The sequence below is a fragment of the Haemophilus influenzae genome (assembly GCF_003494325.1).
Taxonomy (GTDB): Bacteria; Pseudomonadota; Gammaproteobacteria; order Enterobacterales; family Pasteurellaceae; genus Haemophilus; species Haemophilus influenzae_I.
The window spans coordinates 576,714-633,509 of record NZ_QQIK01000001.1 but is presented as its reverse complement, the minus strand read 5'-3'; the positions used below and the strand labels follow the sequence as shown (position 1 = coordinate 633,509).

Here is a 56,796-nt window from a genome sequence, read left to right as displayed (position 1 = left end):
TATTTTCAGCTATTGGTCGAATAAATACCCTTCCAATATCTGCGGTTGCATTATAATTAATTACCCCTCTATTAACCGAATAAATCATTATTTGGTTTAAATAACCAATAATACGATGCAATGTATCCAATTTTCCTGCTCGTTCTAATGGTTTTAATTTCTCAATAGCAAGAGGAGCAGAAATCTCACTAATAGAATAATGCCCCAACACTTTAAACAAGTGACGTTCTAACCGTTTCCCAATATCAATAAAAGTCACTTCTTTTAATCGCCCAGTATCAACTTCATTTTTCTTTAGGTATAGCCATTCCTTCCCCATTTCGCTCAAGGTAAATTGACGTTCTTGGATGGCTTTTTGTTCTTGCTGTAAACGATAATCTTGCGGATCGATATTTTTCGCCAACAAAGAACGATATAAATCCCTAATCTCTCGAGCATCTTTCAATGAAATCTCAGGATAAACACCAAGACTAATTAAAGTTCTTTTTTTAGAAATTGGTTTATAATATTGAAATCGCCAAATTTTCGAACCATTCATTTTTACGAGCAAGAAAAGACCTTGGCCATCAGACAGTGAGTAGTCTTTCTCTTTAGGTTTAGCATTATTGATTTCTGTAATGCTTAATGGTTTCACTAATACAGCCATCCTTCCCCCCATTTGGTATTACGAAAATAATTTTGGTAAGCGTGATTTTTTAGTATTTTTATGAATTTTGGTATTACGACACCTAAAAATCCAAAATTATATTACCAAATATAATACCAAAAAAGTGAGTTAGATTAATATAGATTGATATAGATTGACTTTATAAAAGCAGATAATGCCTTGATTTACCAGGAAATTTAATTTTATTTGATATGGATTGAGAGGGATTGAAAAGAAAATTTGGTGCGACTAGCTGGACTCGAACCAGTGACCCCCACCATGTCAAGGTGGTGCTCTAACCAACTGAGCTATAGTCGCACTGTATAAAGTGTTTGGAATTATAGATATTTTTAATCTGAAAACAAGTATTTTTCTTAAAACTCGATATAACTGGCAAAAAAGTAAACAGTCTTGCCTTAACTAACAGGGCTGTTTTTGATTTCCCAAATTTTTAAGCGTATAATCTGCACCGATTTTTTATCTGGCTAAGATGTAGCGAAATAAAATAATACCTTTAAAATTTTGTAATTATTGACGGAGTAAATAATGTCTAGAAGACTAAGAAGAACGAAGATTGTATGTACTATGGGCCCATCAACTGACCGTGATAACAATCTTGAAAAAATTATCGCAGCGGGTGCTAACGTAGTTCGTATGAACTTCTCTCACGGTACACCTGAAGATCATATCGAACGAGCAGAACGTGTACGTTCTATCGCGAAAAAATTAGGTAAAACCGTGGCAATCTTAGGTGATTTACAAGGTCCTAAAATTCGTGTTTCTACCTTTAAAGACGGTAAAATTTTCTTAAGCGTTGGTAATAAATTCATTCTTGATGCGGAATTGCCAAAAGGCGAAGGTACACAAGAATCTGTTGGTTTAGACTATAAAACGCTTCCACAAGATGTTGTGCCAGGCGATATTCTTTTATTAGATGATGGCCGTGTTCAATTAAAAGTATTATCAACTGATGGTGCAAAAGTTTTCACCGAAGTCACTGTTGGCGGTCCATTATCAAATAATAAAGGTATCAACAAATTAGGTGGCGGTTTATCTGCAGATGCATTAACAGAAAAAGATAAAGCAGACATTATTACCGCTGCACGCATTGGCGTTGATTTCTTAGCTGTTTCTTTCCCTCGTTCAAGTGCAGATTTAAATTATGCGCGTGAACTTGCTCAACAAGCTGGTTTAAATGCAAAAATCGTTGCTAAAGTTGAACGTGCAGAAACTGTTGCTAATGATGAGGCAATGGACGATATTATTTTAGCATCTGATGTAATTATGGTTGCTCGTGGTGATTTAGGTGTGGAAATTGGCGATCCCGAATTAGTTGGCGTGCAGAAAAAATTAATCCGTCGTTCACGTCAATTAAATCGTGCAGTAATTACAGCAACTCAAATGATGGAATCAATGATTAGCAACCCAATGCCAACTCGTGCTGAAGTGATGGACGTTGCAAACGCAGTATTAGATGGTACTGATGCGGTTATGCTTTCTGCTGAAACAGCAGCAGGTCAGTATCCTTCTGAAACAGTAGTGGCAATGGCGGGCGTATGTTTAGGGGCAGAAAAAATGCCAAGCATTAATGTTTCTCGTCACCGTATGGATAAAGAATTTGAAGCCATTGAAGAATCTGTTGCTATGTCTGCAATGTATGCAGCAAACCATATGAAAGGTGTTGCTGCTATCGTTACATTAACAAGCTCAGGCCGTACACCTTTATTAATGTCTCGTATTAGTTCTGGTTTACCAATCTTTGCATTATCTCGTCATCAAGAAACTTTGAACCTTTGTGCACTATACCGCGGTGTAACCCCTGTTTTCTATGGTGAAGATAGCCGTACTGAAGCTGGTGCAAAAGCTGCACTACAATCATTAAAAGAAAAAGGTTATTTATCTGTAGGCGATTTAGTGCTTCTAACGCAGGGTGGACAAGGTGCGACAGAAACTAACGTTTGTCGCACATTAATTGTTGAATAATCAATAATCTGAATACTTTAAATAAAGAGCGGTGGATTTTCCACCGTTTTTTATTTCCTTTTTTTACCGCACTTTTCACTTAAACCCAATAGATATTTGCGGTATTATAGGCGACATTCTAGTATCGAAATAAGTCCTATGGCATCACAACCTCAAATCAAATCTTCTGACAAAAAAACGGCACAAGTAAGTATTCCCCCGCACTCAATTGAAGCTGAACAAGCTGTATTGGGTGGCATTCTGCTGAGTAATCAACATTGGGATAGCATTGCTGAACGTGTTATTGCTGACGATTTTTATACTTTTCAACACCGTCTGATTTTTACAGAAATGGAACATCTAATGCGTAATCAATCGCCTATTGATTTAATTACGCTAGATCAAGCCTTAAGAAGCCGTGGTGTAAGCGATGAAGTGGGGGGGTTTGCCTATCTTGCAGAGCTTTCCAATAATACCCCGAACGCAATTAATATTTTGGCTTATGCGGATATTGTGAGAGAGAAAGCCATATTACGAGAACTTATTTCGGTAGGAAATCGTATTGCTGAAAATAGCTATTCTCCCAAAGGGCAAGACATCAAATTAATTCTTGATGAAGCGGAACGTGAAGTGTTTGCGATTGCAGAAAAACGGACAACTTCTAGCGAAGGCCCGCAGAATGTGATCAATGTATTGGAAAGTACTATTGAAAAAATCGATATTTTAAGCAAGCTTGAAAATCATTCGGGTGTGACTGGTGTTACAACTGGCTTTACTGATCTTGATAAAAAAACGGCAGGTTTACAGCCTTCTGACTTAATTATCGTTGCGGCACGTCCGTCAATGGGTAAAACCACTTTCGCCATGAACCTTTGCGAAAATGCCGCAATGGCAAGTGAAAAACCCGTTTTAGTATTTAGTTTAGAAATGCCAGCAGAACAAATTATGATGCGTATGATCGCTTCCCTTGCTCGCGTTGATCAAACTAAAATCCGTACAGGGCAAAATTTAGATGAAATCGAGTGGAACAAAATTGCCAGCGTAGTGGGAATGTTCAAGCAAAAAAATAATCTTTTTATCGATGATTCTTCAGGTCTAACACCTACCGATGTTCGTTCCCGGGCACGCCGAGTTTATCGTGAAAATGGTGGATTAAGTATGATTATGGTGGATTATTTGCAATTAATGCGCGCACCAGCATTTTCAGATAACCGAACACTAGAAATCGCAGAAATTTCTCGCTCCCTCAAAGCACTCGCCAAAGAATTACAAGTGCCAGTAGTCGCCCTTTCTCAATTAAATCGTACTTTAGAACAACGTGGAGACAAACGCCCTGTAAACTCAGATTTACGTGAATCAGGCTCTATCGAACAAGATGCTGACTTGATTATGTTTATTTACCGTGATGAAGTCTATAACGATAACTCGGAAGATAAAGGTGTTGCAGAAATTATTATTGGTAAGCAGCGTAACGGTCCAATTGGTCGAGTGCGGTTAAAATTTAATGGACAATTCTCACGCTTCGACAATCTCGCTGAACAACGTGAATATCGAGATGATTATTAAGGAAAAATAATGAACGTAAAACCGGCGACAGCGAAAATCAGTTCGCACGCCTTAAAACAGAATTTAGAAATAATTAAACAAAAAGCACCAAATAGCAAAATTATTGCTGTGGTTAAAGCAAATGCTTATGGTCACGGCGTTGTGTTCGTTGCTTCAACCTTAGAACAAAGCGTCGATTGCTTTGGGGTAGCGCGTTTAGAAGAGGCTTTAGCATTACGTTCCAATGGTATTACTAAACCAATTTTATTGCTTGAAGGCTTTTTCAATGAACAAGATTTGCCCATCTTAGCAGTCAATAATATCGAAACTATCGTACATAATCGTGAACAATTAGAAGCATTAAAACGTGCGAATTTACCAAGTCCAATTAAGGTTTGGTTAAAAATAGATACAGGAATGCACCGCTTGGGCGTTGCTCTTGATGAAGTGGATTATTTTTATCAAGAACTCAAAAAACTCCCTCAAATTCAACCGCACTTAGGCTTTGTCAGCCATTTCAGCCGCGCCGATGAACTAGAATCAGATTACACCCAACTTCAAATCAATCGTTTTTTATCTGCCACAAAAGATAAGCAAGGTGAACGAACAATTGCTGCTTCTGGTGGCATTCTTTTCTGGCCAAAATCTCACTTAGAATGCATTCGACCAGGTATTATTATGTACGGCATTTCTCCAACTGATACTATCGGCAAAGAGTTTGGCTTAACGCCTGTGATGAATTTAACCTCGTCATTAATTGCCGTTCGCCATCATAAACAAGGCGATCCTGTAGGTTACGGCGGTATTTGGACAAGCCCACGAGATACCAAAATTGGTGTGGTCGCAATAGGTTATGGCGATGGCTATCCGCACGATGTGCCAGAAGGTACGCCTGTTTATTTAAATGGCCGTCTTGTACCAATTGTTGGGCGTGTGTCAATGGATATGCTCACTGTTGATTTAGGCGCAGATAGCCAAGATTTGGTAGGCGATGAAGTAATTCTATGGGGTAAGGAATTACCTATTGAAACCGTAGCTAAATTCACAGGCATTTTAAGCTACGAGCTAATTACAAAATTAACACCTCGTGTTATAACTGAATATGTTGATTAATCACTGCATTTTTTGAACAGAGGGAGTCATTCTCCCTAATAAAAATCCCAGAAAGTGCGGTTAAAATTTTGATTATTTTTAATGAAAGGAAATGCCATGAAAAACATTAACCCAACTCACACCCAAGCGTGGAAAGCTCTCGAAGCACATAAAGCTGAATTATCAAACACCACCATCCAAGATTTATTTAAACAAGAAAAAAATCGTTTTGACGATTATTCTTTAACATTCAATAACCAAATTCTTGTCGATTTTTCCAAAAACAACATCAATCAAACAACCCTTTCACATCTTCGCCAACTTGCTCAAGAATGCGCGCTTGATAGTGCAAAAGAAGCAATGTTTACTGGCAAAAAAATTAATCGTACAGAAAATCGTGCCGTGCTACATACTGCACTTCGCAATCGCGCTAATACGCCAGTGCTTGTTGATGGTAAAGATGTTATGCCTGAAGTCAATGCTGTGCTAGCTAAAATGAAAGATTTCTGTCAGCGTATTATTTCTGGCGAATGGAAAGGCTATACAGGTAAAGCCATTAGTGATGTAGTAAATATTGGTATTGGTGGCTCTGATTTAGGCCCTTATATGGTAACCGAAGCACTTCGCCCGTATAAAAATCATCTAAATATGCACTTTGTTTCAAATGTCGATGGTACACATATTGCGGAGACCTTAAAAAAAGTCAATCCAGAAACCACTCTTTTCTTAGTGGCATCGAAAACCTTTACCACTCAAGAAACCATGACAAATGCACAAAGTGCGCGTGATTGGTTACTGAAAGCGGCGAAAAATGAAAGTGCGGTTGCAAAACATTTTGCAGCATTATCAACCAATGCTAAAGATGTAGAAAAATTTGGTATTGATACCAATAATATGTTTGAATTTTGGGATTGGGTTGGCGGTCGTTACTCTTTATGGTCTGCTATTGGTCTTTCAATTGCACTATCCATTGGCTTTGAAAACTTCGAAGAGTTATTAAATGGCGCACATGAAATGGATAAACATTTCCGCTCTGCTCCAATCGAACAAAATATCCCAACTACTTTAGCCTTAGTTGGTTTATGGAATACCAATTTCCTTGGTGCCCAAACAGAAGCAATCTTACCTTATGATCAATATTTACATCGCTTTGCGGCTTATTTCCAACAAGGTAATATGGAATCAAATGGTAAATATGTGGATCGTGATGGCAATGTCATTAACAATTATCAAACTGGCCCTATCATTTGGGGAGAACCAGGTACAAACGGACAACATGCGTTCTATCAATTAATTCATCAAGGCACCACTTTAATTCCTTGTGATTTTATCGCACCAGCCCAAACCCACAATCCATTGGCGGATCATCACAATAAATTGCTTTCAAACTTCTTTGCACAAACAGAAGCATTAGCATTCGGAAAAACAAAAGAGGAAGTCGAGGCTGAATTTATAAAAGCGGGTAAATCTTTGGATGATGTAAAAAATATCGTTCCATTTAAAGTATTTACGGGTAATAAGCCAACTAATTCTATTCTCGTTCAAAAAATCACGCCATTTACCTTGGGTGCATTAATTGCTATGTATGAACACAAAATCTTCGTACAAGGTGTGATTTTTAATATCTTTAGCTTCGATCAATGGGGTGTCGAACTAGGCAAACAACTTGCAAATAGAATTCTTCCTGAATTAACCGATTCTGAAAAAGTCGCAAGCCACGATAGTTCAACAAATGGATTAATCAATCAATTTAAAGCATGGCGTTAATTATTTGGATTTGAATAATTCTAGAGCTGTCACAGATAACGACTAAAAACTCTATTTAGGTTAAGATAATCAAATGAGAGAAAGTCGCTTAAGTCAATATAAGCAAAATAAACTTATTGAGATATTTCTGGCAAGTGTGACAGCTCTAGCTGCAGCTAAGTTGGTAAATATAAATAAACTTCAGCTTATTACTTTCATCGTCTACCATTATTTATCACTCAAAGCAGCCTACATATGGAAATGTTTGAAAGTGAAATTCAAGCGAATGAAAGCTATTTTGGTGGTGCTCTGAAAGGTAAACTTGGTCAAGGAGAAGCTAGAAAAACTTCGTAATTTGTTTTTTGAAACGAAATGGCAAAGTATACACCGTGGTGGTTATGAATATGCAATCTGCAACACTGTTACCGATTATTCGAGAAAAGGTAAACAAGGTAGTATTGTTTATATGAATTTCTACAGAGGTTATGATATTCTTAAGCTATTTTTAAAGGAATATGAATGGCGTTTTAATCACAGTGATTTAAAAAACTCAAATTTCTATTGTAAAACAATTAATTTAGGGGAGTTTTAACTGGTTATCTATGCATATCCTTTTGTTATTTAAATAACGTATAAAATAATTTAAATAAGAGTGTAAAATTGGAGCTTATATGGAAAATCCTCCATTAGTATCGGTTATTGTTTGTGCTTATAACGCTGAGCAATATATAGATGAAAGCATTTCATCCATTATTAATCAGAGTTATGAAAATCTAGAAATTATAGTTATCAATGATGGTTCAACAGATTTGACTTTGTCTCATTTAGAAGAAATATCTAAATTAGATAAAAGGATAAAAATTATTAGTAATAAATATAATTTAGGGTTCATAAATTCTTTGAATATAGGTCTTGGTTGTTTTTCAGGTAAATATATTGCGAGAATGGATGCTGATGATATAGCTAAACCATCGTGGATTGAGAAAATAGTTACCTATCTAGAGAAAAATGATCATATTACAGCAATGGGATCATACTTAGAGATTATTGTAGAAAAAGAATGTGGAATTATCGGTTCTCAATATAAAACTGGTGATATATGGAAAAATCCATTGCTACATAATGAGATTTGTGAAGCTATGCTTTTCTATAATCCGATACATAACAACACTATGATTATGAGAGCAAATGTATATAGAGAGCATAAATTAATCTTTAATAAAGATTATCCGTATGCAGAAGATTATAAGTTTTGGTCAGAGGTTAGTAGGCTTGGTTGTTTAGCTAATTATCCTGAAGCATTGGTAAAATATAGACTACATGGAAACCAAGCATCATCAGTTCATAATCATAAGCAAAATGAGGTAGCTAAAAAGATAAAGAGGGAAAATATTACATATTACCTTAATAAGATAGGTATAGATATAAACGTAATTATTAATAGTGTGTCATTGCTAGAAATATATCATGTGGATAAAAGTAATAAAGTGTTGAAAAGTATACTTTATGATATGTATATGAGCTTAGATAAATATACTATAACTTCACTCTTACATTTTATTAAATATCATCTTAAATTATTTGATTTAAAGCAAAATTTTAAGATTATAAAAAAATTTATCAGAAAAATAAATGTTATGTTATGTTATGTTATGTTATGTTATGTTATGTTATGTTATGTTATGTTATGTTATGTTTTAGATGGAGTGTTCAGAAAGGGGAGGAACAAATTCCAAGTTTGTCTAGGACTAAATTCTAATTTAGTCCTTTAAATTTATCTTAGATAAACGATAAATATATATTTTAAATGAGTTTAATTATAAAAAATCAGTGCCTTACTAAGTTAAGGCACTGATTAATCATATTAGACTTTAATGCTATTAGTTATAGCACAGAAACATTTAAGTTCGAGCCACCACCAACAATACGAACTCGGCGACCAGCTACAAAACTGCTGTCAGCCTTTTGAACAACAACGATCTCTTGACCATCATCTTTTTTAATTACAAGTTCAGCACCGTTTACTTGACTTACTTTCTCTTCGATTTTGCTTCCAGCTACTGCACCACCAATCGCACCAACTACTGCTGCGATAACTTGACCACGACCACCGCCAATTGCACTACCCGCAATACCACCTAACGCACCGCCACCAAGAGTACCAATTACGCCTTGATTATCAGCTTGGATCTTAACAGGACGCACAGAAACAATCGTACCATAAGTAATTGAACGAGCTTCCTTTGCTTGAGATGCACTATACACATCGCCACTAAAAATATCTGTATTCGTACATCCAGCCACACTAAAAATAGTTAAGATAGCTAATGCTAGTGTTTTCTTTTTCATATCTATATCCTTAATTTAAGAATTAAAATGGATTTCTTGGCGAAAATGATGAAATATTCTTTACTTGGCTATTATTAGACACCGTCACACAAGCCCCAATAGCAAGAGTTGAATCATACTTATGCACAATAATAACTTCCTCTCCTTTCTGCTGGTTACCAGAACAATCATTTTTACGAATAGTTAATTTAAGATTTTCGCCTTCCATTTGGCTAAAAACGATTTGACCTTTATAAAGCATTTTCATCTTTTTGAAAAGAAGAACAAGCACTCAAGCCTACTGTTGCTAAAACAACGAATGCAAGTGATAATTTATTCATTTTTACTAAACCTCAAGTATTTTTTTAATAGAATAAGGATGAACCTTAATGCAAGTATGATTTACTGTTTTATCCGTAAAACTTACTGCAATAGATGGATTTGGTAATCTTTCCCCATCCACCTTAGGCTCGCTCACTTTAATGGTTAATTGAGTTAATTTGTCCCATAAAAAACTCACATTAATACGCTGTACCCATTCATTTATCGATTCATTCGGTAAAAATGGCACTACAATCTCAATATGTTCCCAACCTTCAATTGGATATTTTTTATTTTTAGGAAGTGGAAGTTCAATAATATCCACAAATTGATTGGCAAATTTAACTGGTTTTTCTAATTCAATAAGATAAATCTTACGACCATTAACAATATTATCAGATAAAATTCTACCGCACTTTAATAAAAGTATCAGCCAATTTTTAGCAGTTTGCTCACTATTTACCCGTAATGCAAGATGATCGATTTCATAGTGAGACAGATCTATTGTCATTTCTTTGGCTAAATGCTGAATTTTTCTTTCAAATGTTGCTAAATCTGCTGAAAGTGCGGTCAAATTTTCCTGTAAATTTGTCATTTTGTCCCTTTGAGAAATATACAAAGAACGGTATCATAACCGATTATTTTTATTATTCAATTTGAACATAGGAAAAAACGTGAATATTCAATCTATTCTATCCGATAAAATTAAACAAGCAATGGTTATTGCAGGCGCTGATCAATCTTGTGATGCGCTTGTTCGTCAATCAGGCAAACCACAATTTGGCGATTATCAAGCCAACGGTATTATGGCTGCAGCAAAAAAATTAGGTTTAAATCCACGAGAATTTGCTCAAAAAGTTTTAGATAATCTTCAACTATCTGATATTGCAGAAAAATTAGAAATCGCAGGCCCAGGTTTTATCAATATTTTCTTAAATCCAACTTGGCTAACAACTGAAATTTCAGCTGCACTTTCCCACAAAAATTTAGGTATTCAAGCTACCAATAAACAAACAGTTGTGATTGATTATTCCTCTCCAAACGTAGCAAAAGAAATGCACGTAGGTCATTTACGCTCTACGATAATCGGCGATGCTGTAGCCAGAACCCTTGAGTTTTTAGGTCACAATGTCATCCGCGCTAACCACGTAGGCGACTGGGGAACGCAATTCGGAATGCTTATTGCTTATCTTGAAAAAATGCAAAACGAACACGCCAGTGAAATGGAATTGCAAGATCTTGAAGCCTTTTATCGCGAAGCCAAAAAACACTACGATGAAGATGAAATATTCGCTGAAAAAGCACGTAATTATGTCGTGAAATTACAAGGTGGAGATGAATATTGTCGAGCGATGTGGAAACGTTTAGTCGATATTACTATGCAACAAAATCAGCACAACTATGATCGATTAAACGTCACTTTAACCGAAAAAGATGTAATGGGTGAAAGTCTTTATAATCCTATGTTACCAAGCATTGTAGAAGATCTTAAAAAACAAGGTTTAGCTGTAGAAAATGATGGTGCATTGGTTGTTTATTTAGATGAATTCAAAAATAAAGAAGGCGATCCAATGGGCGTGATCGTTCAGAAAAAAGACGGCGGTTTCCTTTATACTACAACTGATATTGCTGCAGCAAAATATCGTTATGAAACATTAAAAGCTAATCGCGCACTTGTTTTTTCAGATACTCGCCAAAGCCAACATATGCAACAAGCTTGGTTAATTACTCGTAAAGCAGGTTATGTACCAGACAGTTTCTCGTTAGAGCATAAAAACTTTGGGATGATGCTTGGTAAAGATGGCAAGCCATTTAAAACTCGTACTGGTGGCACGGTAAAATTAGCCGATCTATTAGATGAAGCCATCGAACGCGCCACTGTATTAATTAATGAAAAAAATACCAATTTATCTAATGATGAAAAACAAGCTGTGATTGAGGCTATTGGTATTGGATCGGTAAAATATGCAGATCTATCCAAAAACCGCACCACGGATTATGTTTTTGATTGGGATAATATGTTAAGTTTCGAAGGCAACACTGCGCCTTATATGCAATATGCTTACACCCGTATTCGTTCGATCTTTAATAAAACAGAGATAAATTCAACCGCACTTTTGGCTGCACCTTTAACTATTAAAGATGATAAAGAAAGAACGCTTGCAATTAAACTTCTCCAATTTGAAGAAGCCGTGCAAACTGTCGGAAAAGAAGGCACACCACACGTGCTTTGTGCTTATTTATACGAACTTGCTGGCATCTTCTCGTCATTCTACGAGCATTGTCCAATTTTAAATGCTGAAGATGAGGCCGTAAAATTAAGTCGTTTGAAATTAGCATTATTAACGGAAAAAACCTTGAAACAAGGTTTAGAGTTACTCGGTATTAAAACCGTAGAAAAAATGTAATTTTGATAATTAAATCCCTTTCCTACGAAAGGGATTTTTTATGCTTGTTTACTGAATAAAAAAAGTGCCCCAATGGGGCACTACTCGGAAAGCAAAATAGATGTCGGCTATTTAAGATAGCACTTGTTTTTAGTGGGTTCAGAATAAAGAAATCCGATCAGTTATGCAAATACATATTTTTAGATTTGTGAACTTGGTCACGATTTTTTTATAAAAAAACTAAAAACAAATATATTTTTAATAAAGTGCGGTAAAATTCTATAAAAATATTTCCGCACTTTCTGCTTTAACTTAGAGAATATTCTTTTCTCCACGAGATACACTAATCAAGCCAGAACGAACAATTTCTAACAATGTGGTTTCTTCTTTCAATGCAGAAATAAACGCATCAACTTTATCATTTGTACCGCTTAATTGAATTGTGTAAGACTTTGGCGTGACATCTACAATTTGACCGCGGAAAATATCGGCTAATCGTTTAATTTCATCGCGAGATGACCCCACGGCTCTGACTTTCGCTAAAACAATTTCTCGTTCTATATGTTCCTGTTCACTTAAATTAACCACTTTGAACACATCCACTAATTTATGGAGTTGTTTTTCAATTTGCTCCAATGCTTGAGTATCGCCCACTGCTTCAATAGTCATTCGAGAAAGCGTTGGATCATCCGTTGGCGCCACCGTCAAACTTTCAATATTAAAGGCACGTTGAGAGAATAAACCAACAACACGCGATAATGCTCCCGATTCATTTTCGAGTAAAACAGATAAAATTCTACGCATTAGTTTGTCTCCTCTTGAGGTTTACTTAAAATCATTTCATTCATTGCACCACCACGAATTTGCATTGGATAAACGTGTTCAGATTCATCTACATTAATATCTACAAAGACTAATTTATTTTTAATACTGAATGCTTCTTGCAATTTGCTTTCAAGTTCATCGGGGGTAGCAATTTTTATTCCTACGTGACCGTAAGATTCTGCCAATTTCGCAAAATCAGGCAAGGAATTCATATAGGTTTGCGAATGGCGACCAGAATAAATCAAATCTTGCCATTGTTTTACCATTCCCAAGAAATGATTATTCAAACAAATAATGACAACAGGAATGCCATATTGTGTTGCGGTAGAAAGCTCTTGAATATTCATTTGAATACTACCATCGCCAGTAACGCAAACAACAGTTCCTTCAGGATGAGCTAATTTCACACCAAGTGCCGCAGGAAAACCAAAACCCATTGTGCCTGCACCACCAGAATTAATCCAATGACGCGGTTCATCGAATGGATAATGTAACGCAGCAAACATTTGGTGCTGACCTACATCAGAAGCCACATAAGCTTGTCCTTTCGTGAGGCGATATACCGCTTCCACGACTTGTTGCGGTTTAATCACGCCAGAAGTGCGGTCAAATTCCAAACATTTTTTTGCTTTCCATTGGTTGATTTCTTGCCACCAACTTTCAAGATCCGTTTGAGATTTTAATCCCTCTTCATTCAATAAACCCAAAAATTCTTCCAATACATTTTTCGCATTTCCGACAATTGGAATCGCTACTGGCACATTTTTAGAAATTGAGGTTGGATCAATATCAATATGAATCACTTTTGCATTTGGGCAATATTTTTCTAAATTATTTGTCGTACGATCATCAAAACGAACGCCAACCCCCAAAATAAGATCACTTTCGTGCATTGCCGTATTCGCTTCTAAAGTACCATGCATACCCAACATACCTAAGAATTGTTTATCCGTACTTGGATAAGCCCCCAATCCCATTAATGAGGAAGTCACTGGTAAATTTAAACGTTGTGCAAACTGAATTACTTGCTCACTACATTCAGCAGTGATTGCTCCGCCACCAACGAAAAGTATCGGTTTTTTCGCTACTAAAAGTGCTTTTAATGCTTTTTTAATTTGACCTTTGTGTCCATTTACTGTGGGATTATAAGAACGTAACTCGACAGATTCAGGGTATTCATAAGGATATTTAAAATTCGGATTTACAGTGTCTTTTGGAATATCCACAACAACAGGGCCTGGACGACCCGTAGATGCAATATAAAAGGCTTTTTTCAAAGTAGATGGAATATCTTCCGCCTTTTTGACAATAAAGCTATGCTTCACAACGGGACGAGAAATGCCCAGCATATCACATTCTTGGAAAGCATCACTGCCAATTAAATTGCTCATAACCTGACCCGAAATGATAACCATAGGCACAGAATCGGTATAAGCCGTTAAAATACCAGTGATAGCATTTGTTGCACCAGGCCCCGAAGTCACTAGCACACATCCAACTTTACCCGTTGAACGTGCGTAACCATCCGCCATATGCACCGCGGCTTGTTCGTGGCGAACTAAAATATGTTCAATACCACCCAGCGTATGAATTGCATCATAAATATCTAATACCGCGCCTCCGGGATAACCAAATACATACTCTACGCCTTCATCACGTAAAGATTGAACCACCATCTCTGCGCCAGATAACTTCTTCATTTTTCACTCCTTAAATTCACCGCACTTTTAAAAAAACGAACAGATTATGTCAATGTTTCACATAATACAAAGTAAAAAAAATTTGTCTAGCCACTAAAACAACAAAAAAATCAATTAAAAAAATATAAAAAACCAAATATAAATGAAAATTTAGTTTTTTATAAATTTTTCCATCAATAAAAATAAAAAAATGCGACAAAATGCCGCATTTTATAAAATAGTAAAAATATTATTTTTTATTCAAATTTTTGAATGAGATCACAGTTTTAGCGTTTTTTAACTGCAAATATAATGACAATCAATGAAACTGCCGTTGCTGCAAAACCAGCTAAACCTGAATAAGTAAACCCTACCACAATGTAACCAATAGAAGTCGCTGTTGCAACTGTGGCAGCATAAGGAAGCTGAGTAGTAACGTGATCAATATGATTACATTTTGCGCCCGTTGAAGACAAAATTGTTGTATCCGACACTGGCGAACAATGATCGCCACATACAGCCCCTGCCATTACTGCAGATAAACAAGGAAGCAATAATTCTGGTGCGGCATTCGCTGCCATTGCTGCGGCAATTGGTAACATAATACCGAATGTTCCCCAGCTCGTACCTGTTGAAAATGCCATCGCTGCACCAAGAACAAAAAGTATAACAGGCAAAAATTGCATTGGAATATTACCAGACACAAGAGAAGATAGATATTTACCTGTTTGCATATCACCTACTATTTTATTAATTGTCCAAGCAAAGAATAAAATTGCGATTGCGCCTGACATTGATTTAATTCCCACAATCCAAGAACGTGCATATTCAGGAACACTCACTTGACGATCAAGAATAATTAATAAAGTAGAAATAATAATTGAACAGAATCCACCTACAACCAAAGATGTTCCTACTACGGTGTTTTCAAATGCACCTAAAACACTAAACACTTTGCCATCCGCAGCCAATGCCTCTGCACCCGTGTAAATCATCATTGAAACTGTAGCGATAATTAAAACTAAAATAGGTAATATAAGATTACGCACCTGACCTTTTGTACCCGTTTCTTCTTCCAACTGATCTTCAGTATTTTTCAAAGCTAATTTTTCGTGACGCACCATTGAAGCAATATCAAAAGAAAAATATGCCACAAAAAACACCATAATAATGGAGAAAATTGCATAGAAGTTCATTGAACTCATTGCTACGAATGCACCAATTGGTGTGTACTCCGTGATCGAATAAGTCGCTAATAAACCACCGATTAAAGTAATAATATATGCGCCCCAACTTGAAACAGGCATCATTACACACATCGGTGCTGCCGTTGAGTCCAAAATATAAGCAAGTTTCGCACGGGAAACTTTAAAACGGTCTGTCACAGGACGAGCAATTGCACCTACAGCGAGACTATGGAAATAATCGTCAATAAAAGTAACAAAAACCAATGATGCCGCTAATAATTTAGCACCACGACGACCTTTAATACGGCTTTGTGCCCATTCAGCAAAGGCACGATTACTACCTGATACGGTTAAAAGTGCGGTTAAAACACCAAGCAATAATAAGAACAAAACAATGTTCATATTTGAATTGATTTCACCATCGGCATAAACCAAAGAAACCACATTTTTTACCAAATAATTAAATGCGCTGCCGATTTGCCAATCGCTTAACATTAATGACCCAATAATAATCCCCGCACTAAGGGAAACCAAAACACGGCGAGTTGCTATCGCCAAAATTATCGCCAACAAAGCAGGGACGATTGACCAAACAGATGATGAAAAATCAATAAGTTCCATTAAATAATACCTATAATTAATGGAGAGAACGGAAAGCACAGGACAGAATAAGACCAAAACAACCGTAGTGCTCCATAGTTAATCAGAAAAACTATGACAGTGTCGCCCCTTTCGAGCACGCCACCAACCAAACAAAACGACTTTTATTTGATTTCGGCAACTATTCCTTTCTTTTTTCTTCTTCGTTATCCACTCTGAAAAAATACTTATAATAATTGCACCTCTACTTTTGTAGTGATTGGAGAGATTACAGTAAAACAAACAAAATGCCAACAGATTTTATAAAAATTTTATAAACTTGAATAAAAATATAAAGAAAATAAACACAAAAAAATATATCTGTTTAGACCATTTATTTAATAATAGATATTTACAATAAATTTTATTTTCTCTATTATTAAATAAATTTTCCCACATTTAATGTTATTTATTGAGGTTTATTATGAACGAATTAGTAAGAGGTTTAACAAATCTTCGTAGTTTACGCGCAGCTGTACGTGAATTAACGTTAGAACAAGCAGAAAATGCCCTAGAAAAATTACAAACAGCTATCGAAGAAAAACGTGCTAATAAAGCAGAATTAATTAAAGCAGAGACAGAGCGAAAAGAGCGTTTAGCTAAATATAAAGAATTAATGGAAAAAGAAGGTATTACACCTGAAGAATTACACGAAATTTTTGGCACAAAAACTGTATCAATTCGAGCAAAACGTGCTCCACGCCCTGCAAAATATGCGTTTATTGATGAAAATGGCGAGCATAAAACTTGGACGGGTCAAGGTCGCACACCACGCCCAATTCAAAATGCGTTGAACAAAGGTAAATCATTATCTGATTTCGAAATTTAATTTTTCTATTTGAAACTAGAACCTATTTTATGGGTTCTATTTTTTTATCTAAACATAGCACACAACATTATGATCGAAAAAAAAATATTACTCACTGATTGCCCTGATGATAAAGGCTTAATCGCAAAAATAACTAATATTTGTTACAAACATCAACTAAATATTCTTCATAATAATGAATTTGTAGATTTTGAAACCAAACATTTCTTTATGCGCACAGAATTGGAAGGTATTTTTAACGAAGCTACTTTATTAGAAGATCTAAAATATAGCTTACCCGAAGAAACGAATTGTCGATTAATTGGCACCCAACGTAAGCGAATTGTAATTTTAGTCACCAAAGAAGCTCACTGCCTCGGCGATATTTTAATGAAAAATTATTATGGTGCGCTTGATGTAGAAATTGCAGCCGTAATCGGCAATCACGATAATTTACGTGAACTTGTTGAACGTTTTAATATTCCATTTCATTTAGTTAGCCACGAAAACTTAACCCGTGTAGAACACGACAAATTACTGGCAGAAAAAATTGATGAATATACGCCAGATTATATTGTTCTCGCTAAATATATGCGTGTGCTAAACCCTGAATTTGTCGCACGTTATCCAAATCGAGTGATTAATATCCATCATTCATTCTTGCCTGCTTTTATTGGTGCCAAGCCTTATCACCAAGCCTATGAACGCGGTGTAAAAATTATTGGCGCAACGGCACATTTTATTAATAACGAATTAGATCAAGGCCCAATCATTATGCAAAATGTGATTAATGTGGATCATACTTATAATGCAGAAGCGATGATGCGTGCTGGCCGTGATGTGGAAAAAACCGTGTTAAGTCGCGCCCTTGATCTCGCTTTACACGATAGAATTTTTGTTTATAAAAATAAAACGGTGGTGTTGTAATGGAAAAAATTACTCTTGCACCAATAAGTGCGGTTGAAGGAACAATTAATTTACCAGGTTCTAAAAGTTTATCGAATCGCGCATTACTTTTAGCCGCCTTAGCTAAAGGCACGACAAAAGTAACCAATTTATTAGATAGCGATGATATTCGACATATGCTTAACGCACTGAAAGCATTAGGCGTACGCTATCAACTGTCTGATGATAAAACTATTTGTGAAGTAGAAGGATTAGGTGGAACATTCAATATACAGGACAATCTTTCACTCTTTCTTGGCAATGCTGGGACTGCAATGCGTCCATTAACCGCAGCACTTTGCTTAAAAGGAAAAACCGAAAGCGAAATCATCTTAACGGGTGAACCTCGTATGAAAGAACGACCGATTCTTCATTTAGTCGATGCTTTACGCCAAGCGGGTGCAGATATTCGCTACTTAGAGAATGAGGGTTATCCTCCGCTCGCAATTCGCAACAAAGGGATAAAAGGTGGAAAAGTCAAAATTGATGGTTCAATTTCATCTCAATTTTTGACCGCACTTTTAATGTCTGCACCACTTGCAGAAAATGACACAGAAATAGAAATTATCAGTGAACTAGTCTCTAAACCCTATATTGACATTACCCTTGCAATGATGCGAGATTTTGGTGTTAAGATTGAAAATCATCACTACCAAAAATTCTACATTAAAGGCAATCAATCCTATATTTCGCCTAATAAATACTTGGTAGAAGGCGATGCATCATCAGCCTCTTACTTTCTTGCAGCTGGCGCCATTAAAGGAAAAGTGAAAGTAACAGGCATTGGCAAAAATTCAATTCAAGGCGATCGTTTATTTGCTGATGTATTAGAAAAAATGGGGGCAAAAATCACTTGGGGAGAGGATTTTATCCAAGCCGAATACGCTGAATTAAATGGTATTGATATGGATATGAACCACATTCCAGATGCCGCAATGACGATTGCAACCACTGCTCTTTTTGCCAACGGCGAAACCGTCATTCGCAATATTTATAACTGGCGTGTGAAAGAAACAGATCGATTAACAGCAATGGCAACCGAACTACGTAAAATCGGTGCAGAAGTCGAAGAAGGTGAAGATTTTATTCGTATTCAACCGCTTCCACTCAATCAATTTAAACACGCCAATATTGAGACCTATAACGATCACCGTATAGCAATGTGTTTTTCTCTAATCGCACTATCAAACACACCTGTGACGATTTTAGATCCCAAATGTACTGCCAAAACCTTTCCTACATTCTTCAATGAATTTGAAAAAATTTGCTTAAAAAATTAAGTAAAAAAGTGCGGTCAATTTCAAAAAAGTTTTTAAAATTAACCGCACTTTCATTCCATTCTAAAAAAATCCTAAATAAAGATTATTTATACCGTTTTTTCACCGCACTTTTATCTTGCTCACGTAATCGTTCTAGTTTTTCCTTAATCTGAATTTCCATACCTCTATTTGTCGGAAAATAATATTGAGTATCTTTTAATTCAGGTGGGAAATAATTTTCGCCTGCCGCATAAGCGTTAGGTTCATCGTGAGCATAACGATATTCAGCACCATAGCCAAGCTCTTTCATTAAATTAGTCGGCGCATTGCGTAAATGTGGTGGAACATCGTAATCTGGCAAATCTTTCGCTTGCTGTTTCGCGGTGTTAAACGCCGTATAAACCGCATTACTTTTTGGCGCTACTGCGAGATATATAATGGCTTGAGCGATGGCTCGCTCTCCTTCATAAGCCCCCACTCGAGTAAAGCAATCCCAAGCAGCCAATGCAACTTGCATAGCACGAGGATCTGCATTTCCCACATCTTCTGAAGCAATGGCAAGTAATCGGCGCGCGACATATAAAGGATCGCCACCTGCCGTTAAAATTCTTGCATACCAATACAGTGCAGCGTCTGGAGCAGAACCTCGAACAGATTTATGTAGCGCAGAAATTAAATCATAGAAACGATCACCTTGTTTATCAAATCTCGCTTGACGTTCGCCTAAGACTTCTTTTAATAAAGTGCGGTCAATTTTCTTTCCATTTTCCATTTCATCTGCCATATCCACCATTAATTCGAGGCAATTCAAGGCTAATCGCGCATCCCCATTAACATATTCGGCAAGCACTTGCAGTAAATTCTCTTCTAAAATTAACCGCTCTTTACCCAATCCTCGTTCAGGATCTTCTACAGCTTGCTGCAAAACTTGTTCAATTTCAGCCGTTGTGAGTGATTTCAGCACATACACGCGGGCACGAGAAAGCAATGCATTATTTAGCTCAAAAGAGGGATTTTCTGTTGTCGCCCCAATAAAAATAACGGTTCCGTCTTCAATGTGCGGTAAAAATGCATCTTGCTGGCTTTTATTAAAACGATGGACTTCATCCACAAATAAGATAGTTTTACGATCCGCAAGACGATTTTGTTTTGCACGATCAATGGCTTCACGAATTTCTTTGATACCACTCGTCACCGCAGAAATTCGCTCTACTTCCGCATTAATACGTTGTGCTATGATTTCTGCAAGGGTTGTTTTCCCCGTACCTGGTGGGCCCCACAAAATCATTGAATGAATATGGCCAGCTTGGATAGCTTTTCGCAGTGGCTTGCCCTCGCCAATTAAATGGCTTTGCCCAAAATATTGTTCTAGACTCGTTGGACGCATCTTGGCCGCCAGTGGGCGAAAATCATTTTCGGCAAAATCAAAATTGAGGTTAGACATTTTTATTTCTCACAAAATTGAAGGGCGTATTTCTACGCCCTTATTTCAAATAATCATTCATTATTTTTTGCGTTGATCATCAACTTCAATGCCTTTTTCTGGCTTGAATTGGAACAAGCTATCAGACAAGGTTTGATTAGTAATATTACGTAAAACATAAAGATTGGTTTGACCATCTTTCTCTGTCGTACTGAAATTTCGTAATATTCCATTAACATCAACACGAATATCAAATTGCTTAATGTTGCTTGTGGATAAGGTTGGTTTTAACACAAAAGTATCCGCTTGTTGTGTCACCGTATATTGATGCCAATGGCTATTATCATTGCTGGTAAGCAAAACAAAAGGAGTATTATTTACCGCATCTTTTACCCATTGTGCGGTCACTTGTTGCACAAATGGATCGTAGAACCATAAGGTTTTACCATCAGAAATAATTTGGGTTTCTTGAGGGGTTTTAGTCTCCATACGGAATAAATTTGGGCGTTTAATTTGAAGTTTGCCACTTCCTTGTTGAACATTTTTTCCACTTCCAGAAGTCACTGTTTGCACAAATTCTGCACTTAATACATCGACTTTAGCTAAACGCATTTGTAATTCACTTGCCGCATCAGCCAATGCCAAATTACTCAAACCAAGTAAGGTAAGTGCGGCAAATTTTAAGGTTGTTTTTTTCATTTTACTTTCCTTTTAAATTAGTATTCTGGACGATGCGATAAAATTTCACGCTTACCATTTTGCATTGGGCTGACAATCCCTTGTTCTTCCATTTGATCCATAATACGCGCTGCTCGGTTAAAACCCACGCTGAATTTACGTTGAATAGAAGATACTGAAGTTGTACCAGTATTAATAACAAAGTCCATTACTTCATCAAAGAGTGGATCTAATTCTCCACCGCTTGATATCCCTTTTTCTGAACTTTCCTCATCGTCTGCACTTTCTAAAATTCCATCAATATAATCAGGTTTACCGCGTGCTCGCCAATCATCGGCAATATTGATGACTTCATCATCACTCATATAGGCTCCATGTACGCGGATTAAATCAGATGAACCTTGTCCAGAATAAAGCATATCTCCACGACCTAAAAGAGCCTCAGCGCCACCTTGATCAAGAATAGTACGTGAGTCAATTTTACTTGCCACCGTAAAGGCAATGCGACTTGGAATATTTGCTTTAATTAAACCAGTAATCACATCCACAGAGGGGCGTTGTGTGGCTAAAATTAAATGGATACCAATAGCTCGCGCTTTTTGTGCCAACCGTGCAATCAGTTCTTCGATTTGCTTACCGGCCACCATCATTAAATCAGCAAACTCATCGACAATAACCACAATATAACTCAATTTTTTCAACGCTGGTGGCATTGCATCCATCGTATCGCCAGGTCGCCAAATTGGATTTGGCACAGGCATTCCCATTGCTTCGTATTCATCAATTTTTTCATTAAAGCCTTCAATGTTTCGTACGCGTAAAGCTGAAAGCAACTGATAACGACGTTCCATTTCATCTACGCACCAACGCAACGCATTAGAGGCTTTTTTCATATCCGTTACAACTGGTGTCAGTAAATGCGGAATATCATTATAAACAGAAAGTTCGACGACTTTAGGATCAATCATAATAAATTTCACATCTTCTGGTTGAACACGATAAAGTAAACTTAGAATCATCGTATTCACACCAACAGACTTACCTGATCCCGTAGAACCTGCTACCAATAAATGTGGCATTTTCGCTAAATCAACAATGACTGGTTTACCACTAATATCTTTACCTAAAGCAATAGGTAAAGTTGCCTTGCTATCACGGAATTCATTGCTATCTAACACATCACGTAATGGCACCATTTGACGATGAAGATTTGGGGTTTCAATACCAATATAAGGTTTACCTGGAATAACCTCTGCCACACGAATAGAACGAAACATCAATGCTCTTGCTAAATCGGTATCGATGCTCGTGACTTTTGACGCTTTCACCCCAGGTTGTAATTCTAATTCATAACGCGTAACAACAGGGCCAACAAGCACATCTTTTACGCTGGCTTTTACATTAAAATTGCGTAATTGTTGTTCAATACGCTGTGAGATTTCCATTATTTCATCTGGTGTAATGCGTTGTTCATTTGGCGGATATTTTAAAAGCAAATCCAAACTAGGTAATGGTGTACTCGGTTTTTCACGTTTTGTTGTTTGCTGTTGAAATGCAGGATGAATCAAGCTACCGCTATAACCTTTATAATTAGGCTCTTGATTTTTGTCTAATTGAACGGCTTCCATATCATCCTGTAAGGATACGTTAAATTTCACTCCATCTTTTTCTAAATCTACCTTTTCATCAACTTGAGTAGCAAAATGATTATCTACCATTTCAGTATTCAAAGATTCATGACTGGGTCTTAATAAAACTGTTGGCATTTCATCTTTTGTTAGCAAAGAAACTTGAGTAAAATCATCCGCACTTTGATTAATTGCTAAATCTTCTTGAACAACTGTTTTTACAGGCTTATTCCAAACTGCGACAAAATCATTTTTGCTTACCCTTTGTTCATCTGAATCACTCGATAAATTCACACTAGGCAAGCTTTCAGAATCAAACCCAAAAGAAAATTGCGGTTTTTCATTCTCTTCGTTCGCGAGTTCATATTCTGATTTTATAGAAACCTCTGGATTTAAACCATGAATATTAATTAAATGCGAAGGTTGCTCAACTGAGCTTTCTTCTGCCTCTAAAGATGATTTTTGAGTTTCAATCTCACTATTTTGTTCTACATTGAGATGATTTTGATCTAGATTTTCTGTTTCTGAACGATCTGATTTTACAATCACAATTTGCTCTAATTCTTCCGTTGATTTTTCTTGCTCAGCATTTTCTGATTGCTCATTTTTCATTGTTAGCCAATGATAAAATGCAACAATTAATCGAATTAATGATGCGCCAGAACAAAAAATAAAACCAATTAAAGCAAGCACAAAACCAATTAAAATTGAACCAAATTTACCTAATACGGGATAAAACCAATTTACAACAAGCGATCCGCCCAATACGCCGCCACTCAAATAAAAAGTATTACTTGATAAAAGCAACATACTCACTACACAAAGCCCAATAATCAGCATGGTAAAGCCAAAACTACGTAAAATAATTCGAGTACAGGAAAGCTGTTTAACTGCTTTTGTTTTCAATAAATAAATAGGTACGAGAAAAGCGGTGAAAGGAATAATATGGGCAACATAACCTAAAAAAACAAAAAAAAGATCGATTATCCACGCCCCAAATGAACCGACTTTATTAATTGTGTTTCCATACGCACTGGCCGTTGCCCAAGAATTATCAAGGGGCGTATAACTTGACCAAGCAACAATCAAATAAAGTCCAAAAAGTGCGGTTAATCCCAGCAAAAATTCCGCTAAATACTGTCTTGGCGTAAATCGTTCTGTAATTTGTTTAATCATATTATTTCAATACAAGGAAATTGGTTTGTTTTACTTCTTCCATCACAACATAAGTGCGCGTGTCATTTACACCTGGTAAACGTAACAATGTCGTGCCTAGCAATTTTCGGTATTCCGCCATATCTGCCACACGAGTTTTTAATAAATAATCAAAATCGCCCGATACCAAATGGCATTCTTGAATTTCTTCCAACGCTTGAATCGCTGCATTAAATTCTTCAAACACATCAGGCTTACCCCGTACTAATGTAATTTCAACAATCACTAACAATGGCGCATCCAATAATTCTGGATTTAACAGTGCGCGATACCCCATAATCACACCTTGTTTTTCCAAACGTTTAACTCGTTCTAAACAAGGTGTTGGCGAAAGCCCCACTTTTTTCGACAAATCGATATTGGAAATCTTACCGTTGCGTTGTAATTCATTCAGAATTTTTATATCTATCGCATCCAATGCTTTATTTCGTTTTTTTTCCATTTTCTTTATTTCTTTGCACATAAAAAGGAACAACTATTCTACAGAATTTTCCTTTCATTTTCAGTAGGCAATGACTTTTTTATAAATTATCTAACACAGCGAGCGCATCCGTGAGTTTTTTCACAGTAAAGACCTGCATATTTTCGACCGCACTTTTCGGCTTGTTACCAAAAGGAACAATAGCACGTTTAAAACCGTGTTTTGCAGCCTCGCTAATACGTTCCTGTCCACTTGGCACAGGACGAATTTCTCCCGCTAATCCAACTTCGCCAAAAATCACTAAATCTTGCGGCAAAGGGCGATTACGGAAACTTGAAATTAACGCAAGCAACAAAGCTAAATCTGCACTGGTTTCACTGACTTTTACACCACCAACCACATTTACAAAAACATCTTGATCCGCCATTTGTAAGCCACCATGTCGATGTAACACCGCCAATAATAGTGCTAAGCGATTTTGCTCTAATCCCACCGCAACACGGCGAGGATTTGCCAGCATTGAATGATCCACCAAGGCTTGAATTTCAACTAAAAGAGGACGAGTACCCTCCCAAAGTACCATAACAGAACTGCCTGACGTAATTTCATCACCACGACTTAAAAAGATCGCCGATGGATTTTTCACTTCGCGCAAACCCTGCTCTGTCATTCCAAATACACCTAATTCATTGACTGCACCAAAACGGTTTTTATGGCTACGCAAAGTACGATAACGAGAATCGGCTTCGCCTTCTAATAACAATGAACAGTCAATGGCATGCTCTAACACTTTAGGCCCTGCAAGGGTTCCGTCTTTCGTAACGTGTCCAACCATAATAATCGCCACTTGGCGAGTTTTTGCATAACGAGTGAGAAAAGAAGCGCATTCACGCACTTGAGCTACACTGCCTGGCGATGATTGAATATCTGCCAAATGCATTACTTGGATAGAATCCACCACGATAATTTGCGGTTTTAATTGATCCGCTAAATTACAAATCTGTTCCACAGAGGTTTCTGACAACATTTTTAATTGATCATTTGGCAATCCCAATCGGCTTGCGCGCATAGCAACCTGTTGTAATGATTCCTCTCCCGTTACATAAAGTGCGGTCATATTTTTTGCCAAACCACACATAACCTGTAGTAACAATGTACTTTTCCCTGCTCCAGGATGCCCACCAATTAAAATCGCACTACCCGGTACGATCCCGCCGCCCAGTACCCTATCTAATTCACTAAAACCACTGGAAAAACGTGGTGTTTCTTGCAAACTAATTTCAGAGAGCGTTTGAATTTTTGCCTGAGTTTCACCCGCATAGCCACTAAAACGATCATTTTTTGATTTTGCCGTGGAAATTAACCGCACTTCCGTAATTGTATTCCACGCTTTACAAGCGGAACATTGCCCTTGCCAACGAGAAAACTCCGCACCACAATCGTTACATACATAAGCTGTTTTCGGGGCTTTAGCCATTTTATTCTCCGTATTTGCCGTGGGTAAGTGTACCCACGGTTAATTATAGCTCTAGTGATTCCCCCTTTGGGGAATATCAAGCCGCCTCAACGGGGTAACACTGAGATTAGCCTAGGGTATACCTACCCTAGGTCATAAGATAATTCCATTAATTTGATCATTCGCTCAAAATAAACTCGACTTTTCAAAAGTGCGGTCAATTTTTCAATAGTTTTTTCATTGTCTTTCGTTTCACTATGAAAACGAATTAAATCACGGATTTCAGCAAAAATTTTCTGATTGCTTTCTAACAAAGCTGGTAAGCGAGTTTTTTCTTGTTTCTCTGTTACCACCGCTTCTAAGATTTTCCCATTTTCATCATAATAATGATAAAGATTAAAAAATGCCCCAACTCGCTCCACTGTTTTCATAAAATCTTGGCTAAAAAGTGTGGGAGAAAATGATAAGGTTTCTTCCAAAAGTTTCTGTTCCATTTTCAACACGGAATTAAATTTTGCACAAAAATCTACCGCACTTTCTTCTCGTTCTTCTTCTAAGAAATCACGCCATTTATTGAGCCAATCCGTCAAAAATTGTTTTGAGCCCAGCAAATAACCACGCTTCGCTTTACTTGCACTACTAAAATAAATATCTCTTTCGAACGGCAAAGTTTCCACAAAATCAAAAAGATCCTGCACATTGCCAGATTTCAATTCAAACTCAATTTCACTGATAGGTTGCTCATATTCGCCTGCAATAATTTTGCCTTGATCGAATGCCACTTCAATTTTAGATTGTTGAAATTCAACTAACCAAAAAGTGCGGTTAAAATCTGTGGAGAAAATAGGTTGTAGTGTAGAGCTAGGTAATTGTTCAAAAGGATAAAGTACTCTTAATTGGGCATTGGTTGGCGTTTCTTTTTCGGTTAATGGTAAATTATATTCTGGGCGACTATGCAATCCACCAACAACTTCGCCGTTAGTTTTAAGCGTTAATGTAAGTTCTTGATCTTCTTGACGAATACGCAACCCCATTTTTTGTTTAGCAAGAAAATGATCGGGATAATCATAATAGGTGTTACCCAAAAATAAATTTTGATGTTCTAAAATCGTAAATTTTGCAAGATATTGTGGCAATTCAATACCTATTTGTGGCGAAATCGCCAATTTTAATTCAATTTCTTGTAACATAATATTCTCCATTTAAATTAACTGGTTAAATATACAATACAATAGAAATAAATCAAGATTTTTGTGGTGTTTTACTTTACATATTAAATAGCTATAAATGAATTTTTATTTATTGTGATTAAAATATTGCGACTTTTAAATAAAAAAATAATCCGAAAAACATAAACAGATTTCATCGGATAATATTGATAATTTTAAATAACAAAGCCAGATTAAAATGTGAATATTTACTAATCTAAATTAGCAATAATTGTGAAATGTCAATTAAAATAAGTAAGATGAAAATATGAATATTTTCATCTTACTCAGCATTTTCAAAAATTTTATCTTTGTTCGGGGTAAATTACTTCAGATGTAACCCATTTCATCCATACTTGCTCTAATAATGGGATTATTGAGGTACTGTCTTCAACCATTGTATTAAGAGCAGACAAAACATTTTCTAATGAATTTGGTTGTTCTTGTAGATAACTTAACAACCAGTAATCTAACTCTGAAAGGATTTGTTGCTGAATCCTAAAATCACTATCACGCCATATAATAGCTTGAATTGGCGTGTCATCAAATTGTTTAAAGTCACTTGATAAAAAATCAACGTCATAACTTTTTAAATAAGCTGCGCCAGATAATTGCATTACGCTATGTCTATTCCACTCAAATTTTTCAGGCACTTTGGCTAAAGAAACTTCTGCGAGTAATTGTGTATTTTCAAAATCCATCAATGCCAATATATTTGTATCAAATATCTCTTTTTCTTGACAAAACAAGAGAAATTCTCCTGCAATATCTTGGAAATAAGGAGAATGGGCATTACCATTTTGCACAAAATTTTCTTTAGCATTTTTCCAATACTCTGGCTCAATATGCAATGGTGCTTCAACAAAACAACGATCAATAAAACCAAAAGCATTATTACGAACTAAACGTGTATATACCGCTAAACGGCTTTCAGCATAACCATTTAAAGGATCTGCATTACCTAACCGAATAGCATTTGCCAATGCTTGCTGAGTTTCTTTCAATGATGACTTAGGCTGCATAAGACATTACCTCTGTGTGAGCGTATTTTTGCTGTAATTGTGCAATATGCTCAACTTCGGCGTAAAGTTCTGCAAATGGTGGGAAGTTGAAATCACGCTCCAATAAGGTTGGGGGAATCGTAGGTAGTCGTTGATAGGCATATTCGAGTAAATCCCATACAGTGCCTTTTACAGCTTCTCCGTGTGTATCAATTAATAATTCAGGTAAATGGCGATATGCTCCTTTTACTTTATTAAATGATTCATTTGCTGAATTCTCTACAACTTGTGCAGCAGAATGTTCTTCATCGTGCCCTGCAATATGAATGTAATTAACACGTTTAACATCAACTTGATCTAAAAAGATATAAGGATCAAGCAATCCGTGATTAACACCATTAACATAAATATTATTCACATCTAAATGAATGCCACAATCAGACTCTTGTGCGATAGCATTTAAAAATTCCACTTCATTCATTGTGCTAGTAGGAGAATGCAAATAATAAGAAGTATTTTCTAATGAAATTTGTAATCCTAAGAAATCTTGCACATCACGTATTCGTTGTGCAACGTGTTTTACTGCTTCTTCTGTAAATGGCATAGGTAATAAATCATATAAATGCCCTTCACATTCACAATAACTTAAATGTTCAGAAAAGAAAGACGAATTATATTGATTAATTAATGCTTTCGTATTACGGAGTAATTCGCGATCAAGTGGTGCTTGCCCACCTAAAGAAAGTGAAAGACCGTGTACTGCTAACGGAAATCTTTCTGCTGCTTGATCAAATTGATAACGTGCCATTCCCCCCATTTTACTCCAATTTTCTGGTGCGACTTCAATAAATTGAATAGCGTTATTTGAGGGAAGTTGTAAAAAATCCTCAGCTAAATTCCGACGATAACCTAGTCCAGCGCCTTGTAATTTCATAATTAACTCCTTTTTAATAAAAGCTGGCATAAATTGTTACGCCAGCATAATTATTATTCTTATTTAGAACCGCATTTACCTTCGCCACATTTGCCTTCAGCAGCTTTCGGTTTGCTCGCACCACATTTACCCTCGCCACATTTACCTTCAGCAGATTTAGCTTTGTCTGCACCGCATTTGCCTTCACCACATTTACCTTCTGCAGCTTTTGTTTTGACACATTTATCGCCCACACAAGGTGTTGCTGTATTATCAGTACTGCTTGACTTTGATTCAGCCTGTGCTGCTGTCGCTACTGCCATCGTTAATGCACCTGCTAATGCTGTTAATGTTGCTAATTTTTTCATTTGAATAATCTCCTAGAGTTTGAATTTTAAATAAATAATTAGAGAAATTTCAACCAGCTTTTAGTTGGATAAACCTTCTTAATAAGCGTGTCTAAAGAGAGTTTCCCTGCTCCCTGCGTAATTAAGATTAATAAAGTCACCACATAAATTAATGGTAATTTATAACCATTATCACATACGTTATAACCTGAATCGGCGTGAATGCTATACCACGCGACAGAGATTAAAATCGTTAAACTTAATGCACTAAAACGTGTTAGCACCCCAAATATCAGCAAGAATGGGAAAATTAATTCTGATCCCATTGCAACGTGCCAATTAATATCGGCAGGAATAAGATTAAATGGAAAAGGAAAACGATCTTGTATTTCAGCGAACCAATTTTGTCCATTCCATTTTTCTAATCCTGATTCAAAAAACTCCCATGCGAGAAAAAAGCGTAAAATCAATAAACTTACGCCACTGCCGATACCTTGCATCTTACAATCCTTCATTTTTTTACCTTTCAAATTTTCTCGCTTTTAAAGCGAAAAGTGTATTGAGTTACTTATCTTACCACACTAGGAAATATTACCCAGTTGCTTAGTTAGTCGAAGATAAACCTTTTTTCTTACAAATTTTTTTGAAAAATTTTAACTATCAACAAAAATCGGGTAATATGCGCACGAATTTTTAACCCCTTAATTTGGAGTAAATCACCTATGGCAATGAATAATATTCTCGGATTATTTGCCCATTCGCCTCTCAAACCGTTACAAAAACACTCTGAAAAAGTGACCGAATGTAGCGATCTTTTGATTCCTTTTTTTCAAACGACTTTCTCAAAGAATTGGGAACAAGCGGAAGAAAAACGCTTAGAAATTTCTCAATGTGAACGCGAGGCAGATAGTTTAAAACGTGAAATTCGATTGAAATTGCCACGTGGTTTATTCTTACCTATCGATCGTACTGATCTTTTAGAATTAGTCACGCAACAAGATAAACTTGCCAATTATGCCAAAGATATTGCAGGCCGTATGATTGGTCGTCAATTTGGTATTCCTGAAGAAATGCAAGAAGAATTCTTACATTACGTAAAACGAAGTTTAGATGCTATTCATCAAGCTCACCGAGTAATAGAAGAAATGGATAAGCTATTAGAAACGGGTTTTAAAGGTCGTGAACTCAAATTAGTCAATGATATGATTCAAGAACTTGATTCAATTGAAGATGATACAGACCAAATGCAAATCAAATTGCGTAAAATGCTTTACACCATCGAAAGCCGTTATAATCCAATTGATGTAATGTTCTTATATAAAATTATTGAATGGGTTGGCGTTTTGGCTGACCAAGCACAACGTGTCGGTTCGCGCATTGAATTAATGCTCGCGCGTTCATAATCAACAAAACATAGGAAATAAACTATGGAAATTATTAGTCAATATGGTTCTTGGTTGGTGTGGATCACAGCAGTCTTTGGCTTTTTTATGGCGTTCGGAATTGGAGCGAATGATGTCTCAAACTCAATGGGAACATCAGTAGGATCTGGTACCATAACCGCCAAACAAGCAATTATTATCGCATTAATTTTTGAATCTGCTGGTGCCTATCTAGCAGGTGGTGAAGTAACACAAACCATTAAAAGTGGTGTAATCGATCCAATACAATTTGTCGATACGCCAGATATTTTAGCTCTAGGTATGCTTTCAACCTTATTTGCATCGGGTGCTTGGTTATTTATTGCAACCAAAATGGGTTGGCCAGTTTCTGGTACACACACTATTATTGGTGCAATTATTGGATTTGCCTGTATTACGATTGGCCCTAGTTCTGTAGATTGGTCAAAGATTGGCAGCATCGTTGGTAGCTGGTTTGTCACGCCTGTCATTGCGGGTATTTTGGCTTATGCGATCTTTGCAAGTACGCAAAAACTTATTTTTGATACCGAACAACCACTAAAAAATGCACAAAAATATGGCCCTTATTATATGGGGATAACCGTGTTTGTACTTTGTATCGTGACGATGAAAAAAGGCTTAAAACACGTAGGCTTAAATCTTTCAAACAGTGAAACTTTAATCATTTCACTTGCCATCAGTCTTATCGGAATGTTTTTCTTCCATTTCTATTTTAAAAGCAAAATCTTCACTCAATCAGCAAACAAAGGCACTTTTGGTGCAGTAGAAAAAGTCTTCAGTATTTTAATGTTATTAACCGCTTGTGCGATGGCATTTGCGCACGGTTCTAATGACGTAGCCAATGCAATTGGCCCTCTTTCTGCAGTGGTCTCTATTGTAAATGAAGGCGGTAAAATTGTTTCAGGTGGAGCCTTAACTTGGTGGATTTTACCCTTAGGTGCATTAGGTATTGCTGTGGGCTTAATTACTATGGGACAAAAAGTGATGGCGACTGTTGGATCTGGGATCACCGATTTAACGCCAAGCCGTGGTTTTGCCGCTCAATTTGCTACAGCGATGACCGTTGTCGTAGCATCAGGCACAGGCTTACCCATCTCAACAACACAAACACTTGTTGGAGCTATTTTAGGTATCGGCTTTGCACGTGGTATCGCAGCGCTGAATTTAACGGTTATTCGAAATATCATTAGTTCTTGGATCGTCACATTACCAGCAGGCGCATTTTTCGCCATCATTATTTTCTATGTGCTAAGAACTATCTTTAATTAATTGATCTCAATAAAAAGTGCGGTTAATTTTAACCGCACTTTTGTTGTGATGTTTAAGGGGAAAAAATGAAAAAGATCTATAAAGCCTTAATCTCATCTTTACTTTTAAGCACATCAATAAATGTTGCTTATGCGGAAACCCAATATGTTACTGAAAATTTAAGTACATTCTTACGTCGTGGTGCTGGTGAACAATTTAAAATTGCAGGTTCAATTCAAGCGGGCGAAACGGTAAATGTATTAGATCGCCAAGGCAAATACACACTCATTCGCGACAATAAAAATCGTGAAGCTTGGATTTTAAATTCAGACTTAAGCAGTACGCCAAGTAGTAAAGAAGAAAATCCAAAATTAAAAGCGCAAGTCCAAGAATTAACCTTAAAACTTAGTCGTTTAGATGGCGATTGGCAGCAACGTACCGTCGAAATGCAACGTCGAACCAAACAAGCTGAGCAACAAAGTGCGGATCTTTTAGAACAAAATTCACAATTGAAACGTGAACTTGAAATGACCAAAAATAAAAATCGTGATTTAGAAGCGATACTTGATGCAGGTAAACGAGAAATTGCGATCCAATGGTTTATTTATGGCGGTTCAGTATTAGGCGTAGGCTTACTCTTCGGCTTGCTCATTCCTTATGTGTTACCAAAACGTCGCCGTCGTGATGGTTGGGCATAATCACGAATGAAAGTTTATTTGGTTGGAGGGGCTGTTCGTGATCAATTATTGGGGTTACCAGTAAAAGATCGTGATTGGATTGTGGTAGGCACAGACCCCGCTACGCTACTCTCTCTCGGTTATCAGCAAGTAGGCAAAGATTTTCCAGTTTTTCTCAATCCTAAAACAAAAGAAGAATATGCGCTTGCCCGAACAGAACGTAAATCTAGCGCAGGTTACACGGGCTTTATTTGTGATTTCTCCCCAACAATCACATTAGAACAAGATTTAATTCGACGAGATCTCACTATTAACGCGATGGCTCAAAGCGAAGACGGTGAAATTATCGATCCTTATGGTGGAAAACAAGATTTAGAAAATCGAATTTTGCGCCATATTTCTCCCGCTTTTTCAGAAGATCCTTTACGAGTATTGCGCGTGGCACGCTTTGCAGCCCGTTATCATTCTCTCGGTTTTAAAATCGCATCAGAAACACTATCCCTAATGGCAGAACTTGCCCTATCGGGAGAATTACAACATCTCACGGCGGAACGCGTTTGGCTAGAAACAGAAAAAGCCTTAAACGAAAAAAATCCTGAAATTTATTTTGAAACCTTACATAAAACAGGCGCATTAAGCGTTTTATTTTCTGAAATCGATGCCCTTCATGGGGTGCCAAATCCAGTAAAACATCATCCCGAAGTGGATAGTTTTATTCATACCATGTTGGTATTAAAACAAGCGGTTAATTTGACTGAAAATAACCCTATCCTAAATAAAAGTGCGGTTCGTTTTGCCGCAATTTGTCACGATCTTGGCAAGGCTCTTACACCTCAAAATATTCTTCCTCATCATTATGGGCATGAACAAGCTGGCATAAAACCGACTAGATCATTGTGCAAACGCTTGAAGGTTCCAAGTTATTTTCAAGAACTTGCAGAACTGACTTGTGAATTTCACACGCATATTCACAAAGCCTTTGAGCTTCGAGCTGAAACCGTCATAACGCTGTTTAATCGTTTTGATGTGTGGAGAAAACCACAACGCTTTCAAGAATTTCTACAAGTATGTCTAGCTGATACTCGAGGTAGAACTGGTTTTGAAACTAAAGACTATCCACAAATAGATTACATCAATCAGTTATTACATACGGCAAATGAAGTAGATGTACAGCAAGTTATTGCCGATGGATTTGAGAAACAAGCAATCAAAAATGAATTAACGAAACGAAGAATCTTAGCGGTTAAACAAACAAAAACGAATTACCCAACAAATTAACAAATAAAAGTAACTTTACTCAATTAAACTAAATCCTTAAAATATGCGAGCTTATTAACTTGATGAATAATATGAAAACGTTTAAATTTCTCACCGCACTTTTTGTCACTGCGATTCTAACCGCTTGCACATTAGATATGGAACGTCCTACTAATGTACAATACATTGATAAAACGGATGCGATATGGCAACAACATTTACAAAAGATTCAAAAAATTCAATCCTATCAAGCCAAAGGACAAATTGGTTATATCAGTCCTACAGAACGTTTTTCTAGCCGCTTTGAATGGCAATACCAAAATCCAAAATCTTATACGCTTAAACTCTATTCTTTAATCAGTAAATCTACCCTGTTGATTCAAATGCATCAAAGCGGGATGACAATTTCCGATAACAACGGTAATCAACAATCTGCAGCCAATGCGAAACAATTATTACAAGAGATCATTGGAATGGACATTCCTTTAGAACATTTAGTTTATTGGTTGAAAGGCCAACCAGCAATGAATGCAGATTATCAAGTTGGCACCAACCATTTACTTGGTGCATTTACTTATCATGTGGATGGTTCTCAATGGACGGCAGATTATCTAACCTATCACTCAAATAATTCGATGCCTGAAAATATTTTGCTGAAAAATGACAGCACGAAACAAACCTTAAAAATTCGCGTAGACGAGTGGATTTACTAATGAATACATTAATGAAATCACATCAATTTTCTACCGCACTTTGCCAAAATACAACAGAATCAAATGGGCAGCCATTACGCTTCCCTAGCCCAGCCAAACTGAATTTATTTCTTTATATCAATGGAAAATTGCCGAACGGCTATCATGAATTACAAACGCTTTTCCAATTTTTAGATTTTGGCGATTGGTTAGACATTAGTATTCGGGAACAAGATAATCAAATTGTTTTAACGCCAGAAATTCCAAATCTAAAAACGGAAAATAATCTAATTTATCGAGCCGCAAAACTTTTACAAGAAAAAGCCAATATTCAATTGGGTGCGAATATTCATTTAGATAAAATTCTTCCAATGGGAGGCGGTGTTGGTGGTGGTTCATCCAATGCAGCAACCGCATTAGTCGCTTTAAATTATTTATGGCAAGCCAATTTATCCATTGATGAACTAGCAAAATTGGGATTAACATTAGGCGCGGATGTGCCAATATTTGTACATGGACACGCAGCTTTTGCTGAAGGCGTTGGGGAAAAAATCACTTATTGTGAACCTGCCGAAAAATGGTTTGTTATATTAAAACCCGATGATTCAATATCGACGGCTGTCATCTTTCAAGATCCAAATTTACCACGTAATACACCGAAAAAATCCCTCGAACAACTTTTGAGTGAACCTTATAAAAACGATTGCGAAAAAGTTGTGATAAATCATTATTCAAACGTTGAAAAAGCGTTAAACTGGTTGCTACAATATGCGCCGGCAAGATTAACAGGAACGGGAGCCTGTGTTTTTGCTGAATTTGATCATGAAGCAGAAGCGCAAGCGGTATTTAGAAAAAAACCAGAAGCATTTTTTGGTTTCGTCGCTAAAGGACTCAATGTGTCTCCCTTGCACGCAATGTTGAAGCAGCTATCATCAACTCATACTCATCGACAATCTAAACCTGAGGTTTTATAAAATGCCTGACATTAAACTCTTCGCGGGTAATGCTACACCTGAACTTGCAAAACGTATTTCTGAACGTTTATATATTTCACTAGGCGATGCAACAGTCGCTCGTTTCAGCGATGGAGAAATTCAAGTTCAAATTAATGAAAATGTGCGTGGTGCGGATGTATTTATCATCCAATCAACTTGTGCGCCAACCAATGATAACTTGATGGAATTGGTTGTGATGGTAGATGCGTTACGTCGCGCATCTGCTGGTCGTATTACTGCCGTAATTCCTTATTTCGGCTATGCTCGCCAAGATCGTCGTGTTCGTTCTGCTCGTGTGCCTATTACCGCTAAAGTTGTGGCAGATTTACTTTCAATTGTTGGTATTGACCGTGTCTTAACCTGTGACCTACACGCAGAACAAATCCAAGGTTTCTTTGATGTTCCCGTAGACAACGTATTTGGTTCGCCAGTTTTAATTCACGATATTTTGAAAAAATCTGATCTTAAAAATCCAATTGTTGTTTCCCCAGATATTGGCGGCGTTGTACGTGCTCGCGCTGTCGCTAAATTATTAAATGATACGGATATGGCTATTATTGACAAACGTCGCCCTCGTGCAAACGTAGCACAAGTGATGCATATTATCGGTGATGTTGCAGATCGTGATTGTATTTTGGTTGATGATATGATTGATACTGGCGGTACGCTTTGTAAAGCGGCAGAAGCATTAAAAGAACGTGGTGCAAAACGTGTTTTTGCTTATGCAACTCACGCCGTTTTCTCTGGTGCAGCAGCCAAAAATTTAGCCAGCGATGCCATTGATGAAGTTGTAGTTACTGACACGATTCCTCTATCAGAAGAAATAAAAGCGATCGGTAAAGTTCGCGTGCTTACGCTTTCTTCCATGCTGGCAGAAGCCATTCGCCGCATTAGCAACGAAGAATCTATTTCTGCGATGTTTAACTAAATTAAAATTTCAATAAAAAATACCGCACTTTTATTGCCAAAGTGCGGTATTTTTTTTATCTATTTTATTCCACAGTCACACGCGCAAATTTTCGTTTACCCACTTGGTAAACATTTGTGCCTTTCGGTGCATTATCTTTTACGTTATCGACTTTTTCACCATTGATTTTTACACCGCCTTGTTGAGCAGAGCGAATCGCTTCAGAAGTGGAAGGAACAAGACCAGCTTCTTTTAATAAGGTGGCTAAACCAATTTCGCCAGAAAACGTAAATTCAGGCATTTCATCAGGCATTGCGCCTTTTTGGAAACGGTTAATAAATTCTTGTTCTGCAGCGTTTGCTGCCTCTTCATTGTGGAAACGTGCAATTAATTCTTTTGCTAATAAGATTTTTACATCACGTGGATTTTTGCCGTTTTCTACTTCCGATTTTAATTGTGCAATTTCACTTAATGGACGGAATGAAAGAAGGTTATACCAATCCCACATGAGTTCATCAGAAATTGACATCACTTTACCGAACATATCGCTTGGTGCTTCCGTTACGCCAATATAGTTACCAAGTGATTTAGACATTTTTTTCTCGCCGTCTAAGCCAACGAGTAATGGGAGTGTAATCGCAACCTGTGGTTTTTTGCCTGCTGATTTTTGTAATTCACGACCAACAAGTAAGTTGAATTTTTGGTCTGTACCGCCTAGTTCCACATCTGCATCTAATGCAACGGAATCGTAGCCTTGCAGTAATGGATAAATAAATTCATGGATGGCAATGGGTTGGTTGTTGCCAAAGCGTTTTTTGAAGTCGTCGCGTTCAAGCATACGTGCAACAGTGTAGTTGCTTGCAAGGCGAATCATACCTTCTGTACCAAGTTTGCTTAACCATTCAGAGTTGAAGACGATTTTGGTTTTTTGAGGATCGAGAATTTTATAAATTTGCTCTTTATAGGTTTCCGCATTGCGCAATACATCTTCACGGCTGAGCGGAGGACGAGTCGCATTTTTACCTGATGGATCGCCCACCATTCCAGTAAAATCGCCAATTAAGAAATAGACTTCATGACCGAGTTGTTGAAATTGACGTAATTTGTTTAATACAACAGTATGTCCTAAATGAATATCTGGTGCGGTTGGATCTGCGCCTAATTTTACTTTTAATGGGCGATTTTCTTTCAGTTTTTCGATTAAATCCGCTTCTGAAAGGATTTCATCAGTACCACGCTTTAGTTCCGCGAGAACGGTATTAATGTCAGTCATTATTACTTCCTAATTATGTTTTTTGAAAGGTTTTATTATAGGGATTCTTGGCGATTTGTGAATAAAAAAAACGCCTATTTGTGGGGAAATAGGCGGGAATGTTGGAGTGATTATCTAATATTGTTGTTGGAATGATTAGATGATAATTGTTATCAATAATGTTGTCAATAAATAAATGAAAATAATTCTCAAAAAAATATTATTTTATATAAGGCACCGATTCTATCAAAGAAAGTGCGGTAGGAATTTCATTAGAAATTTCAAATTGTCCCACATAAGCATAGGCTTCAACACCTTGTTCCATTGCTTCTTTTAATAAGCGATCATATTCAGGATCAATATATTCTGCGATTTTGAAACGATCAAACCCATTATGTAACCCAGCAAATAGCACCACTGCTCTATGACCTTGTTTTTTCATTGCGAGTAATTCACGAACGTGTTTTTGTCCACGCGTAGTAACCGCATCGGGGAACATACCTAAATTACCTTTTACAAGCGTGATTGATTTCACTTCTACATAACAATCAGGCAAACCCTCGCCTTTTAGTAAGAAATCAATTCGGCTATTTTCTTCGCCGTATTTCACTTCAGGATAAATTTCATCATACATTGCTAATTCTTTGATTTGTTTATTTTGCAATGCTTCAAAGACAAGCTGATTAGAACGATGCGTATTGATACAACAAAGTTGTCCATTTGCAAGTTGTGTGAGCTCCCAAGAATGGGGATATTTGCGGGTTTGGCTATCAGAATGTGAATACCAAATGGTATCGCCTTTTTCACCGCAGCCAGTCATCGCACCTGTATTGGCGCAATGAATTGTCATCACATCACCAGTTGGTAGTTCAATATCCGCAAGAAAGCGTTTGTAACGACGAATTAATTTTGCCGATTGTAAAGCTGGAAGTTGCATAAAGTTCCTTATTTGAGTTTTTCTAAACGTTGTAAAATGGCGTTATCGCTCATGGCTTGCATTTTTTTCATTCTCAAAGAAAGTAAGAACGCCGCAAAAGTGAGTGAGACCACAAAGGCAATCCAGAAACCTTTCGCATCAATATGTGGAATAAGCCAATCTGTACGACCGAGTGTGTAACCAAGTGGCACACCAATTACCCAATAAGAAAAAAGGGTAATGTATAAAATCATTTTGGTATCTTTATAGCCACGTAAAATGCCACCAACCACCATTTGAATGGTATCTGAAAATTGATAAAGTGCGGCAAATAATAATAAATTTGCCGCCATTGCGATCACAATTTCATCGGTTACGAAAATAGAGGCAATTTCATAACGGAAGAAAATCGTAATTAATGCAGTAATAATCGTCACCGTTAGCCCTAATAATAATGCGGCATAGCCAATTTTCTTCGCATTTTGTGGAGAACCTGTACCCAACGCTTGTCCAACTAGAATCGTCGCTGCCATACCAATCGACATAGGGAACATAAAAATAAAAGAACTGGTATTCAATGTGATTTGATGGCTTGCGACAATAGTTGCACCCAGCGGAGAAAGCATTAAAGACGTAAGTGCAAATAACGCCACTTCACAACAAATTGCAATGGCAATGGGTAATCCTAAACGCAGTAATTTTTTAAGTGTTTTCAGATTTGGCATTTCGATTAATTGGCTAAATACTTTTAGTGAACGTTCTTGAGCATTCGTATAGGAATAAAAAATCATCATTAAGCACATTGCCCAGTTCACAATAGCTGTTGCAATACCACAGCCCACCGCACCAAAAGCAGGTATGCCAAATTTTCCATAAATAAAAATGTAATTAAGTGGAATATTAATTAGCAAACCTAAAAAGGTAATGACCATCGCAGGCTTAGTTTTAGCAATACCATCATTTAAACAGCGAAAATTAATCAGCATCAAATAGGCTGGCAATCCCCACAACATCGCATGTAAATAATCCCGTGCTAAATCTGACATTTTGCTTTCCATTTGCATATATTGCAGCGGAATTTCACAGAAATAAATCAGCAAACCTAAAGGAATACTCACGCCTAACACAAGCCAAATGCCTTGGCGAACTTGATGGGCAATGCGATGGCGTTGGCCTGAACCGTTTAAATAAGAAATGGTAGGCGGCAATGCCAACAATAAACCTTGCCCAAAAAGCATCAATGGCATCCAAATTGAAGCACCAATAGAAATGGCTGCCATATCAGTGGAACTCACACGACCCGCCATAATGGTATCCGCTAATCCCATTGAGTTTTGTGCGATTTGTGCTAATAAAATAGGCAAGGAAATTTTAATCAACTTTTTAATATCAGCGTGGTATTGAGATAAAAGACGAAAATTCATAAATTTGATATACTGCTAAAAATTTTTAGAAAAGGAAAAAATTATGTTTACTGGAATTGTACAAGGCACCGCCCCCATCCACTCCATTAAAGAAAAGGCTAATTTTAGAACACAAGTGGTAAAATTACTACCTGAAATGCGTAAAGATCTGGAAATTGGCGCATCAATAGCAAATAACGGCGTATGCTTAACTGTAACTGAAATCAATGGCGATCTGGTTAGCTTTGATCTGATGCAAGAAACTTTAAAAATTACAAATCTCGGCACGGTAAAAGTGGGCGATTATGTGAATATCGAACGTGCTATGCAAATGGGAACGGAAATTGGCGGACATTTATTATCTGGTCATATTTATTGCACCGCAAAAATTTCAGATATTATCGCTAGTGAAAATAACCGACAAATTTGGTTCGAGCTACCAAACGCAGATGTAATGAAATACATTTTAACGAAAGGATTTGTTGCGGTAGATGGCATTAGCCTCACTATTGGCGAAGTAAAAGGCACACAATTCTGTGTGAATTTAATTCCTGAAACTTTGCAACGAACCCTAATGGGGCAGCGTAAAGTAGGCGATATTGTGAATATTGAAATCGATCCGCAAACACAAGCCATAGTAGATACGGTGGAAAATTATTTGCAGTCAAAAAATTTTTAGTTCATTTAAAAATATTAAGCCATTGAATAAAGTGAGAATAGGCATAAAGCCTATTCTCACATCATCAAGTGTTACTGCAACGCTTTCTCAATTTTTTCAAATAAATTTTTTGAAAGATTTTCTACAATGCTTAGGCGTTCTAAAGCACGTTTCATCAGCGTTTGGCGTTGAGCATCAAAGCGAGAAAATCGAATTAATGGCTCAATTAAACGCGCTGCCACTTGTGGATTACTTTCATTTAAACGGATTAAAACATCCGTTAAGAAACGGTAGCCAGAACCGCTTACGTTGTGAAATGCTTTTAAATTGTGATTTGCAAAGCTACCTACTAATGCACGTAAACGGTTTGGATTATTAAAGTTAAAACTTGGGTGATCCATTAATAACTGAATAATTTCCAACACATTTTCATCTGGGCGAGTGGCTTGTAATGCAAACCATTTATCCATCACTAATCCATCGTGTTGCCATTTTTGTTCAAAATCAGCTAACAACGCATCTCTGCAAGGTAATGATGCTTTAGTTGCAACACTTAATGCAGCCAATGTATCTGTCATATTATTCGCATTATTGTAGTGTTTTTGGACTAGATTATTGCCCAAATTGGTGTAAGCCAAATAAGTTAAGCAAAGATTACGCATTGCACGCAAGGCGATGTCTTGTTGCGTAACTTGATATTCATCGAGACGAATATGGGTATAAACACGCAAGAAATCATCTTTTAAAGTCTCGGCAATTTGAGCTTGCATAAATACTCTTGCGGCTGAAATACCATCAGGATCGATGGTTTTGAAACCCTCGGTAAATTCTATTTCTTTTGGTAAAGTGAGAATTAAGGTTGCTAGTTCAATATCTTTCTCATAATGGTTCAGAACATAAGAAAGTGCGGTCAAAATTTCAGACGAAATTTCTAAAGCCTCGCCTTGTTGGAAACGCACAACATTACGACGTAATTCTTGCGTAAATAACATCTGAGCCGCATCCCAACGGATAAATTGATTATCTGCAAATTTCAGCAAGCCTAATAACTGCTCCGTTTTATAATCATAATCCAGTTTTACTGGCGCGGAGAAATCACATAGCAATGCGGGAACGGGGCGACCGTAAATGCCATGAAACTCAAAGACTTGGTCTTTTTCAGTGACATTTAATACATCACTCAACAACTCGCCATTCTGTTGTAGCATTTGTTTCGTGCCGTTCGCATCATAAAGCGCAATTTTTAATGGAATATGTAAATTCACTTTTTCCATTTGATCAGCAGTTGGAGGTGTGGATTGTGAAACCGTTAAACGATAAGTATGCGTTTTTTCGTCATAAGCATCACTAATCAATAATTCTGGTGTACCCGATTGGCTATACCAACGGCGGAATTGGTTTAAATCGAGGTTATTTGCACGTTCCATCGCAGAAACAAAGTCTTCACAGGTTGCCGCTTTGCCATCGTTTTCAGCAATATAAAGTTGCATGCCTTTTTGAAAGCCTTGCTCCCCTAATAAAGTGTGCAACATACGAATGACTTCCGCCCCTTTTTCATATACTGTCACTGTGTAAAAGTTATTCATTTCAATCACTTTTTCAGGGCGAATTGGGTGCGACATTGGGCTTGCATCTTCGGCAAATTGCACGGTGCGTAAAAATTTCACATTATTAATGCGATTTACTGCACGAGAACCTGTATCTGAAGAAAACTCTTGATCACGAAAAACCGTTAAGCCTTCTTTCAAACTTAATTGGAACCAATCACGGCAAGTCACACGATTGCCTGTCCAGTTATGGAAATATTCGTGTGCAATCACACTTTCAATGGCAAGATAATCCTCATCTGTTGCCGTTTGTGGATTGGCTAATACAAATTTAGAATTAAAAATATTCAACCCTTTGTTTTCCATTGCACCCATATTGAAAAAATCGACAGCAACGATCATATAAATATCTAAGTCATATTCTAAATTAAAGCGATCTTCATCCCATTTCATCGCTTTTTTCAAACTTTCCATTGCCCAAGTTGCACGGTTAAGATTACCGCGATCCACATAAAGCTCTAACGCAACTTCACGGCCACTTTTAGTAATAAATTTATCTTGTAATAAATCAAAATCTCCCGCCACTAAAGCAAATAAATAGCTTGGTTTTGGGAAAGGATCATTCCATTCCACCCAATGGCGACCATCTTCTAATTCGCCACTTGCAATACGATTACCATTAGAAAGTAAGAATGGATATTTGCTTTTGTCCGACGTAATTTTGGTTGTATAACGCGCCAGCACATCAGGACGATCAAGCATATAAGTGATTTGACGGAAACCTTCCGCCTCACATTGCGTACAAATACCCTCGCCAGACTGATACAACCCTTGTAATGAAGTATTTTCAGCTGGCACAAGGAACGTCACAATTTCAAGCTCAAATTCTTCCGCACTTTTGTCTTTTAAATCGAGCGTTAAACTCTCGCCATCTTGTTGATAATCAGAAAATGACTCGCCATTAAATTTAATAGAAGAAAACTGGAAGCTATGCCCGTCTAAACGTAAAGACGTCGCTTCATTATTTAAGCGTTGGAATTTTGTGGTTGCAGTCACCACAGTATTTTTAGGATCAAGTTGAAAATCTAAATAAATGTCTGTGACCGTAAAATCTGGTTGTTTGTAATCTTTTCTATATTTTGCTTTGGCTAACATAATTTGACCTATTCTTATAAAAATTGTGCTTAGGATAAAATTTTATCCTTAAAGTTGCAATGGTATTTTCCTATAAAAAAAGACTGAAGTTTAAACCTTCAGCCTTTATATTCCCACCCTACATTATTATTGATATGACATTGTGAAAGTGGCGGCGGCTTTGACTTTTCCTTCGATTAAGGTGCCTCTTGTTGAGTCTTTTACGTAATAGACTTTGAAAGTTTCTTCAGCATATTGATCTCCACCAGCAGGGGATGGTTGTTTTCGTAATTCAAATTGTCCAGCATTCCCCATTTGAGCAGAATCAGCACCGTATTTTACGGTTTCTGTACCATTTTCTCGTTTGATTCTTAAGCTAACGCCTGTGGCTTGTCCGCTGCCTGTTTGGGTGCGAAGTAAGTCATTTGTTCCATTATTCGTTGTACCATCTTCGTCCGTAAAAGTAACTTTCACTACAGGAAATAACCATTTGCCGTTGGCTTTATTATAAGTGGTATTGTCACAATTTACTCTTAACTGAAATGTCCCACCTTCCATTTCACTTTGTGCCTCCAATTCACGTTTTTTTACCGCTCGTAATTTAACTGGATTTGGGCTCACTGGAGCATTATTCAGAGTACATCGGCGTTGTTGTTTTTTTAGAATAATTTTAGGTGTTTTAAAGAAAATAGATATATCTCCCTTATCCTCAACTACATATTTAACAGAAAAATTGCCTGTTGAGCCACGCCACGTTTCAAGTTTAATTTTGCCTATACTAGTATTCATAGGTTCAATAGTAATATCATTATTTAGCGATGAAAAATCTGTTAATAAATGAAATTTAGCACGTAAATGCAAAGATATTTTATCGCTAGAATTAAAAGGCACCATTAAAACTTTTAGAGAACTAAAATTATTCTTAGCATTAACCCAATCTAGAGAAGTATTCGTTTTTACTCCAATTTGAAAAGAAACGCCTAAATTAGATTCATTATGTAATTTAAAAATCTCCCCTCCATCAGAATTTTTCTTTCCAGTTGGAGTTAAATTAGTAAGATCAGGATGAAATAATAATGGTAATTTCATTGTTGGGCAAGGATTACTAGTACAAGTAATGCCCGCAAAGCTATAACCTAGCTCTACTGCTGATTTCGTATTAATCCAATTATTAAATGGAGCTAATGAATTTGTTGGAGCATTAATTTCAGAAGATTGAATATGTACTGTATCAAGATTATCTCTTGCTTGAGAGAAAACAATATAAGCTGGTTGTAGAGCACTCACATTCAATTGCAAATTGCCATTAAATGTGAAAGTTCTTGTTAGAAGTGGAAAACCACTAGTTGTTCCCTGAGCTGTTTTTATATTTGCCCAAACAGGATTACTTGAAAGAGTAAATAGTAAAGTAGTAACTTTAAATAAAGTTAAGTAATGATTTATATACGATTTCTTATTCATTTTTTCACTGGATAATAAATATTTTAGTTATACTGCACTTCAAAAGTTGCAGTGGCTTCAACGTCGCCTGCGGTGGCTTCACCTGTGGCGTAATAACGAGCAAAGTAGTCAAAACGGGGTTGAATAACTGTGCCGTTTTGCGCTTTACCTGTGTCGGGGGCTTTTTCGCTGTTGGCTTCGGTGCCGTCCACCTTGATAGGCGTGCCTATGCCATCGGCTTTGACAATTTGAATGCCCACGTTGGTGGCTTTGCCGTTGCCTGCCTTATTGGAAAGATAAGATTGCCCTGTTGTGTTGTCTCCCCCTTTAAATAGCAGATTAGCTTTCATAGCATCATCTGCATTGCATTCTTTTAACGTGATGGAAAAAGGCACAGGGGCGGCGGTTTGCCCTGCGTGGCTTAAATTAGCTTTTCCCACTGTTGGCAGGGTAACCGTGCGATTTTGGCTGTCTGTTTCAATTTTACAAGTGCCATCACTTAAAATCTCCCCTTGAAAGGTCACTCTGCCATCGTAAGCATAAGCAGGCAGTGCCACAATGCAATCAAGCAGAGCCACGCAAGCAAGCAGAGCCAGACGATGAAACCTAAAGCATTTTGAGCCACTATAATTTGCTCCACTATAATTTGCTCCACTACAAGTAGCAGTGGATTTTTGATGGAAAAGCGCGGTTAATTTTTTGGGTGTTTTTTGCATAAATCCTCTTCAATTATTTATTTTGCGGTTTTGCATTGAATATCGTGACTTTGTATTTGTGCGTTATCCAAATCAACTTGATATTGGAAACGGCATTGTTCGCTTTCTCGCTCACCCCATTTGACGATTAACTCGCCTTTTGGCTGGGTAAGTTTATTAGCGAAAAGCACACCACCTTGCACCACATCGCCCACAAATGCCCCTTCGCTATCTTGTGCGGTGGATGCCATTGGCACTGGCTCGCCATTTGGCAAAGTGAGGTTAAATAACACCATTGTATTTTTGCCCGTGCGGAAATCTACTAAGCTAATTGAATTTGCACGAGGAATGATTTGGCGTTCAGTGGCTTCAAATTCCACATTCGCCTCCGCATCAGATGGATTGATACCGATATAATTGATTTCATACGGGCTGGTGTAAGGCATAACCGCATTGCCGAAATAATCAAGGCTCACATTGGCACCTGATTCCACTTTTGCTCCTGCGGCATCTTTGGCGTGAATAATGGCAAAACTTTCGCCAACAGGTTGGCTTAAGGTAATACCGTGTTTGTGCGCCACGACAGCACCGCTTGCGCCCAGTGAGATGGAGCGATTTTTGAGGCTATCACGTGAATAAGAAGCACGGTAACTACCAATGCTATTGTTATGCGAAAGATTACCGTCATAACTGCGATAGCCTTGATTATTGCGTGAAGCGTTAATACCATAACTCCATTGATGACGTTCACCAAAAGAGCCATTTACGCCAAGTCGTTGGTTAATATCGTTACCACTGCGAGAATAACTACTATCTGCAGAATGGTTATCGCCTAATGGCAGGCTGAGACTTAAATAAATGCTGTTGTCACGTTTGCCCGTTTCTTTATCAATACTCTGTGAGAGGTTTACAGAGTAATTAAGAATGTGGAAGCTGTTTGAATAGGCAACTTGATATTGCGTATTCGAGCCACGTTTTTCCCAATAATTATAGGTTTGTCCTGAAAGATAGAGATTTCCCCAATTCCCCAGACTTTGGCTTAAACTCACTTGAAACTGATTTTTTGGGCGGTAAATTTCAGGCAAATACGCACCGCTAAATTGTCTGAAAGTGCGGTTAAGACCAATGGTGTCGCTTAAGGTGTAAAAATCCCGTGAAGAATAGCGATAGGCTGCCAACGTGATATTGGTGCCACTTTCATTGAAGTTAATACTATAACTGCCGTGCAAGCTGTAGCCGTTTTTGCTCACATGTTTTAGCGGAAATTCAGCGTGCGACCAAGTGGCATCAGCAGAAAACGCCCCAATCGGCGTATTTAAACCAAAACCAAACAGCCCTGCACGATAATGACGTGTATAAAGCAGGCTTGAATTCAGCGTGAGATGATTAGTTAAACCATATTGCAACACGCCTTGTAACACACGTTCATCAAAGGTGCGGCTGTCAATTCGATAACGTCCGCCAGCTAATTGATAACGCAAATGCCCCACACGCATTAACGGGGCAAGATTAGAAAACGGCACAATAAATGACCGCACTTTACCATCACTTTCTTGGATTTCCACCGTTAAATCGCCGCTATAACCGCTGGCATACAAATCGTTAATCACGAAAGGCCCTGCGGGAACGGTGATTTGATAAATCGTATAGCCATTTTGTTTGATGCTGACTTTGGCGTTTGTGTTTGCCACGCCACGCACCACTGGGGCAAAACCACGTTGTGATGGGGCAAGCATTCTATCATCAGAGGCAATACGCAAACCACGCATACCAAAATTTTCGCCAATGCGGGCAGTGCTGAAAAAATCCCCAACAGTGACATTGCCACGAAGCAGGGCGAAATCTCGTTGTAAATAGGTATCGCCACGTTCGTAATGATTTTTGCCCTTATCAGTAAAACCCGAGCTACTTTGGTTTTCAAAACGGCTAAAACTGCCGCTATGACGCAATGCCCAGTTGCCAAAATTTACGCCACTACGCAAGCCCACATACAAACTTTCGGATTTTACTTCGGGATTACCAGAACGATAATAGTTGATATCGTAATTTGCAAAAGCGGCATTGGTGCCAGTTTGCCAGCGAGATGGCGCAATATAGCCTCTTGGTCGGCGAATAGTGAGAGCTTGAGGGAGCTCAAGTTTCAATTTCATTTCGCCGCTTTGATATTCAAACGTGCCTTTAGGAATAGCATCAGAAGCAAAGACACAAGTGTCATCTTCTGAATTGGGCGATTTCACAATGGCTTCATCCATCAAATCCAGCATTTCTTGAAGTTTAGGCGTAAAGCATAATTCTGCCCGACTGTATCCAACCATTTAAAATGAGAAAAAAAGAGAAATAGGGATTTGGCGGGAAAATTCGGGATTAAGTGGGACGGAAACCGCATGAACAGGGGCTTGAGAGAATCTAGCCCCTTTTTTATATCAAGAAAAAAGAAAAATAATGAAATGGGAAAAATTCTGAGAAAACTCAAATTCAACCGCATAAAGTGAGAAATTAAAAACTAAATTTAAATGCAGTTTAAATTGATTTTAAGCATAGTTCACAAAATTAATTTACCTATCTTGACATTACTTTATAATTCTTTTTATTATCAAGGTATTGTGCAAATTCATAGAAAGGATTTGCTAGGGTTATTTATTTTTAAAAACCTTTAAGCTACTTCACAATTTTCAAGTGGCTCCGAGCTCTCTTTTTGTTCCTTCAATGACATATCTGCTAGAACTTCAGCCGATGAAAGTAACATCGCCTGCCTATCCTTATTACATTGTCGAAACCAACGCACAAGCCGTTTTTCAGCTTGGTCTAGCGTATCAGGTAGGCTATCCAATGTAGGCTCTTCTAATTCCTTTACCTTTGCCTCGAGCGAGCTAATTGCCGCCATAATGCGGTCTATCTCTTTCAACCGCTCACCAACACGCGCTGCTGGCAAAGGTTCTTTTTTGGCTTCGTTTGGCTTAAATCCTAACGCCTGTTGTACAGCTGGTGGCAAAGATGAATAGTGATATTCAAATCCTCCACCCTTTATGCCTTTAGCTTCTCGTTTTATCCAGCCTTCTTGTTTGGCTTTTCTTGTTACATTTGAAGGAAATGGAGATAGATCTCCCAAACCCGCCAAATCCCTCGGTAAATACCATTCTTTTTTTGATTTCATAATTCACCTTATTAAATCAAAATTTGATTTAAAAAATTAATTAAAACAATCTTTATAAATCAAACACTTAAATGAATCTTGTGAGAAACCATTAGAAATTTATCGTATCAATTATTGACTTGATAATGATTTGATAATATAGTACGATATAGTTAAATGATTTACATTGTCGAAGTAGTTTTAAAAACTAATTTTTAAGGATCTCACAGAATGAGTAGAAATAAAAGATCTCAAGACATGAGTAATCACGAAATTCGTGGTGAGTTAATGAAAAAAGGTAAGTCTTTATCTCAGCTAGGAGTTGAAAATGGTTTGGCAAAAACAACTGTTCGTAATGCTTTAGATAAACCATATCCAAAAGGAGAAAGAATTATTGCAGAAGCATTAGGTATGAAACCTTGGGATATCTGGCCTAGTAGATACTTAAATCAAGACTAAGGTGGCTGATATGAAAAATTGGGTTACAGCTAAAGAAATTGCTGGAATAGGTGGATTATCAAAACATCCGACCAATGTAAATAGATTAGCTAGAAAAGAAAAATGGATATTCCGAGAAATTCAAGGTGTACAAGGAGGTGGATACGAATACTCCTTCTCCTCTCTTCCTCTAGAAGTTCAAACAGAATATTTACTCAAGCACAGTGAAGAGCTGAAAGTTAATAAAGAAAATAACGACTCAAATCAGCAAACCATGATTGAAAGCGCATGGAACGTCCTCGCTTCAGCCACCTTTGAGCAAGAAAAACGCGCAGAACGTCGTTTCCAAGCGGTAGTTAAAGTGGCTCGATTAGTGGAAAACAAAATCCCACTAATGAAAGCTTTTGAGCAAGTGGTAGCACTTTATGCAACTGACAGCAATGATGAAACTATCAGCAAAGGTAGTTTAAAACGCTGGTGGTACAAAGTAAAAACACACCCACAAGGCATTTGGCTACCTCTTCTGCTCGACCGAACAGAAAGAGATAACAGCTGTCGTTGGGCAGATATTTCAGACAAAGCATGGGCATTCTTTTGCGCAGACTACCTACGCAAAAGCAAACCAAAATTTAGTGTGTGTTATTACCGTTTAACCTTGGCTGCTGAAGAAAACGACTGGACAATCCCGAGCCTAAGTAGCTTGAAACGTAAATTTTATAACGAATTTACCGAAGCAGAAATCGCATTAGCACGTGGTGGTGAACACGAATTACGTGAACTGACCGCCCCACAAATTCGCACTGTCATGGATTTGGAAGCTTATGAAATCGTCAATGGTGATGGTTATCAACATAACGTGTTTGTAGATTGGTATGAAGATGGACGCCCACCTATCCGTCCTAAAACATGGTTTTGGCAAGATGTGCGTACTCGCCGCATTTTAAGCTACTGCGTAGATGACAGTGAAAACGGTGATCAAATCCGCCAAGCCACCCTAAGAATGATTAAGCAGTACGGCATTCCTAAAACCATTTTAATGGATAACACCCGAGCTGCTTCCGACAAGCAAACCACACAACAACGCAAGCGAGGCAAGCGTCAAACTGCAGGCATAAAAATTGACGGTATGTTTGATCGTTTGGGCATCAAAGTTATCCGCACTTTAGTGTTTAAAGGGCGAGGTAATGGGCGTGCTAAGCCTATTGAGCGAGCGTTCAAACGAGACAGCCTTCCTGCCTATGTAGATGGTGATGCACGCTTAGAAGCTTTTTTTACAGGCTGGTCAGTGACTGAAAAAACCGAAGATTATCAGTTTAAAAAAGGCGTGAATAAAGCCTTGTTTTTAGAAATATTAGAACAAGGCGTACGTCTTTGGAACGACAAAGCAGGAAGAGAAACAGAGTTAGGGCAAGGTATATTTAGTGCAGATCAATTATGGGCGCGTGACTATGCGCAAACTCGCCAAACTTTTGCTACAGAGGAACAACTGAGACAGTTAATGATGTTAGGCGAAAGCACTAAAGTGGACAAACACGGACGCTTTACTCTCAAAGCGGGTTATGTCCTCAACAATCAAAAGAACGTTTACGAAGCCCAAGCCCTTATTGGAGGCAACGTTGGTAGTGTGATTGTGCGTTATGACCCTGATGATTTGCACGGCACCGTTCATATTTATGACCAAAACGGTGTGTATTTATGTAATGGCGAGTGTGTAGAAAAAATTGCCTTCAATAGTGAAGAAGGCGCAAGAGTACAAAAACGCCTCATTAACGAACAACGCCGTATTACTAAGAAAATGGTGGATAACCAAGAGAAACTTAGTGAACACGAAATGGCACAGTATCGCAAACAGTTTGAACAATCTGCAGCCGATTTTGTGGAGCCAGCCGAAAAACAAGCCTTTAGTTGGACACAGTTTGCGGACGGTAACACTGTTAAAACTATCAAACTTGACCACGAGTTAGAAACTGAAACGGAAGAACAAAACACCTTAAGTTTTGAACAGGATCTATTTAACGGATTAAAGCAAGTACAGAAATAACCGCCGAAATTTAGAAGGAAACCATTATGACACTAACCCAACAAATTCAGCAAATTTTAGAGAGAAAAAATATCACTCAACGTGAGCTTTCTCAACAAATAGGAATGTCAGCAGGGGCGTTAAGTGCTTATCTTAAAGGCACTTATGCAGGGAATATTGAGAATATTGAAAATGCCTTAGAAAACTGGTTAAAAAATCAAGATAAAAAGATCCGTTCTTTTATTGAGGCACCTGAATTTATCCAAACACCTACAGCAGAACGTATTTTTAATGCCTTAGAAATGGCACGATTTGCAACCACCATTGTGCCAATTTATGGAGCAAGTGGTGTCGGTAAAACCAAAGCTTGCCAAGAGTTTAAAAAGCAAAACCAGAATGTTTGGATGATTACCATCAGTCCAAGCCGAGCTTCTCTCAATGCTTTTTTATATGAACTTGCCTTAGAACTCGGGTTTAAAGATGCTCCACGCCGAAAAGACCGCCTAAGTCGAATGATTGTGGAAAAACTGACTGGAACACGGGGCATTGTGATTGTAGATGAAAGTGATCACCTCACTTATGACGCTATTGAAGAATTGCGTTATATACAAGAAAAAGCTGAAGTTGGTTTTGCTCTAATTGGCAACGACCGAGTATATACCCGCATGCAAGGGGGAATTAATCCAGCCCACGAACACGCAAGACTTTGGAACAGATTGGGCAATCGTTGTGCCATTAAAGCCAGTGAAAAAGAAGATATTCAATCCGTGGCAGCAGCATGGCAACTGGATACAAAAGATAAAGAGCTAATGAAAGCTCTGTATGATATCGGTACAAAAGCTGGCGGGCTTAGAGCTTTGACACAATATTTACGCCTTGCAGGGATTGCTGCCAAAGGGCAAGGCGTAGCTATTAATTTAGATCTGATTTTACAAGCCAAAATGCATATGCAAGGAGCCATCTAATGAAAAAGTATTTATTAATGATTGTTCTACTTCTCAGTGCTTGTACAGATGTAGAAACCTGCAATTTGCAATGCCAAAAAGAACGTGCAAATGCAGAGTGGAAACAAGAACACGGCGAATTTCAACCCAACCTCACCCCCGAGCAAGAACGCTATATCGTGGAATGGTTGGTAGAACATTACTCAAATGGAACTCAACCTTAATTATAACAGGAGATAAAAACAATGGCTAAGAAAGCAACCCGCATTAAAACCGACACCTTTGCAGTGCGTTATCAAACGCGCGATGAAGTGGAGGTGGCGATTAAAGAGATCGGCGATTTAAACCGCGAATTAGAACGCCTAGCGATTGAACAAAACGACAAATTAGCGGCTATTACCGAAGAATACGCGCCTTTGATGAACGCAATCAAAGAAAAACTCGCACCAAAACAAGATGCGGTGCAAGCATGGTGTGAGAGCCGACGTGATGAACTCACTCAAAACGGCAAAACTAAAACAGGTTCATTTAATACAGGCGAAGTGCAATGGAGACAGCGTCCGCCAAGTGTGGGGATTCGCGGAGCGGAATCAGTGCTTGAAAGTTTGCGCACCCTAGGGCTTGTTCGATTCATTCGCACGAAAGAAGAAGTGAACAAAGAAGCCATGTTAAATGAGCCGGAATTAGCGGCAACGGTGGCGGGCGTCACGATTAAAACAGGCGTGGAAGATTTTGTGATTACACCGTTTGAGCAAGACATCTAAAACCTATTTAAACGCTCTTTAAATCTCCCCTAGTCCCTCTTTACAAAAGATGGGGATGGGATGAAGGGCGTTCATAATAGGCTTTAAACCAATAGGAGAACCTTATGAACAAAAACATCAACAAGTTTGATCACTTTAAATATTACAGTGAACAAGCGGCAAACAGCGAACGCAGAGGCGAACTGCAAGACGCCAAAGCGCAATGGGCGATTGCGGAACTTAACGCACCTAACGCACGCAATCAAGAGTGGTGCAAACACCGCGCCGCGTTTTGTGACCGAGTATTAAGAAAACCGTTTTAAGGGGGGGATTATGGCGAAATATGTAGCGCGTTTTTATTGCTTAGTTGAGGCTGTTGTGGAAGCTGAAAGCAATGAGCAAGTGTTGGAATTGTGTGATTTGAATGTGTGTGATGTGAATAAACTACCGCATACGATTACGGAAATTGATGATGTGGTTGAGGTGGAGGAAGTATGACAATGCAAGCTATGACATCTTATGAAGTCAAAATCCGCATTCTTGATGAAGTGGTTGCAACATTAGAGATGTTAGAAAACGCCAAAGAATTACTCATCAATGACGATTTTTCACAGGCTTCACGTTTATTTCGTCGAGGGGCTAGTGAGTTGAGTTTAAATGAAAGACGGTTGCGATACTTAATGCAAAACAAGTAAAGCCCATTTACAGCCCATTTAAACCCATTTGGAATGGGCTGAATAATGTGTTTTAACAATCAACCAACAAAGGAGCAAATTATGCGTAACACAGATTTTATCACCTTGAAGCAATGCGAAATTTACAGTGCACATTTTCCTACCGATGATGTGATTTCACGTGTTGAAAATATGCGTGGGCATTCCGACAAATATTTTTTACGTTGGGAAACGGTCACTAATCCAATTAACGGCAAAAAAGTAACGAAATTGGGTAATGGCAACCTGTTTTTCTCCGTGCATTTTGAGTGGCTTAATCTTTCCAAAGCCTTGCTAGAGCATCAAATTTGGCAGCTTAAAAAACGCGGAGAAAACGAACTTGGCAATGTAGTGGGAAAGAGTGAAAAAGAGATTGTCTCAAAAGCTAAAGAAACATTATTGGAACAAGATTTGCCGTATTCATCAGAAATCGTGAATTTCTTCTACTGTGCCGAAACGCACCACTTAATTACCAATAGTCGCTCACCACGTGCGCGCATTGCGATTAGCAATATTGTGACGAATATGAGCGTAGTGGAATTTAGAACCTTTGTGGTATCAGAAGAAAAACTCGGTTTAACGGCAAAATTAACCGCACTTTTAACAGAAAACAAGCCTATGTTTAATCACTTACATTTTGCTAACCGCACGACACTTTATCTTGCACAAGGAGAATTTAACGAAACACGTACCTATTTAGATTGTGCCATTCGTAGTGACGACTCGGCAAGTAAAGAACGCGTGATTGAAGCCTTAAAAAATGGCTATCGCGTGCAATCAATCAAACTGTTCAGCTGGAATGAAGAAGGTAAAGATGACATAAGTTTTACACTGACATCTAGCTTAAAAATCAACAAAATCAAGTTTTCTGGTTTTGAGAGAATGAAAAGCACCGTCAGCACCAATAGTTTCGGCAAACACGCAGCAGAATTTGAATCCTATATAGCCCGTCAGTTTGTGGCATTGGACAAGATTGTGAAAGGCATTTTGCTTGGTTTTGTTGAAGGCACAAAACTCGAAGAAAACATTTAAAACCCATTTACAGTCCATTAAATCTCCCCTAGCCCCTCTTTACAAAAGAAGAGGTAAGTTAGATGAAATGGGCTGAATAGTGTGTTTTAACATAAACGAGAAAACATCATGCGATACACTAAAGCAAAATATATTCAACTTATCCATATTGCCAAGCACAAGCTGTCAATTGATGAATCAACTTATCGTTCTTTATTAATGAATTTGACAGGAAAAAGTACGTGTAAACAGATGAAAGTTACAGAGTTAGATAAAGTGTTAAGTGCACTAGAAACGAAAGGTTTTCAAAATAACGCAGCAAGTTTTCACAAAAAAACTCATACTTCAAACTATCACAGTCCAAGTTCAGGAAAAGCCGTAGTCAAACACGATATTGCTTTAAAAATTCGAGCTGTTTGGATTGATATGTCAAAACAAGGCTTTTTACGCGATGGTTCGGAAGAAGCATTAAATCAATTTGTGCGTAATGTGATCAATCCCATATTAAAGCCTGAAAAACTAATGGTGTTGGGTGTAGCTGCATTAGATTACAGACAAGGAACGATTGTATTAGAACGCTTGAAAAAGTGGCGTGAGCGAGAAATAAATAGGAGCTAAATGATGAGTACAAATGCAGATATTTTTGATGAAAAAGCACCTGAAATCTTAGCTGATTTAGCTAAACATATTGAAACTCAATTATTAACGAAAGTAAAAAGCAACGAGCTCAACTCAGAATTAGCCAAACAAATCGGTATTGAAGTCGCAAGCCATATCGCTCAAAGCTGGGGCGGTGAAGTTATTTATATACCACGTAATCTCGTCTTATTGCTTAGTGAGCGCGACCGCAAAATTTTTAATGAATTTAACGGCTCAAATCACCGAGAACTTGCACGAAAATACAACGTTTCTATGCAATGGATTTATCAAATCGTGAAGAAAGTCACGAAAGAAGAAATTGCAAGACGGCAGTTTGATATGTTTAGTGAAAAATAACCTAAAAAATCACCATTAAGTAGTTTTTTAGGTGTAGAATGCGAGAATTTAAACATAAAAGGAGATTATTAAAATGAAAAAATGGCTTGTTATTACGTTAATGATGTTAGGAATCACAGCATGTGGAGAACCTGAAGATCCTAATGCACCAACTCAAGCAGAAAAAGATACCCTAACACTTGCTTTCATCAATAAGATAAAAAAAGACTCTAGTGGTGCAGTTGAGTGTAAAACCAAACAAGTAAATAATCGTTATTATGTTGGATGTGCTTTGATTTCTCTAGATGGTCGTGGTAATACATACATATTCCTTTACAATAAAGACAAAGACCCTGTAAAACGCTTTTATGCTCTTAATGGTACGGCAATGACCATTTATGATAACTATTTCAAGAATGAATCTTTATTGGGAAGTTATAAAGATACTTTTGGCTTACCAATGGAAAAGGATATTGACTTAAGTTTGATTCAAAAATCATTTGAAGAGAAATAGTTTCTTTAAACCACTTTAAAATCAATTTAAACCCCATTTTACTATACTCCAGTTATTAAGAATGACTTGATAATTGGAGTTTTTTTATGGCTATTCATCACATTGTTATCCACTGCTCTGCCACAACCAACGGCAAACCTCTCCGAACAAGCTCACAAAGTGCCGCCGAACGCATCGACGAATGGCATCAAAAACGGGGATTTAAACGCAATCCTACTTATATCAAACGTTTTAACCCGCACCTAAAGCACGTGGGCTACCACTTCATTATTGATACTAACGGCACGGTTGAGACAGGACGTGAAGTGGGGGAAACAGGTGCACACGTTAAAGGTCACAATCAAAATTCTATTGGCATTTGTCTTGTGGGAGGCATCACTGGTATGGGTAAAAATCACGGTGAA

53 protein-coding genes, 1 tRNA gene, 3 pseudogenes and 1 riboswitch (1 of these 58 cut by a window edge) are annotated in these 56,796 nt (G+C 37.6%); of the genes and pseudogenes, 31 read left to right on the top strand and 26 right to left on the bottom strand.

Translation table 11 applies throughout. From position 1 onward, the window contains the following. The coding region (locus DV356_RS03255; RefSeq protein ID WP_118806495.1) for an integrase arm-type DNA-binding domain-containing protein at positions 1-646 on the bottom strand (646 nt) is incomplete at its 3' end. Positions 647-887: 241 nt separating this feature from the next. Next, positions 888-964, bottom strand: a tRNA-Val gene (locus DV356_RS03250). 228 nt (positions 965-1,192) lie between these two features. Here DV356_RS03250 and pyk point away from each other — a divergent pair. The 6 genes and pseudogenes from pyk to DV356_RS03220 form a co-directional block, all read left to right on the top strand. Then, on the top strand, positions 1,193-2,629 hold the full coding sequence (pyk, locus tag DV356_RS03245) for a pyruvate kinase (protein WP_050848666.1): 1,437 nt from the start codon (positions 1,193-1,195) through the stop codon (positions 2,627-2,629). A gap of 129 nt (positions 2,630-2,758) precedes the next feature. Further along, complete coding sequence (locus tag DV356_RS03240; RefSeq protein WP_258173906.1) at positions 2,759-4,174, top strand: replicative DNA helicase; 1,416 nt, start codon at positions 2,759-2,761, stop codon at positions 4,172-4,174. 9 nt (positions 4,175-4,183) lie between these two features. Next, the gene (gene alr / locus DV356_RS03235) at positions 4,184-5,266 is read left to right on the top strand and encodes an alanine racemase (RefSeq protein WP_118806494.1); all 1,083 of its coding nucleotides are present in this window, start codon (positions 4,184-4,186) and stop codon (positions 5,264-5,266) included. A 96-nt stretch (positions 5,267-5,362) separates the two neighbouring features. Continuing rightward, positions 5,363-7,012 carry a glucose-6-phosphate isomerase gene (pgi, locus tag DV356_RS03230; RefSeq protein WP_118787826.1) on the top strand — a complete coding sequence of 550 codons (1,650 nt, stop codon included), beginning with the start codon at positions 5,363-5,365 and terminating at the stop codon, positions 7,010-7,012. Between the two features lie 73 nt (positions 7,013-7,085). After that, positions 7,086-7,572: pseudogene (locus DV356_RS03225) on the top strand (transposase). 90 nt (positions 7,573-7,662) lie between these two features. Beyond that, positions 7,663-8,631: pseudogene (locus DV356_RS03220) on the top strand (glycosyltransferase family 2 protein); the annotation flags it as partial. A 244-nt stretch (positions 8,632-8,875) separates the two neighbouring features. Here the strand turns inward: DV356_RS03220 and DV356_RS03215 are convergent. The 3 genes and pseudogenes from DV356_RS03215 to DV356_RS03205 all read right to left on the bottom strand — a co-directional run bounded on the left by DV356_RS03215 (position 8,876) and on the right by DV356_RS03205 (position 10,235). Further along, positions 8,876-9,340 (bottom strand): outer membrane lipoprotein, encoded by a 465-nt coding sequence (locus DV356_RS03215; RefSeq protein WP_011272483.1) that lies wholly within the window; start codon positions 9,338-9,340, stop codon positions 8,876-8,878. Between the two features lie 22 nt (positions 9,341-9,362). After that, positions 9,363-9,660 (bottom strand): annotated as a pseudogene (locus tag DV356_RS09920) (hypothetical protein). 5 nt (positions 9,661-9,665) lie between these two features. Beyond that, a complete protein-coding gene (locus tag DV356_RS03205; protein ID WP_114934425.1) occupies positions 9,666-10,235 on the bottom strand; it encodes a VOC family protein in 570 nt (189 codons plus the stop codon). A gap of 79 nt (positions 10,236-10,314) precedes the next feature. Between DV356_RS03205 and argS the strand changes: the two genes are divergently transcribed. Continuing rightward, positions 10,315-12,048, top strand: coding sequence for an arginine--tRNA ligase (gene argS, locus DV356_RS03200; RefSeq protein WP_118806493.1), 1,734 nt, complete (start codon positions 10,315-10,317; stop codon positions 12,046-12,048). 291 nt (positions 12,049-12,339) lie between these two features. Here argS and ilvN read toward each other — a convergent pair whose 3' ends face one another. The 3 genes from ilvN to DV356_RS03180 form a co-directional block, all read right to left on the bottom strand. Beyond that, positions 12,340-12,831: an acetolactate synthase small subunit gene (gene ilvN, locus DV356_RS03195; RefSeq protein WP_005691276.1), complete on the bottom strand. Its 492-nt coding sequence runs from the start codon at positions 12,829-12,831 to the stop codon at positions 12,340-12,342. Then, on the bottom strand, positions 12,831-14,552 hold the full coding sequence (locus tag DV356_RS03190) for an acetolactate synthase 3 large subunit (protein WP_005665261.1): 1,722 nt from the start codon (positions 14,550-14,552) through the stop codon (positions 12,831-12,833). The genes ilvN and DV356_RS03190 overlap by 1 nt, the downstream gene beginning before the upstream one ends. 266 nt (positions 14,553-14,818) lie before the next feature. After that, a complete protein-coding gene (locus tag DV356_RS03180; protein WP_048954502.1) occupies positions 14,819-16,339 on the bottom strand; it encodes a Na+/H+ antiporter NhaC family protein in 1,521 nt (506 codons plus the stop codon). Between the two features lie 57 nt (positions 16,340-16,396). Further along, positions 16,397-16,573, bottom strand: a riboswitch (Lysine riboswitch). Between the two features lie 208 nt (positions 16,574-16,781). Between DV356_RS03180 and DV356_RS03175 the strand changes: the two genes are divergently transcribed. From DV356_RS03175 to aroA, 3 genes are all read left to right on the top strand, one after another. Continuing rightward, complete coding sequence (locus DV356_RS03175) at positions 16,782-17,186, top strand: H-NS histone family protein (protein WP_118806492.1); 405 nt, start codon at positions 16,782-16,784, stop codon at positions 17,184-17,186. Between the two features lie 69 nt (positions 17,187-17,255). Further along, entirely contained in the window at positions 17,256-18,092 is an 837-nt protein-coding gene (gene purU / locus DV356_RS03170; RefSeq protein WP_065245265.1) for a formyltetrahydrofolate deformylase, read from the top strand. Then, on the top strand, positions 18,092-19,390 hold the full coding sequence (gene aroA, locus DV356_RS03165) for a 3-phosphoshikimate 1-carboxyvinyltransferase (protein ID WP_065245264.1): 1,299 nt from the start codon (positions 18,092-18,094) through the stop codon (positions 19,388-19,390). The genes purU and aroA overlap by 1 nt, the downstream gene beginning before the upstream one ends. Before the next feature lie 82 nt (positions 19,391-19,472). Here aroA and DV356_RS03160 read toward each other — a convergent pair whose 3' ends face one another. The 10 genes from DV356_RS03160 to DV356_RS03115 all read right to left on the bottom strand — a co-directional run bounded on the left by DV356_RS03160 (position 19,473) and on the right by DV356_RS03115 (position 30,159). After that, positions 19,473-20,813 carry a replication-associated recombination protein A gene (locus DV356_RS03160; RefSeq protein WP_065245263.1) on the bottom strand — a complete coding sequence of 447 codons (1,341 nt, stop codon included), beginning with the start codon at positions 20,811-20,813 and terminating at the stop codon, positions 19,473-19,475. A gap of 60 nt (positions 20,814-20,873) precedes the next feature. Further along, positions 20,874-21,491: an outer membrane lipoprotein periplasmic chaperone LolA gene (gene lolA / locus DV356_RS03155; RefSeq protein ID WP_005664565.1), complete on the bottom strand. Its 618-nt coding sequence runs from the start codon at positions 21,489-21,491 to the stop codon at positions 20,874-20,876. Between the two features lie 17 nt (positions 21,492-21,508). Next, positions 21,509-24,274 (bottom strand): DNA translocase FtsK, encoded by a 2,766-nt coding sequence (locus DV356_RS03150; RefSeq protein WP_112074788.1) that lies wholly within the window; start codon positions 24,272-24,274, stop codon positions 21,509-21,511. A 1-nt stretch (position 24,275) separates the two neighbouring features. Next, positions 24,276-24,755, bottom strand: coding sequence for a leucine-responsive transcriptional regulator Lrp (lrp, locus tag DV356_RS03145; protein WP_005664572.1), 480 nt, complete (start codon positions 24,753-24,755; stop codon positions 24,276-24,278). A 79-nt stretch (positions 24,756-24,834) separates the two neighbouring features. Continuing rightward, positions 24,835-26,211 (bottom strand): DNA repair protein RadA, encoded by a 1,377-nt coding sequence (gene radA, locus DV356_RS03140; RefSeq protein WP_005691269.1) that lies wholly within the window; start codon positions 26,209-26,211, stop codon positions 24,835-24,837. Between the two features lie 122 nt (positions 26,212-26,333). After that, complete coding sequence (locus tag DV356_RS03135) at positions 26,334-27,380, bottom strand: CYTH domain-containing protein (RefSeq protein WP_162626501.1); 1,047 nt, start codon at positions 27,378-27,380, stop codon at positions 26,334-26,336. A gap of 323 nt (positions 27,381-27,703) precedes the next feature. Next, positions 27,704-28,420: an HvfC family RiPP maturation protein gene (locus tag DV356_RS03130; RefSeq protein WP_005653246.1), complete on the bottom strand. Its 717-nt coding sequence runs from the start codon at positions 28,418-28,420 to the stop codon at positions 27,704-27,706. Beyond that, positions 28,410-29,333 (bottom strand): HvfB family MNIO-type RiPP peptide maturase, encoded by a 924-nt coding sequence (locus tag DV356_RS03125; protein ID WP_192882149.1) that lies wholly within the window; start codon positions 29,331-29,333, stop codon positions 28,410-28,412. The genes DV356_RS03130 and DV356_RS03125 overlap by 11 nt, the downstream gene beginning before the upstream one ends. Before the next feature lie 59 nt (positions 29,334-29,392). Then, positions 29,393-29,680: an oxazolone/thioamide-modified RiPP metallophore HvfA gene (gene hvfA / locus DV356_RS03120; RefSeq protein ID WP_005647268.1), complete on the bottom strand. Its 288-nt coding sequence runs from the start codon at positions 29,678-29,680 to the stop codon at positions 29,393-29,395. 38 nt (positions 29,681-29,718) lie between these two features. Then, a complete protein-coding gene (locus DV356_RS03115; RefSeq protein WP_005653243.1) occupies positions 29,719-30,159 on the bottom strand; it encodes an HvfX family Cu-binding RiPP maturation protein in 441 nt (146 codons plus the stop codon). A gap of 222 nt (positions 30,160-30,381) precedes the next feature. Between DV356_RS03115 and DV356_RS03110 the strand changes: the two genes are divergently transcribed. The 7 genes from DV356_RS03110 to DV356_RS03080 all read left to right on the top strand — a co-directional run bounded on the left by DV356_RS03110 (position 30,382) and on the right by DV356_RS03080 (position 36,877). Then, on the top strand, positions 30,382-31,062 hold the full coding sequence (locus DV356_RS03110) for a TIGR00153 family protein (protein ID WP_005647270.1): 681 nt from the start codon (positions 30,382-30,384) through the stop codon (positions 31,060-31,062). 24 nt (positions 31,063-31,086) lie between these two features. After that, positions 31,087-32,349, top strand: a complete 1,263-nt coding sequence (locus DV356_RS03105; RefSeq protein ID WP_005693616.1) for an inorganic phosphate transporter — start codon at positions 31,087-31,089, stop codon at positions 32,347-32,349. A gap of 65 nt (positions 32,350-32,414) precedes the next feature. Further along, positions 32,415-33,026 (top strand): TIGR04211 family SH3 domain-containing protein, encoded by a 612-nt coding sequence (locus tag DV356_RS03100; RefSeq protein ID WP_118806490.1) that lies wholly within the window; start codon positions 32,415-32,417, stop codon positions 33,024-33,026. A gap of 6 nt (positions 33,027-33,032) precedes the next feature. Then, entirely contained in the window at positions 33,033-34,283 is a 1,251-nt protein-coding gene (locus DV356_RS03095) for a multifunctional CCA addition/repair protein (RefSeq protein WP_118806489.1), read from the top strand. A 71-nt stretch (positions 34,284-34,354) separates the two neighbouring features. Continuing rightward, on the top strand, positions 34,355-34,975 hold the full coding sequence (lolB, locus tag DV356_RS03090; protein WP_038439955.1) for a lipoprotein insertase outer membrane protein LolB: 621 nt from the start codon (positions 34,355-34,357) through the stop codon (positions 34,973-34,975). An 11-nt stretch (positions 34,976-34,986) separates the two neighbouring features. Further along, complete coding sequence (gene ispE, locus DV356_RS03085; RefSeq protein ID WP_038440258.1) at positions 34,987-35,928, top strand: 4-(cytidine 5'-diphospho)-2-C-methyl-D-erythritol kinase; 942 nt, start codon at positions 34,987-34,989, stop codon at positions 35,926-35,928. Between the two features lies 1 nt (position 35,929). Continuing rightward, positions 35,930-36,877, top strand: coding sequence for a ribose-phosphate pyrophosphokinase (locus tag DV356_RS03080; protein ID WP_038439956.1), 948 nt, complete (start codon positions 35,930-35,932; stop codon positions 36,875-36,877). Positions 36,878-36,941: 64 nt separating this feature from the next. On the opposite strand, the gene tyrS is transcribed toward DV356_RS03080, so the two are convergent. The 3 genes from tyrS to hmrM form a co-directional block, all read right to left on the bottom strand. Continuing rightward, on the bottom strand, positions 36,942-38,129 hold the full coding sequence (gene tyrS, locus DV356_RS03075) for a tyrosine--tRNA ligase (RefSeq protein WP_021035315.1): 1,188 nt from the start codon (positions 38,127-38,129) through the stop codon (positions 36,942-36,944). 199 nt (positions 38,130-38,328) lie between these two features. After that, the gene (gene sfsA / locus DV356_RS03070; protein WP_014550863.1) at positions 38,329-39,045 is read right to left on the bottom strand and encodes a DNA/RNA nuclease SfsA; all 717 of its coding nucleotides are present in this window, start codon (positions 39,043-39,045) and stop codon (positions 38,329-38,331) included. An 8-nt stretch (positions 39,046-39,053) separates the two neighbouring features. Beyond that, on the bottom strand, positions 39,054-40,448 hold the full coding sequence (hmrM, locus tag DV356_RS03065) for a sodium-coupled multidrug efflux MATE transporter HmrM (RefSeq protein ID WP_005657016.1): 1,395 nt from the start codon (positions 40,446-40,448) through the stop codon (positions 39,054-39,056). 43 nt (positions 40,449-40,491) lie between these two features. Here hmrM and ribE point away from each other — a divergent pair, with 43 nt between their 5' ends. After that, positions 40,492-41,106, top strand: coding sequence for a riboflavin synthase (gene ribE / locus DV356_RS03060; protein WP_005668349.1), 615 nt, complete (start codon positions 40,492-40,494; stop codon positions 41,104-41,106). Positions 41,107-41,177: 71 nt separating this feature from the next. Here ribE and pepN read toward each other — a convergent pair whose 3' ends face one another. The 5 genes from pepN to DV356_RS03035 all read right to left on the bottom strand — a co-directional run bounded on the left by pepN (position 41,178) and on the right by DV356_RS03035 (position 49,055). Then, positions 41,178-43,787: an aminopeptidase N gene (pepN, locus tag DV356_RS03055; RefSeq protein WP_118806488.1), complete on the bottom strand. Its 2,610-nt coding sequence runs from the start codon at positions 43,785-43,787 to the stop codon at positions 41,178-41,180. 126 nt (positions 43,788-43,913) lie between these two features. Next, entirely contained in the window at positions 43,914-45,227 is a 1,314-nt protein-coding gene (locus DV356_RS03050) for a fimbrial protein (RefSeq protein WP_118806487.1), read from the bottom strand. Between the two features lie 23 nt (positions 45,228-45,250). Next, entirely contained in the window at positions 45,251-45,922 is a 672-nt protein-coding gene (locus tag DV356_RS03045; protein WP_116945185.1) for a fimbrial protein, read from the bottom strand. A 17-nt stretch (positions 45,923-45,939) separates the two neighbouring features. After that, positions 45,940-48,216, bottom strand: coding sequence for a fimbria/pilus outer membrane usher protein (locus DV356_RS03040; protein ID WP_239994841.1), 2,277 nt, complete (start codon positions 48,214-48,216; stop codon positions 45,940-45,942). A 338-nt stretch (positions 48,217-48,554) separates the two neighbouring features. Beyond that, the gene (locus DV356_RS03035; protein WP_005657715.1) at positions 48,555-49,055 is read right to left on the bottom strand and encodes a DNA-binding protein; all 501 of its coding nucleotides are present in this window, start codon (positions 49,053-49,055) and stop codon (positions 48,555-48,557) included. A gap of 210 nt (positions 49,056-49,265) precedes the next feature. Between DV356_RS03035 and DV356_RS03030 the strand changes: the two genes are divergently transcribed. The 13 genes from DV356_RS03030 to DV356_RS02975 form a co-directional block, all read left to right on the top strand. Continuing rightward, positions 49,266-49,493 carry a helix-turn-helix domain-containing protein gene (locus DV356_RS03030; protein ID WP_005660793.1) on the top strand — a complete coding sequence of 76 codons (228 nt, stop codon included), beginning with the start codon at positions 49,266-49,268 and terminating at the stop codon, positions 49,491-49,493. A gap of 10 nt (positions 49,494-49,503) precedes the next feature. Further along, positions 49,504-51,513, top strand: coding sequence for a transposase domain-containing protein (locus DV356_RS03025; RefSeq protein ID WP_042602918.1), 2,010 nt, complete (start codon positions 49,504-49,506; stop codon positions 51,511-51,513). 26 nt (positions 51,514-51,539) lie between these two features. After that, a complete protein-coding gene (locus DV356_RS03020; RefSeq protein WP_005657710.1) occupies positions 51,540-52,457 on the top strand; it encodes an AAA family ATPase in 918 nt (305 codons plus the stop codon). Then, complete coding sequence (locus tag DV356_RS03015) at positions 52,457-52,660, top strand: hypothetical protein (RefSeq protein WP_042602920.1); 204 nt, start codon at positions 52,457-52,459, stop codon at positions 52,658-52,660. The genes DV356_RS03020 and DV356_RS03015 overlap by 1 nt, the downstream gene beginning before the upstream one ends. 21 nt (positions 52,661-52,681) lie before the next feature. Next, a complete protein-coding gene (locus DV356_RS03010; protein ID WP_005660799.1) occupies positions 52,682-53,200 on the top strand; it encodes a host-nuclease inhibitor Gam family protein in 519 nt (172 codons plus the stop codon). A 104-nt stretch (positions 53,201-53,304) separates the two neighbouring features. After that, the gene (locus tag DV356_RS03005) at positions 53,305-53,502 is read left to right on the top strand and encodes an ANR family transcriptional regulator (protein WP_005660802.1); all 198 of its coding nucleotides are present in this window, start codon (positions 53,305-53,307) and stop codon (positions 53,500-53,502) included. 10 nt (positions 53,503-53,512) lie between these two features. Then, positions 53,513-53,677: a hypothetical protein gene (locus DV356_RS09820; protein ID WP_006996622.1), complete on the top strand. Its 165-nt coding sequence runs from the start codon at positions 53,513-53,515 to the stop codon at positions 53,675-53,677. After that, positions 53,674-53,874 carry a hypothetical protein gene (locus tag DV356_RS03000; protein ID WP_005658932.1) on the top strand — a complete coding sequence of 67 codons (201 nt, stop codon included), beginning with the start codon at positions 53,674-53,676 and terminating at the stop codon, positions 53,872-53,874. Before DV356_RS09820 ends, DV356_RS03000 begins: the two co-directional genes overlap by 4 nt. Positions 53,875-53,955: 81 nt before the next feature. Continuing rightward, the gene (locus DV356_RS02995; RefSeq protein WP_005658930.1) at positions 53,956-54,924 is read left to right on the top strand and encodes a hypothetical protein; all 969 of its coding nucleotides are present in this window, start codon (positions 53,956-53,958) and stop codon (positions 54,922-54,924) included. 108 nt (positions 54,925-55,032) lie between these two features. After that, positions 55,033-55,521, top strand: a complete 489-nt coding sequence (locus tag DV356_RS02990) for a gp16 family protein (protein WP_005658929.1) — start codon at positions 55,033-55,035, stop codon at positions 55,519-55,521. A gap of 3 nt (positions 55,522-55,524) precedes the next feature. Beyond that, positions 55,525-55,899: a Mor transcription activator family protein gene (locus DV356_RS02985; RefSeq protein ID WP_118806499.1), complete on the top strand. Its 375-nt coding sequence runs from the start codon at positions 55,525-55,527 to the stop codon at positions 55,897-55,899. Between the two features lie 73 nt (positions 55,900-55,972). Next, positions 55,973-56,392, top strand: a complete 420-nt coding sequence (locus DV356_RS02980) for a hypothetical protein (RefSeq protein WP_005658925.1) — start codon at positions 55,973-55,975, stop codon at positions 56,390-56,392. 86 nt (positions 56,393-56,478) lie between these two features. After that, positions 56,479-56,796, top strand: partial view of an N-acetylmuramoyl-L-alanine amidase gene (locus DV356_RS02975; protein ID WP_013525661.1) — the 5' portion only. The gene runs 219 nt beyond the window's last position; only the first 318 of its 537 coding nucleotides appear in the window; the start codon lies at positions 56,479-56,481; its stop codon lies beyond the right edge, outside the window.

Bases quoted from the DNA above. Each gene is read 5' to 3' on its own strand.
- pyk (WP_050848666.1), top strand. From the start codon at position 1,193: ATGTCTAGAAGACTAAGAAGAACGAAGATTGTATGTACTATGGGCCCA.
- alr (WP_118806494.1), top strand. From the start codon at position 4,184: ATGAACGTAAAACCGGCGACAGCGAAAATCAGTTCGCACGCCTTAAAA.
- pgi (WP_118787826.1), top strand. From the start codon at position 5,363: ATGAAAAACATTAACCCAACTCACACCCAAGCGTGGAAAGCTCTCGAA.
- DV356_RS03215 (WP_011272483.1), bottom strand. From the start codon at position 9,340: ATGAAAAAGAAAACACTAGCATTAGCTATCTTAACTATTTTTAGTGTG.
- DV356_RS03205 (WP_114934425.1), bottom strand. From the start codon at position 10,235: ATGACAAATTTACAGGAAAATTTGACCGCACTTTCAGCAGATTTAGCA.
- ilvN (WP_005691276.1), bottom strand. From the start codon at position 12,831: ATGCGTAGAATTTTATCTGTTTTACTCGAAAATGAATCGGGAGCATTA.
- DV356_RS03190 (WP_005665261.1), bottom strand. From the start codon at position 14,552: ATGAAGAAGTTATCTGGCGCAGAGATGGTGGTTCAATCTTTACGTGAT.
- DV356_RS03180 (WP_048954502.1), bottom strand. From the start codon at position 16,339: ATGGAACTTATTGATTTTTCATCATCTGTTTGGTCAATCGTCCCTGCT.
- DV356_RS03175 (WP_118806492.1), top strand. From the start codon at position 16,782: ATGAACGAATTAGTAAGAGGTTTAACAAATCTTCGTAGTTTACGCGCA.
- purU (WP_065245265.1), top strand. From the start codon at position 17,256: ATGATCGAAAAAAAAATATTACTCACTGATTGCCCTGATGATAAAGGC.
- aroA (WP_065245264.1), top strand. From the start codon at position 18,092: ATGGAAAAAATTACTCTTGCACCAATAAGTGCGGTTGAAGGAACAATT.
- DV356_RS03160 (WP_065245263.1), bottom strand. From the start codon at position 20,813: ATGTCTAACCTCAATTTTGATTTTGCCGAAAATGATTTTCGCCCACTG.
- lolA (WP_005664565.1), bottom strand. From the start codon at position 21,491: ATGAAAAAAACAACCTTAAAATTTGCCGCACTTACCTTACTTGGTTTG.
- DV356_RS03150 (WP_112074788.1), bottom strand. From the start codon at position 24,274: ATGATTAAACAAATTACAGAACGATTTACGCCAAGACAGTATTTAGCG.
- lrp (WP_005664572.1), bottom strand. From the start codon at position 24,755: ATGGAAAAAAAACGAAATAAAGCATTGGATGCGATAGATATAAAAATT.
- radA (WP_005691269.1), bottom strand. From the start codon at position 26,211: ATGGCTAAAGCCCCGAAAACAGCTTATGTATGTAACGATTGTGGTGCG.
- DV356_RS03135 (WP_162626501.1), bottom strand. From the start codon at position 27,380: ATGTTACAAGAAATTGAATTAAAATTGGCGATTTCGCCACAAATAGGT.
- DV356_RS03130 (WP_005653246.1), bottom strand. From the start codon at position 28,420: ATGCAGCCTAAGTCATCATTGAAAGAAACTCAGCAAGCATTGGCAAAT.
- DV356_RS03125 (WP_192882149.1), bottom strand. From the start codon at position 29,333: ATGAAATTACAAGGCGCTGGACTAGGTTATCGTCGGAATTTAGCTGAG.
- hvfA (WP_005647268.1), bottom strand. From the start codon at position 29,680: ATGAAAAAATTAGCAACATTAACAGCATTAGCAGGTGCATTAACGATG.
- DV356_RS03115 (WP_005653243.1), bottom strand. From the start codon at position 30,159: ATGCAAGGTATCGGCAGTGGCGTAAGTTTATTGATTTTACGCTTTTTT.
- DV356_RS03110 (WP_005647270.1), top strand. From the start codon at position 30,382: ATGGCAATGAATAATATTCTCGGATTATTTGCCCATTCGCCTCTCAAA.
- DV356_RS03105 (WP_005693616.1), top strand. From the start codon at position 31,087: ATGGAAATTATTAGTCAATATGGTTCTTGGTTGGTGTGGATCACAGCA.
- DV356_RS03100 (WP_118806490.1), top strand. From the start codon at position 32,415: ATGAAAAAGATCTATAAAGCCTTAATCTCATCTTTACTTTTAAGCACA.
- DV356_RS03095 (WP_118806489.1), top strand. From the start codon at position 33,033: ATGAAAGTTTATTTGGTTGGAGGGGCTGTTCGTGATCAATTATTGGGG.
- lolB (WP_038439955.1), top strand. From the start codon at position 34,355: ATGAAAACGTTTAAATTTCTCACCGCACTTTTTGTCACTGCGATTCTA.
- ispE (WP_038440258.1), top strand. From the start codon at position 34,987: ATGAAATCACATCAATTTTCTACCGCACTTTGCCAAAATACAACAGAA.
- DV356_RS03080 (WP_038439956.1), top strand. From the start codon at position 35,930: ATGCCTGACATTAAACTCTTCGCGGGTAATGCTACACCTGAACTTGCA.
- tyrS (WP_021035315.1), bottom strand. From the start codon at position 38,129: ATGACTGACATTAATACCGTTCTCGCGGAACTAAAGCGTGGTACTGAT.
- sfsA (WP_014550863.1), bottom strand. From the start codon at position 39,045: ATGCAACTTCCAGCTTTACAATCGGCAAAATTAATTCGTCGTTACAAA.
- hmrM (WP_005657016.1), bottom strand. From the start codon at position 40,448: ATGAATTTTCGTCTTTTATCTCAATACCACGCTGATATTAAAAAGTTG.
- ribE (WP_005668349.1), top strand. From the start codon at position 40,492: ATGTTTACTGGAATTGTACAAGGCACCGCCCCCATCCACTCCATTAAA.
- pepN (WP_118806488.1), bottom strand. From the start codon at position 43,787: ATGTTAGCCAAAGCAAAATATAGAAAAGATTACAAACAACCAGATTTT.
- DV356_RS03050 (WP_118806487.1), bottom strand. From the start codon at position 45,227: ATGAATAAGAAATCGTATATAAATCATTACTTAACTTTATTTAAAGTT.
- DV356_RS03045 (WP_116945185.1), bottom strand. From the start codon at position 45,922: ATGCAAAAAACACCCAAAAAATTAACCGCGCTTTTCCATCAAAAATCC.
- DV356_RS03040 (WP_239994841.1), bottom strand. From the start codon at position 48,216: ATGGTTGGATACAGTCGGGCAGAATTATGCTTTACGCCTAAACTTCAA.
- DV356_RS03035 (WP_005657715.1), bottom strand. From the start codon at position 49,055: ATGAAATCAAAAAAAGAATGGTATTTACCGAGGGATTTGGCGGGTTTG.
- DV356_RS03030 (WP_005660793.1), top strand. From the start codon at position 49,266: ATGAGTAGAAATAAAAGATCTCAAGACATGAGTAATCACGAAATTCGT.
- DV356_RS03025 (WP_042602918.1), top strand. From the start codon at position 49,504: ATGAAAAATTGGGTTACAGCTAAAGAAATTGCTGGAATAGGTGGATTA.
- DV356_RS03020 (WP_005657710.1), top strand. From the start codon at position 51,540: ATGACACTAACCCAACAAATTCAGCAAATTTTAGAGAGAAAAAATATC.
- DV356_RS03015 (WP_042602920.1), top strand. From the start codon at position 52,457: ATGAAAAAGTATTTATTAATGATTGTTCTACTTCTCAGTGCTTGTACA.
- DV356_RS03010 (WP_005660799.1), top strand. From the start codon at position 52,682: ATGGCTAAGAAAGCAACCCGCATTAAAACCGACACCTTTGCAGTGCGT.
- DV356_RS03005 (WP_005660802.1), top strand. From the start codon at position 53,305: ATGAACAAAAACATCAACAAGTTTGATCACTTTAAATATTACAGTGAA.
- DV356_RS09820 (WP_006996622.1), top strand. From the start codon at position 53,513: ATGGCGAAATATGTAGCGCGTTTTTATTGCTTAGTTGAGGCTGTTGTG.
- DV356_RS03000 (WP_005658932.1), top strand. From the start codon at position 53,674: ATGACAATGCAAGCTATGACATCTTATGAAGTCAAAATCCGCATTCTT.
- DV356_RS02995 (WP_005658930.1), top strand. From the start codon at position 53,956: ATGCGTAACACAGATTTTATCACCTTGAAGCAATGCGAAATTTACAGT.
- DV356_RS02990 (WP_005658929.1), top strand. From the start codon at position 55,033: ATGCGATACACTAAAGCAAAATATATTCAACTTATCCATATTGCCAAG.
- DV356_RS02985 (WP_118806499.1), top strand. From the start codon at position 55,525: ATGAGTACAAATGCAGATATTTTTGATGAAAAAGCACCTGAAATCTTA.
- DV356_RS02980 (WP_005658925.1), top strand. From the start codon at position 55,973: ATGAAAAAATGGCTTGTTATTACGTTAATGATGTTAGGAATCACAGCA.